The following is a 57,671-nucleotide window of genomic DNA, read 5'->3' on the forward strand; positions in this document are numbered from 1 at the left end:
TGGGACAAATTCACCTTGCTCAGCGCCTCTTCCACAATCTCCTCATCCCGCTGATTGTCCGTCTCCAGCATTCCCTTATGGGGTGTCCGGCCCATCATGACCATCTCCCGCACATTGAAATCAAAGCTCATTTCATTGAACTGTCCGACAACGCCAAGCTGCTGTGATACCACCTTTGGCTTGGATTTTAATACATCGGTGCTGCTTAGAAATACCTGTCCCTGCTTGGGCTTAATGACTTTATAAATGCTTTTGAGCAAGGTTGATTTGCCGCAGCCATTAGGGCCAATAAGGCCTACAAATTGCTTGTTGTCTACCTTGAGCGATATATCCTTCACAATATCCGTACTCGCAAACGATACCGAAATATGATCCACCGTCAGCTTCATCGTTATTTCCCTCCAAAGGCGTAGCCTTTTTTGACCAGCATGTACATGAACAGCGGCGCGCCAATCATCGCCGTAATTATGCCGATGGGCAGCTCCACGCTTGGAATGATCGTCCGGGCAATGACGTCGGTCCAGATGAGAAAAATGGCGCCAACCAAAATGGAGGCCGGCATCAGCCTTCTATGATCCGAGCCGACCAGTCCCCTCACCATGTGAGGAATAATAAGCCCGACGAACCCGATCATACCGCAGCTCGCCACAATGACGCCTGTAATAAGCGCAGCCAGCAGCAAATAAATTTTGCGGAACACCGCCAGATCAACGCCCAGCGTCACCGCCGTATCATCGCCAAGCAGCATGGTATTTAATATCCGCGACTGAAAAAGGAAGAACAGCGCAGCCCCAACAACGACGAGCGATATGAGCGGGAGCTTGTCCCATTTTGCCGAAGCCAGGCTGCCCATTGTCCAGAACGTGACGGTCTTAATGCCAACGGCATTGTTTGCGATATAAATAATAAAATTGGCGAAAGCCGTACATAAAGCATTGATGACCATCCCCGACAAAACCAGCTTAACCGACGTCATTTTGCCACCAATGCCTGCTAATATAAAGACGAGCAGCGATGCGCCCAAAGCGCCTGTAAATGCCCAGAAGGCAACCCCCGTCTGCCCGAGCAGACCGCCCGCGCCAAAGCCAATTAAAATTGCAAACGTCGCACCGAGCGATGCGCCCGAGGAAATGCCCAAAATATACGGGTCTGCCAGCGGATTTTGCACCGCCGCCTGCATGACCGTGCCGCACATCGTAAGCCCGGCCCCGATAAACAATGCCATTAATACACGTGGAAACCGAATTTGCCATAAAATATCAACAAACGAGCTTGTCTCCATCGCGCTCCCGTCGCCTAGCTGGATTCCTAATAACTTGTAGAGCAAAATCCGATAAGAATCCCCTAACGGAATCTTTACCTGCCCGATTGATACGGCAACGCCAATCGACACCACGATAACAGCCGCGAGTACGAGCATTAAAGTTAAAAACAGCGACTTTTTTCGAATAAGAGCTTCTTTCTCTTCCTGCCTGCTTACACTAACCTCTGCCATCCCGATTTACCCTGCCTTTTCATTCATTGTTCCGATTTTAGTTTACAACTGACTGTTTTTAAGTATAATTGATAATGATTCTCTTCGTCAATTAAAGACAATATATGAAATGAGGTTAGTAGGATATGTTTCGTTTTTTGCGTAAAATGACGTTTTTTGCACTTCCCCTTGCTCTGGCAGTAACCGCTGGCTGTTCTTCCGCTTCGACCAATTCGCCAAGCAGTTCCCCGAGCCCTTCCGCCGAAGCGACGGCTTCAGCAGCAGTAGTAGAGGCTTCTCCGAGCCCCGGCGGCAAAACCGCTTATCCGCTCACCCTTGAAAATTTCAATTTGTCGGCAGAAAGCGGCTCCTTCCAGCCGAAAACGCAAACGTTCGAGAAAGCACCGGAGCGCATCGTCGCCAATACGCAGTCCGCTGCGGAAATTTTGATCCGACTTGGTTTGACGGATAAAGTCGTTGGCGTCGCCGCCCTTTACGGCGATGTGGAGGCTGACATTGCCGAGCCATTCGCCAAAATCCCTGTCTTATCCGAGACATATGTCGGCAAGGAGCTTGTCGTCGGAGCGAAGCCGGATATCGTCCTCGGCCGTGGCGACCTGTTTGCAGATGCAGATTGGGGCGTCGGAACGGTTGACTCGCTGAACGAGCTTAATATTGCTACTTTTGTTCAAAACAACTCCCGTCCGGGTGCTGTACTCAGTGATCTTTATAAAGACATTGAGCAAATGGGCCAAATTTTCGACGTACAGGATAAGGCGCAGGAGCTTGTCCAGAGCTTGCAGCAGCGCGCCAAGGATATCGAGACTCGGTTTGCCGGCAATCAGGAGCAGAGCTTTGCTTTTATTGGAAGCAGCACGCCGGATTCCATTGCCGTCTACAGCGCAAATAATGATACCTTCCAAGCCGAGGCGCTTAGCCTGTTGAAGGTGACCAACAGCTTCGCCGACGTTTCCGGTGAAATCAGCGCGGAGCAGCTCGTTGCGAAAAACCCTGATTTCCTTGTCATCTCGGATTATAAAGGCGGACCGGACATCAATGAATCCGTGAAAAATATTTATGAAAATCCAGCTCTGCAAAGCATGTCCGCTATCCAAAACAAAAAAGTATTCATTATCGATTTCAATGATTTCTGGGGCTACGGCTACCACATCTTTGACGGTGTCGAGAAGCTGGGAGACAACTTGTCCAAAACCTCTTAAATCTTGCAGCTATCTATTGGCCGTCTTCAGCCATGCACCAACAGAAACGACAAAGCGCCTCTTCCTTTACGGGTCCAGTTCATTATCAGAGCTGGTCCGCAAGCAAGAGGCGCTTTTTTATGGCATCACACTATTTTAGTTCGTCTTTCCTTCGTTTTCCGCTTCCCACTTGGCAATTTCCTCGCGCACTCGCGGTGCAACCTCCGTGCCAAGCAGCTTGATTGCGTTCATTACGTCCTCATGCGGCATCGTGCCGAGCGGCGTATGGAGCAAAAATCTCGTAATGCCGACATGCTTGCGCAGGTTAATGATTTTACGGGCAACCGTTTCGGGATCGCCGACATAAAGCGCACCTTCAATGCTGCGGGCAGCGTCAAAGCTGGAACGGTCATAATGCCCCCAGCCCCGCTCTTTGCCGAGCACATTCATAACCGCTTGCGTCGAAGGGAAAAACTTGTCTGCTGCGAGCTGCGTCGTCTCTGCAATAAAACCGTGCGAGTGCGAAGCGATGGGCAGCTTCGAGGCATCATGCCCCGCATGGGCTGCGGCTCTCTTGTACAGCTGCACCAGCGGTGCAAAATTCATCGGACTGCCCCCGATAATGGCGAGCACAAGCGGCAGGCCGAGCAGGCCCGCGCGGACAACCGATTCTTGGTTGCCGCCGCTGCCGATCCATACCGGCAAAGGGTTCTGAACAGGGCGTGGATAAACGCCCAGATTGTTAATGGCTGGGCGATGGCCGCCTGCCCACGTTACTTTTTCAGATTCGCGAATTTTCAACAGCAGCGCCAGCTTTTCATCAAACAGCTCATTATAGTGGTCCAGATCATAGCCGAACAGCGGAAACGATTCAATGAAGGAGCCCCGCCCTGCCATAATTTCCGCACGCCCGTTTGAGATGCCATCCAGCGTAGCAAAATCCTGAAACACGCGCACAGGATCAGCCGAGGACAGCACCGTAACAGCGCTCGTCAATCGAATCTGCTTCGTTTGTGCGGCAGCAGCCGCCAAAATAACGACTGGAGAGGAGGCCGCATAATCCTCGCGATGATGCTCGCCTACTCCATAAACGTCCAGCCCGACCTGATCCGCAAGCACAATTTCTTCAACGACTTCGCGAATACGCTGGGCATGGCTCATAACCTCTCCTGTTTCTACATCGGGCGAGGTTTCGACAAACGTACTAATTCCTATTTCCACCGTACAATCCCTCCTGCTTCCACTCTATATTTTTTTAACAAACTCCGATTTCAGCTTCATAGCGCCAAAGCCGTCAATTTTGCAATCAATATCATGATCGCCGTCGACGAGCCGGATGTTTTTGACCTTGGTGCCAATTTTGACGACGAGCGAGCTGCCTTTGACCTTCAAATCTTTAATGACCGTGACGGAATCACCGTCGCTCAGCACATTGCCGTTCGAATCCTTTACAACCTTCTCATCCTCATTGGCATTATCCTGTGCATTTGCATTCCATTCATGCGCGCACTCCGGGCAAACAAGCATCAGCCCATCCTCGTATGTATATGGCGACTGGCACTGTGGACAATTTGGCAAGCTAGACATGTATTCATGCCCTCCATTCCTGTTACTATAATCGTTACGACTTTGCTTGGAAGTTTCATTATAAACGGTAAAATAGCAAGCGTAAACGGCTGAAGCCGTCCTCCGGCGGTAAAGCTGCCGTTTCGCGGTGAAATCAATGCCTGATTTTCGGCTGCAACGGCAGTCAGGAATCGATATAATAAAATCCATCAGAAAAAGTAAGGGGCGCACGCCATGATACCTGCCGAACGTTATCCCGAATGCTATAGGGCCTTAATAGAGAAAAATACCGAATATGAGGGCGTTTTTTACGTTGGAGTCAAAACGACGGGCGTGTTTTGCCGGCCAACGTGCCCCGCTCGCAAGCCTAAGTTTGAAAACTGCGAATTTTATGAAACGGCGCAGCAGGCTTTGCTTGCGTCTTTCCGCCCTTGCCAGCGCTGCCAGCCGCTTTCCCATCCGAATCAAGTGTCAGAGGTCGTTCGCCTGCTCGTCGAAGCGGTGGAGCAAAATCCGGAAAAGCGCTGGAAGGGCCATGATTTCAAAAATCTATCCGTCGATGAATCAACGGCTCGCCGCCAATTTAAGCAGCGCTTCGGCATGACCTTCGTCGAATATGCCCGTGCCCGCCGTATGGGCATCGCCTTGAAAAACATTAGAGCTGGCCAATCGGTTATGGATACGCAGCTCACGACCGGCTATGAATCCAGCAGCGGGTTTCGCGATGCCTTCTCCCGTATTATGGGGGCGGCTCCTACTCTATTGGAAGATGACAAAGTGCTGAAGGCGTCATGGATTGATACTCGGCTTGGGCCGATGATGGCGATTGGCAATGAGCAGTACTTGTATTTGTTGGAGTTTGTAGATCGGAGGGGTCTTGAGCGCGAGGTCGAGCGGCTGCGCAAAAGGACCAAATCCGCGATCATTCCCGGCACAACAGCATCCATTCAGTCCATTGAACGGGAGCTGGCGCTTTATTTTGACGGGAAATTGACGGAATTTAAGACGCCGCTATTTTTATTAGGCTCGCCGTTTCAGCAAAGCGTGTGGGCACAGCTGGTGAAAATACCGCCGGGCGAAACTCGTTCTTATTCCGACATTGCGGCAGCACTTGGAAAGCCTACAGCCTTTCGCGCAGTCGCCCAGGCCAATGGAGCCAATCAGCTGGCTATCATCATCCCCTGCCATCGCGTTATTAATTCAAACGGCGAATTGGGCGGCTATGGAGGCGGATTATCCCGAAAAAATTGGCTGCTCCGGCATGAGAGACAAGCATCATGCTGAAGCAGCCGCTTCAAACGAGCTATTCGGCTAAAGCTTTTTCGGCAGCAGCCAGAGCATTCACTACTTTATCGCACCAAAGATCGAATTCCTCGTCTTCCTTCTGATGCTCAGCATTGGCCAAAATGTGGGCAACCGTCTGCTTGATGCCTTGATCAAGCCGCGTCGTAGCTACAAACTCTGGAACAAGCTTTTTCAGCTTCGCATTGTCAAAGACGACGGAGTTCGCCTTGTCGCCCAGCAAGCCGCCCCGGAAATCATATTTGCTGCCCGCAGCGAGAAAATCAGAGGATACATGCACCGCATTCAGCTTTACGCCTAGCGCATCCGCAATGATTTCATAAATCTGATTCCAGGTCACCGACTCATCCGACGTGATATGCACGGATTCGCCAATCGCGTGAATGTTGCCCATTAGACCGATAAAGCCTTTGGCAAAATCGCTGTTATGCGTCATCGTCCAGAGGGATGTGCCGTCGCCATGGATGATGACCGGTTTATTTTCAAGCATACGCCTAGCGACCTGCCAGCTTCCGTTATTGCCGTGCACACCCAGCGGAATCGAGCGCTCGTCATACGTATGGCTTGGCCTTACAATCGTGATGGGGAAGCCTTGCTCGCGATACTGCTTAGTCAAATACTCTTCACAAGCAATTTTGTTGCGGGAATATTCCCAATATGGATTGGATAATGGCGTTCCTTCGGTAATGCGATAATCCGACAGCGGCGTCTGGTAGGCTGAGGCCGAGCTGATGAACATAAACTGCTTGGTTTTTCCCTTGAATAAGCGGTAATCGCGCTCGAGCTGCTCTGGCTTGAAGGCGATAAAATCCGCTACTACATCAAATGACAGATCGGCGATAAGCGCCGCCACCTGCTCCTCATTATTAATATCGGCTTTAATGCTATGTACACCTGCTGGCAAATCAGCATTTCTAGTTCCCCGGTTCAAAAGATAAAGCTCGCATCCACTCTCTACTAACTGCTTCGTAATGGCAGAACTAATCGTTCCCGTTCCTCCAATAAATAGCGCTTTCATAAAACACCTCCGTTAGTATGGTATTGCTGTAAAAGCTGCTTCTTTTCTTCTTAATGATAGCATGGGGCTCGTGCGAATACTACGACTAAGCGTTCATTATTCGCCTCCTCGTGGAACAGAGGGCGAATAAAATACGTCAGCATGGATATGCCGGAATTTTTCCCAGTTGCCGGGATTGGTCGTGTCTGGAGTACGATGCTCCATAATGGCCTGATATAGGGCGGTTTTCTCTTCCAAATGGGCGACGCGCTGTTTGGCTTCTTCGAGCTGAACGAGCGCCGCTTCTCTATGCTCCATCATGATTTCGCAGCGTTGCGGAATGGTCGAATCCCCTTCGATACAGAGATCGACGTACATTTTGATGATTTCAATCGGCATCCCTGATTGCTTGAGGCATTTGACGCCATACAGCCAGTTGATGGATTCTGCGTCGAACAGCCGGATATTATTCTCATTGCGCTGTAGGCTTGGCACCAACCCTTTATCGGTGTAAAAGCGTACAGCGTGCTCGGTAAGTCCCGTTAACAGGGCGGCTTCTTTGACCGTATGCATGAGTAATCCTCCTTGGAAAAAAATGATAAGACCACTTGACTTCGTGTAACACGAAGGCGATAAGCTTATTATAATGCAAATCGGCCGTTCACGAAATCAGCCGCTGCGGTGCACGATTCCCGGGATTCACGGCCGTTTGCCCTATTACATTTGAACAATAGGAGGAATTACAATGCAAACTGTAACCTTGAACAACGGTGTGAAAATGCCAATCATCGGCTTCGGTGTCTACCAAATTCCCGATGCTGAAGAATGCGAGAACGCGGTATATGAAGCGCTGCTAGCCGGTTACCGCCTGATCGACACCGCCGCCGGTTATCTGAATGAGGAAGCGGTCGGACGCGCGATCAAGCGCAGCGGCGTTCCGCGTGAAGAGCTGTTCATCACGACCAAGCTCTGGATTCAAGATGCCGGCTACGAGAGTGCCAAGCTGGCGTTTTCCAAATCCTTGAATAAGCTTCAGCTCGACTATCTTGATCTGTACCTTATTCACCAGCCGTTCGGCGATTACTACGGCGCTTGGCGCGCGATGGAAGACCTGTACCGCGAAGGCAAAATCAAGGCGATTGGTGTCAGCAACTTCCTGCCCGACCGTCTAATGGACCTCATCGTGCATAACGAAATCGTGCCTGCTGTCAACCAGGTTGAAACGCATCCGTTCTACCAGCAGCTCGAGAGCGCCGCTTTTATGAAAGAGCAGGGAGTACAGCACCAGTCGTGGGCGCCGTTCGCTGAAGGACTGGGCAACATGTTCGGCAACGAAGTGCTGACCTCGATTGCAGCGCAACACAACAAGTCCGTCGCCCAGGTTGTGTTGCGCTGGCTTGTTCAGCGTGAAATCGTAGCTATTCCAAAATCGGTGCGCAAAGAGCGGATCGTCGAAAACTTCGACATTTTCGATTTTGAGTTGAGCGCTGACGATATCGAGCAAATTTCCGCCCTCGATACGCGGGAAAGTCTTTTTTTATCGTACCACGATCCGAAATTCGCCAAGATGCTGGGCACCTTGAGAGTCGATCTGTAGCCTGTAACCTTGCTCGAACCGTAAACTCATCACGCGTTTATCCTCATATCTATTAAGAAAGGACAGGGCAGCGCACCTGTCCTTTCTTTGTGTCAATTTATACTTACAATAATCATACCAGCCTTACCTTTAAGAGACCGTAACGAAGAAAAAAACTTAGAAAAAGGCACCGACATTTCTGTCGATGCCTTTTTCTAAGGAATCTTAACCAGCATTTTCCCCATATTTTTGCCTTCAAACAGCTGCAGGAACGCTTGAGGCACTTTGTCGAAGCCTTCGACAATCGTCTCCTCGTATTTCAGCTTGCCTTCTCCGAGCCACTGTCCTAGCGCCTGAATGCCTTCAGCCGTACGGTCGGCATAGTCGCCCAGCACAAAGCCTTTAATAAGCGAACGCGTCTTGATCAGCTGCGTCTGTATCCGGGGGCCGATGTCGCCCGATTTGCTATTGTATGAGGAAATAGCTCCACATAGCGGAATGCGCGCATGCGTGTTCAGCAGCAGCATCACCTGATCGGAAATGTCGCCGCCGACATTGTCGAAATAAACGTCGACTCCATTCGGACATGCCGCTTCCAGCGCTTTGCCCAGATCGCCGACCGTCTTGTAGTTAATCGTCTCATCGAAGCCGAGCTCCTGCTTCAAATAGCTGGTCTTCTCATCCGTTCCTGCGATACCAACGACACGAGCGCCCTTGAGCTTCGCAATTTGCCCGACAATCATGCCGACCGCGCCTGCTGCGCCAGATACGACGACGGTTTCTCCTGCCTTAGGCTGTCCAATATCCAGCAAGCCGAAATAAGCAGTCAGCCCTGTAAGGCCCAAAACGCTCAAATAAGCGGGCAATGGCGCCATTTGATCATCTACCTTGCGAACGCTGGCAGCATCCACGACATTGTACAGCTTCCAGCCCAGCATGCCGAGCACCTTGTCTCCAACTGCAAACTGCTCGGATTTCGATTCGACAATCTCGCCAACAACACCGCCGACAATCGGCTCGTCTAAAGCAAATGGAGGAATATATGACTTGCTGTCATTCATCCGTCCCCGCATATATGGATCAACCGATAAATACAGGCTGCGGACGACAACCTGCCCTTCCGCCGGTTGCTGCACCGCAGCATCCTTCATCGCGAAATGCTGCTCTGTCGGCATGCCCTCAGGCCGTGCTGCCAACACGATCATCCGATTATTTAAAGTTTCGTTCATGATTCCAAAACCTTCTTCCTTGTTTTAAACTAATATATCCATTTTACCGGGCGGCATTCTGGGGCCCGAGCCACAATAAAGATTTTTCAAAGTACAGCTATCGTTGTATTCAAGCAAAAACGAATTCGTCGTCCTCTGGCGGCGCAGCGCGTTTCAGTCCGAGAAATATAGAGAAAGGTTGGCGAAATCATGTCTTTCCTATATTTTAAGAAAATAACATACTGGGGATAAAGTTTCAATGTTCGATTTTCATCGAACCGTTTTCGCTGTTTGCTTGCAACTGTGATTCAATCGGTGAAAATGCCAAAACAACCGGAGCCTTTTATGGCCCCAGTTGCTTCCCTTGATTTTGTACTTTGATCTTTTTGTACCATGATCTTTTGTACCATGGTGTTGTGTCGCTCTTTTGTACCGCAGCCCTATGGGCTGACTATCGCACTTGTCGTTCTAACTCCCGCAACACGCCCCGCACAGCTCGCAGGCGACTTGGCCTTAAAGGTGACAATGACACTATCCTTCCCTCGTGTGAACGGCTCTGCTATCTCATAGGTCACATAAAAAATATGGCCGATTTTATTGCAATGAATCGTCTGCTCTCCGACGATCTCGTCATCGACCAGCACCTCAAACTCGCGGTTATATGCCGTACCTTCATGCTCAAAGCGAAAATGATCGCCGCCCCAATAAGCTACGCAAAGATTATTTTTGTTCGATCCATCAACCGCAAGCCGGTAGCTGAAGTAAGCATCGCTGACGCCAAACGCTTCTCTCCACATATGCAGCTTGTTCTGATTGTCCGTGAACGACCCGTTATAGGGGCTCGTTAAGCAGTTGCCTTGAAGCTGATGCCCGATTTCATCCTGCTGCCCGTCCGGCTGTACGCTATCGATGGTCACCTTATTTAGCTTCTTCTCAAAAGCATCGCCTTCGTCATTCAAATTCCAATACAGCGTATAAAACTCATGATGCAGCGCGTAGAAAGGCACGAGTGCTGCCCCCTTCCCATCGGAGGTCACTTCCTTCGCTATTTCAAATGTCAGCGTTTCGGCGTCCTTCAGCCTGATGAAGTCAGACAGGTTCTCACTTTCCGTCCAAAGCACAGGCACATCCGCCGTCTTCATGCTTAATGCGGTCTCATCGACGATCGTATCCTCCGGAAGGCCATCAGCCCCAAACCTTCCCGCAAGCACGATTGGGCCATAAAGAAAGGCGATTTTGCTTGCGCTATCTTTGGCGGTGTACTTCCTCAGTGCCAGCGGCAGCGTGACAATAATATGATCCCCCTTGCTCCATGTCCCGCTGATGGTCAAGTATCCGGCTTGTTTTTCAACATATTTGCGCTCGCCGTTGACGACCGCCACTAGCTCACAAGGCAGCCAGGATGGGACGCGCAGCTTAAGATTAGCCTCTGCCGTTCCCTCGGCAATAACAAGCTTCACGGTGTCTGAATACGGAAAGCTTGTTTCCTGCCTGATGACCAGCCCCTTGGCTTTCCATTCCAGCTCGGAGGCCATATATAAATTCACATACAGATCATCCTGCTTTTCAAAATAAATCGCCTCGGCATATTTGCCCGGGTTTTCCATGCCCGTTCCGGTACAGCACCACCAAGCGGAATCGCGGGTGCCGTAAATTTTGAAATGGCCCGGCAGCGTCGAGGCAAAATAAGTTTTATTGCCCGTATGCGGGTCCTGTGTACCGAGGATGTGATTGTATAAGGCGTTTTCATAATAATCCATATACGCGCTGTTTTGCTCCCAGCTAAACAAATATTGGGTCAGCACAAGCATGTTATGTGTAAAACACGACTCTGCCGATTTAATGCCCAAGCTTTCCATATCCATCGCTTCAAAATGCTCCGAGAGGCTGCTTCCGCCAAAAACATAAGAGCGTCTGCCGACCACCGTATGCCAGAAAAACTCGGCAGCTGTGCGATAGGTTGTAAAATCCTTGTTCTGCTCATACATTTCGGCCACACCAATGACCTTTGGTATTTGCGTATTGGCATGCTTGCCCTGCAGCTCATCCCGCTCCTGCTCCAGCGGCGAAATGATGGCTTTATGCGTAAATTGAACCGCTGCTTCCATATAGACAGCTTGTCCCGTGAGGCCATACAGCTGCGCAAACACTTCATTCATGCCGCCATGCTCGCATTCCAGCATATGCTGCGTCTGCTCCTCCGACATTTGCGAGAGTCCATTTACTGCCCAATCGGCAAAGGCTTTGACAACGTGCAGTGCCTCCTCATTTCCAGTCAGCGTGAACGCATCAATTAAGCCTTGATAAATTTTATGCACGCTGTACCACGGAACCCAATACCCGTTCATGCTAAAACCGCCAATGTCCGTGCCTTTAAACGCTTCGATAAAAGGAGTTTCGACCAAGCCTCCAACGTATCCGCTGCCGGTCGCCGCTTGAATGCCTGCAAGCTCCGATACGGCATAATCCAGCTTCGCTTTTAGCGCCTCATGGCCCGTTGCCTGATAGGTGACGGCAAGTGCCGACATATAATGCCCGAGCGAATGACCGCTGATCGTTCTGGCTTCCCAGCCTTCGTACCGCGGCTGCTTGGGAGCCAAGCCATGCGCCTCATAACACGGGGCGAGAAAACGGTCGATATCAAGCGCGTGCAGATAACGCTCGCCAACTTCCTGTGACGTTTTAAAGAGGCCGTCCAGCAGCAATACGTCGCTTTGGCTGACGAAGCCTTGATTTATTTTTTCCATATTTATGAGTCCTCCCTAGACCTAAAATCAGCTATTTGCTATTCAGTGGCTACCATTCATGATAGTATCTTATCAAATCAAATTTGAAATAATCAGACTCATAATCAAAGAAAAGGTGGATAAATCAGTCTACATGAATGAAAAGCTGAGCCATTACTTATGCGGTAAATTCATATCCGAAGGCAACTGGTCGCACATGAAACGAAATGCGCTGCATTATGAAATCATTATGATGCTGGAAGGACAGATGTATATCGCTGAGGAAGAGCGGGAATATGTCGTCCGCCCAGGTGATATGCTGCTGCTGCAGCCCGGCATGACTCATTTTGGTTATCGGAATAGCGAGTCGCCCGTCAGCTTTTATTGGGTACATTACGGTACGAAGGCGGAGCCATATCGGAGCTATCCGACCCATGTGCCGATTGATGGTCCGTCGACGATTAATCAGCTGTTTAAGCAGCTGCTGCATGTTTCTTCTTTTTCGGCGGAGGAGGCAAATGCCGCTCTATTGTTATTATTGAATGAGCTTACGCGGACGATTGACCAGCAAAATCATGCCCCGCACGCCATCGTCGACAACATTTGCAGGTGGATTGATGCCCATTTGCATCTGGACATTAATGTCCGTAAAATTGCAGAAGTGTTCAACTTTAATAAGGATTACATTTCGAAGGTTGTGAAGCGGGAGAAAGGGATGGGCATTAAAGCTTATATTTTGACGCAGCGGATCAGCCGGGCGAAGCTGAAGCTTCTGAACACGAATTTGAGCGTAAAGGAAGTTGCTGGCGAATGCGGTTTTTCCGATTATAAGCTGTTTCTGCGAACATTCAAGCATTATGAGGGCATGACGCCGAGTGATTATCGCAATATTTTATACTCGACACCGCTCAATATTTAAAGGTTGCATACGGACAAATGAGCTGGAAGAAGTTTGGGAGATGATCGTATTGAATAAAAAGAAGAAAACGATGGCGATTGAGGCACCGATCCTGCCGATTGAGCTTCCTGTGCTGGAGCAGACCGAGCTGCAATCTCATGCTTTTTTTGAAATGGGCATTATCCAGGATTGCGTATGGGATGGACAGCAGGCTCGCAAGGTGATTTTCGACAAAATTATTTTCAGAAATGTCACGTTTACCGAGACTGCGCTGAACGAGGTCGAATTGACGGATGTGATTTTCGACAAATGTGATTTATCGAATGCCGATTTTAGCGATGCCATTATCCACCGGACTGTGTTCAAAAACTGCAAAATGATTGGCATGAATTTGACCGGAGCCACGCTGCGAAACATGGTTTGGAAGGACAATTTGGCCGATTACGCCAATTTTAGAATGTCTGATATGAAGCAGGTATCCTTCCAGGACAACTCGATGGGCAAAGTTGATTTCAGCTTTGCAAAGCTGCAAAAACTCGAGCTTTTCCAATGCCAAATTGACCAAGCCCAATTTTCAAATACGAAGCTCGCTGGCCTTGATTTAAGCACCTGCGAATTTAATGGGATTGCCGTAGCCCCCGAGGATTTGAAGGATTGCGTCATTTCGCGAGAGCAGGCGTATGTGTTTGTGGCGCTGTTTGGGTTGATTTTGAAGGAGTAGCAGCTTCGCTAGGCTATTTGAAGCGTTATTTTGAACATGGTTTTAACTATGATTGCCATTATAAAATCAAAAAGGGCATCCCCGAAGGGTGCCCTTTTTTTCATTCAGACCATCATTAAATACAATAAGAGCGCCAGTCCCATAACGGCAGCAAACCTATAATTCGGCCTTGCCAGCTCGAAAACCGACTTGTTGAATAATCCCGCCAGCAAATTGTTCACCGCCGAAGCGGGAGAAATCGGGTTGGACAGCCCCCAGCTTCCGAGCAGCAAAACGGCGAAATAAATCGGGCTGATCTGCACGACGTCCGGATCAATGCTGGTCGCGAGAATCGTCACCCATACAATTGGATGAAGGCCAATTAATGAGGTAGCAGCAATCATAACGATTGTGAAAATAGAAAACGATAATGCAATAGGCAGAGGTATGTGCCCGAGCAGGGAGGGAATGACGTGCCCAAAACCTGTAGCGCTAATCGATCCGCTGAAAAAGCCTGCGGCTAAAAACAGCGTAATCTCCTTTTGCAAAGCGGGCAGCGTAACGGTCAAATGATTCGTCAGTCCCTGCCGGAATGTCGGGAGTGCTCCCTTCGCAAGGCACCACAGCAGCGGAAAAACAACCGCCCCCATGCAAGTAATCAGCACCATCGGAAGCTCAATCAGCTGCTCCAGCAGCAAAATGGCCGCCGTCGCACACAGCAAATAAATAGCGAGTCCCATCGGAAAGGAGGCCCGTCTTCCGTGTTCCTTCTCCATGCCTTGGCCTCGCTGATTCTCGATCGCTTTCGTGGATCGCGTGACTGTCGTGACTTCCGTGACTTCCATGGCTTCCTGGCCCAGCTCATCTGTCTGCGCTGCTGCAAGCTCACTTGCCTCATCCTTTGCACGCAGCTGCTTAAAGTCCACAGCCAAGCTTACCAACAGGCTGATCAGCGACAGCCCGATCAAATAGGGCAGCAGCGCTGACCAATTCAGCTTAAGCGCCGAGGTGACAAGCGCCATTGCTGCAAAATAAGGCGACCAGCAAATCGCGCCTCCAAAGCCGCGATTCAAGGCGTTCGCCAGCAGCCCGGATAAGCGCCCGGAGCGGGGCTTAACGAATACCAAATGATAAACGACGGGAATAGACCCGACGTTTATAAACCCGCCCATTATATGCGTCATAAGCTGCGTACCGATGAACAGGGCTGTCGTGCTGCGCATACGCGTTTCATAGAACCGCTTCAGAGCAGCAACATAATCCGGCAGCCGTACCGGAATGCCGAACAAGGGAGCAAATACGAATAAGGTAACCAACGTCGCATTCATACTCGCGGCTTTAAACCAATATGCGGCATCCGCTTGCTGTGCCAGCATCAGGACGACCCCGCCAGCTATAAAAAAAAGACTCAGCCACAGCGCGATTCCTTTGAGCTTAGGCAGCAGCAGGAGCACCGCCATAAAGGAAAGTCCGCCCAGCACATAAACAAGCGGCCCCCACTGCGTAAACTGCTGTAAAATAAAAACGGCAGCGAGAGCGAAAATAACTGCTCTATCGATCACTGCCTTTGTCCCAACTGTCATGACCTTCGCCTTCTCTTCTGCTTCTGCTCTCTAGTTGAACTTCCAACAGCTTAAGCTTAAATTGCCGTACTGGTAGCTGCGGTGAAGCAACGTTGCTTGACGGTTCTTATCACCCGAGCCCATAGCCAGCAGGAGCGGGATAAAATGCTCGCTCGTCGGCACTGCCTCCTGCGCAAAGGGAGCCAGCTCCCTATAATTGAATAGTGCCGGGAGATCCCATGCCTCAAGCTTGCTCTGCAGCCAATTATCGAATGATTCCGCCCATTCGTCAATGCCTTCAGACTGCCAATTCAGCTTTCTGAGATTATGGACGGTTCCGCCGCTTCCAATAATCAGCACATCCTGCTCCCTAAGCGCAGCTAATGCCTTGCCGATCTCATACTGCTGCTCATTGGTCAAATAACGGTTAACCGAAAGCGCGACGACGGGAATATCCGCATCCGGATAAATCAGCTTGAGTACGGCCCAAGCGCCGTGATCAAGTCCTCTCTCCTCATCCAGCACACTTGGAATGCCATGTTCAGTGAACAAGGCTTGAATGTCTTCACTGAGCTGGCGTTTGCCTTCCGCCGGATACGTCATCTGGTACAGCTCATCCTGAAAGCCCGAAAAATCATAAATCGTGCTGTACGCTGGAGCAGCGCCCACTGTCTGAACCGTCTGCTCCCAATGGGCGGAAAAAAGGACAATCGCTTTCGGCTTTGGCGTCTGCTCCTTAAAGCTTTTCAATAGAGCCGTATAACCATTATTCTCCAATACAATGGACGGCGCGCCATGGGCAAAAAAGTATGCTGGCATCATTGTGCTTGTTCCCCCTTGTTCTCAAGTAGCCATGCAAGAAAATCCCGTTGATTTTCTTCGGACACGCCATGGTCGGTCGGATAAATCTTAAAGGTCAATTGCGGCGTCAGCGCTTGAAAATAATCCGCTGTCTCGTGTCCAATTCGAATCGGAAATACGGAATCAAATTCACCATGCGAGACAAACATGGATACGTTCTCCAGTGATTGCAAAACATATTCGTGTTTGACGAACTCTGGCACATAGCCGTTCAACGCAACAATGCCTTTCAACTGGTCCCCCATCGTAAGGGCAAGCGTCATCGATAAAATCGCACCTTGGCTGAAGCCAAGCAAATAACGCTGGCTCGCATCAATCGGGTATTTTTCCGTTGCATAAGCAATAAAACCTTCAAGCTGCTGCACAGCCCGGTCAAAAATGTCCCGAATCGGGTTGCCGAGGCTCTTCAGCTCATAATATTGGTAACCGGCGCCCAGCCTAAGGTCGCCTCGGATGTTAATGATGATGAACTTGTCCTCTAAAGGCGCTACAAGCCCATGCATATTTGCCTCATTCGAGCCTTTCCCATGAAGGGTGAAAATAACAGGATAGGTTTGGCCTGCCTCCGCATGCGCTGGCAGGTGAACATCATAATGATAAGCGGGGTTCATAGTGGCCCTCCTCAAAATATTAGTAATAAGAATTAAAGTTCTGTATTACAAATATATAGTGAAGCTATAGCTTTGGTCAACATGAAAATCGCTGCGCCCGCTTCTGACACATGCAAATAGCGCGTGCTGATCGGGGATCGGCACGCGCTGCTTGGTTTCTTTTTTTTATAAACAAACTACAATGTTTCCAGCAGCGCTTTAAGCTCAGGATTCAATTGCAGAACATGCAGCACCATTGTTAAAGCCTCCGCACGGGACGCTTGGTTATTCGGCTGGAACGTTCCGTCGCCAGCTCCGCTGACGATGCCAGCTGCCGCGGCTTTCTCAATTTGCCCCTTGTTCCACACTTGATTAATGTCGGTGAAAGCAGGCACACTCGCTGCATTCACACTATCAAGATCAATAATTTTAGCAAGGATTGCGATTATTTCAGTACGGCTAATTTCCTGATTCGGCTTAAATGTGCCGTCCTTATAGCCTGAAATTACGCCTGCTGCATGCAGGCTTCCAATCGCCGCTTCCGCCCAGTGGCCCGAAACATCACTTAGCACGCTGCCGCCTGCAGCAGGGCTGGATATGCCAAATAACTTGGAAATGATGGCCGAGAATTCAGCGCGGGTAATGCTTGCATTCGGACGGAAGGCATTGTTCTCATATCCATTAACGATGCCGAGCTTAGCAAAGACGTCAACCGTCTTATTTGCCCAGTGGGAGCCGGTATCCGTAAATGGGATGATTGTTGGATTAGCTTTAGCTTCATCTACTTGCTTCGCAAGTCCTGTGATCACATCATCAATCTTGACGACTTTATCATTGAACTTTATTTGGGGCGCTGGCACCGATGTCGGTGTCGGCGCTGGCGTTGCTGTAGGCGTTGCTGTCGCTACAGGCGTAGTCGAAGAGCCGCCTCCATTGCTTCCACCACTAGCTGGCGCTTGAACAACAACGCTATGGGAGGCAAACACAGCCGAACCATCGGCCGCCGTTGCTTTCACAGTAACCGTACCTGCGGACACGCCCGTCAATAAGCCGCTGGCATTAATGGAGGCGACACCTGTACCATTTTCAACCGACCAAACGATCGATTTGTCCGCTGCATCCACAGGTGCAATTTCTGCTGCCAATTGGATGGTACCGCCAGTCTGAACAGCGGCTTGCCCCGATACCAAGACGGAGTTTACCAACACAGGTGTCGCTGTTGGCGTCGGCTCTTGTGTTGGTGTTGGTGTTGGTGTTGGTGTTGGCGTTGGCGTTGGTGTCGGCGTTGGTGTCGGCGTTGCAGGCACGTTTATCGTTATGTCCTTGCTCCCTACAATACCAGTGCCGTCAACGGCAGTTGCTTTCGCTGTAACTGTTCCGGCCGATACGGCCGTCAACAGCCCGTTTGCATCAATCGTCGCTGAGCCTGTACCGTCCACAACAGACCAGACAACCGCTGGATTAGCCGCATCGATTGGAAGCACTGCTGCATTTAACGCTAAAGATTGACCTACATCGACCGTATCGATACCGCCAGACCCACTGACCTGAATATCTGTTACGACATGAAAAAAGTTATCCGTAATCAATTTCGGACCAGAGTATACAGCTAATTGTGCCAAAGTCACAGGAACATTAACATCGTTATTTTTAATTAAAAACGTCACGAGTCCGCTATTCGTATAGGAGGACATCCCCCCGAATATTGAAGCATTCGAAATATAATCAGGATCCATATCATAAAAGAGTAAATTCGGATTACTCGTATGAATAAATATTTCTGTTCGTCCCGTCACGAGCTCGTCATCCGCATCATAAACAGAAAAAGTGACACTTGTATAATCCGGATGATTGACATCCGTATGTGGCAGCTCGGCCAAAGCAACATAATCTACAGCCTCTGTCGGTTTGTACGTTTGAATGTTGGATAATGATACGGATTGGCCGCCATAAGAACGTCCGGGAATCCAGCTGACCTGACCATCCGTTACATACCCGCCCATCATCGTTTTATCAGCATAGGTATTTACGGTTACCGATGTTTCCCCTGCGTTAACATCCGGAACCTGTGTGACCGTTCCATCGGAATACCGTATAAATGCATGTTCTGAAGCGTCTGGCAACCCACCATTATAATAGACTGTTACAAGGCTGCCCGAGGAGATACAACCGCTTAACAAAGCGAGAGTCAAAATTAAAACCAAACCCAATTTCATTGTTGAACTTTTTTTCATTGCTTTCCCTCATTCCTTATCGTCTTAATAAATGCCCGTTAGCACTAGTATAGCCCTTGCCAATGACAGGAAAATGACAAAGTCTTGGACAACGCAAAGAACCCTCACTTTGAGGGCCCTTAGGTTATGTTACGGATGCTATACGATGAGGAAGAGGAGCTAAACCAAAAGTTAAGGAAACTTTTTAACGCCCATCACATGATCGAGCGGAATATATCCGATTTCCCTGCTGTCCGAGCTATGATTGCGATTGTCGCCCATGACGAAAATATGCCCTTCAGGAACGTTCCATTGCTGATCCGAAACAAAATTCATCGTTTCATTCAGATAAGGCTCGTCCAGCGCCACACCGTTGCGATAGGTTTTATGATCCTTAAACTCCAGCACATCGCCAGGTTTGCCTAGCACTCTTTTCACATAAAACACGGCGTTGTCATTCGTATTATTTTTCATAAAAAGCTGAAGCAGCGGGTGCTCCAAAAGATCATCTGTCAAATCCCGTTCTCTGCTCACCCGGCTGTCGATCACGACCACATCGCCATATTCCGGAAGCTTGGACAACGTGTGCGAGATTTTCGAAACGTAAATTCGTTCCTTATCCTGCAAAGTCGGGTCCATTGAATGACCGTCAACCTTATAGGGCTGAATAACAAATACACCAATAATTAATGAAAGTACAACTGCAATGCCGAAAGTGCTGACCCAGCTGCCAATCTCCTTCAAGGCTTTCATCTTAATAACGTCATCCTCCTCTTTCAAAGACTCCCTAAATTATACCATTTACTCTACTACATGAAAACCTGAAGCCAGGCAGGGCAGCTTCATGCTTTTCGTTTCGTGAATCTGCTCCCTGTACAAAGATAGATTTGGCGGACACAGCAGACTCTATTTCAACAGATTGACGGGTTATGGAATAGGCTGCGGACTCAGGAGACGCTAATGTGCTGCAAATTTGGTCATTCAGCGGTTCTTGTTTGTTAGACCGTTTTCTACCCGTTTAGAAACGCAATTAAGGCTTTATTAAATGACTCGGGATGCGTCGCATTAACGCCATGCGGACCGCCTTTAATTAAAGCAAGCCTGCTGCCTGCAATGGCTTCGTGCGAACGTTTTCCACTTACTTCGAATGGCACAATAGCATCGGAATCGCCGTGGATAATGAGCGTCGGTACATTTATTTTTGTTAAATCATCGCGAAAATCGGTGCGCCCAAACGCCTTGATGCAATCCAGCGTCCCCTTCGGTGAAGCAAAAGCGGCAATATCGCGGTTATACAAGCGAGCCGGCTCGCTTACCAAATCCGACTTTTCCCCAGCGGCAAAAAAGTTCTTAGTAAATCCATCAAGAAAGGCCAGACGATCCTTCTTTACCCCGTCCTCGAACTCCTTGATCAGGGCATCATCAACGCCGCCATCAGGATTGCCCTCGGTTTTATATAGGTATGGCGGGACAGCTGCCGCCAAGACGGCCGTGAATGAGCACCACCGGTTTTCCTGTACCCCGATCCTCATAAAAAAGCTCAATAGGAGCATTATTTTCCGATCCAACCGTTAATTTTGTCATGTGAAGCACCCCTTCCAAGTTTGGGTTACAGCCTTGCAAGCAGCTCTATTCATCCTGACACCGGGTGAAGAAAGGACAGATTTCATACGCTGCGAGCCATTGCTGCAATATTATTCCCCTGATAGAGGACCTCCCAAACATTGAAGAGGCGGAATAGGAGGGTCCTGCAAGCGTTAGCTTTTTAAACAACCTCTTCATACTGCTCCATTATTAAAAGTGAAATTTTTACAAACCTATAGTAAAATAGACTAGTTCTTTTTGTAACCAAGAAGTATATGGGGGTTAATTATTGAATAAAAGTCTAGCAGTAAAGTTGTGTTCTTGTTGTCTTATCATCCTGTCCATTTTGCTCAGCGCCTGCTCAATCAAGCAGGAAAATCCGCAAGAGCAGCGTCCCAGCGCAATCCCAATTGCCGAGCCTCTTATTAGTTCCACAATAAGCCCTACAGCTAGTACTTATCACCATTCTTTAAGCGACTACTCTGGCAGTTGGACAGATGCAGTATTTAATCAGTATCTCTGTAATAATTGCTTTAGTGGAATTGATATTTATAGTACAGACAGCGATACAGGCAGCTTGTCTTTCTATTTATATAATCCTGATCGTGTGATGGACTCGTCCACAGAAATCAAGCTTACAGACAATGAGGGCTCTTTTCTATTGGAAGATTATGCAGGAAAAGGAACCGGCACGATAAAGCTGGAACCTGATCGCGTTATTATAACTTTAAAAATGGATACCGATATAGAAGGCGTTCTAGAGGCCTATAGTGATGAGCGAACCTTTGTAAGAGACCCCTATAAAGGACTGACTTATCTGGACCCTCTCGCTCTAATGACAGACTACGTTAAAGACAAAGATGGGCTTAACCGCTTGAATTACATTTATGACAATTCAGCGGAATGGAATGAAGAACTGTATGGCACTGATGAGCTGAAGGTTATAGTCGGTTTAGATGACAAGGGAGAAATTACAAAACGATTCACGGTGAACAGATTGACGGGAAATATATTAGAGCTACCCTTTTTTTGAGTATGTCCCTTACAGGAAAAAAAAGAGCCCGCTCATTACTGAGCTGGCTCCAACTATAAATCATAAGTTATAAGTCATCTATTCCAGTATTTCATTCGAAAATGCCGCTTACAGCTCAATTACCGTATATTTAATTTCCTGCTCTGAATTTGGCGCCATCGCATGCAGCTCGTGATCCGGTGACTCCCAAATAGGCTTGACAGGCACTTTATAGCTTTGCAAGTTCTCATTTGTCCGCCGCACGGCGTAAGCCTCTGCCTTGCCTTCAACCATCATCTCTATTCTGTTGACGTTGTTCAAATCGACACCTTCGTTAATGGACATGCCCGCCAAATCAACGGTAGGAACCTTAATGGACCAGACGGATAACAATCCTGGCATAATTCGGGTACGACCATCACCTACTACGCCGCCTGCCTTAAAGCTGAGCTTCTCTCCATCAGGCTGAAGGTTCACTTCATATTGATACAAGCCTAAGCTGCTTTTATGAATAAAATCATGGCGCTTCGCTTCTCGGTCAAGGAAGGTAGAAGACCCGGAATGCGCAAAATCAACATGCACTTCCCCGTCCGTCTCACGCGCTCCAGGCAGCACAACCCGGCAGCCGCTCACCATCATATGTGCTTTTCCGGCGATTTTGCTCCGGATGAGAAGGTTGTCAAGCGATAGAGAGAATACAGCCGCGTCGCCTGCGCGCATCGCTGCAAACTGCTCTGGGAATGTCTCCTCCTTAAAAATAAATTTGATATTTTCAAACGGCTGAATAGCGCTATCCGAAGCATTAAGCATATTTTTCAGCTTGACGATTACATCGGCATGAATCCCGCTCAGCTCTGCGACATGGCTGTCTTTGATTTTCGGGAAACGCTCATTGCCCAATGTCATATAGCGGAATGCCTGATATTCCTGATAGAGGAAGTCAATCAAGGCAAGTCTAGCCTGACTGAAGCGTTCGAAAATATAAGTATGGAACAACGGCAAGCTAGCATCCATACCGTCTCCCAGGTTTTGGCGCAAACGATCGTCATTGGCTTGCAGCTCGATCAGCTCGGCCGCCAGCTTCTCATCCTCCAGAAAATAGGCGCTGTAGGCCGACGCCTTATTTTGATAATCCTCGACAACATTCAGGAATTCATAAAATACCGTGCGGTATTCCCCCGCTTTTTCGGGAACCTTGCTGTAAACCGGCTTCAGCAGCTCCTCAAATTCCTCCCTAGTCATCGTCATCAGCGTCGAACCATAACCGAACCGTTCTTGTGCCCTGTTCATCTGCTTCGTCAGGTCAACCAAGCCTCCGCCCTGCTCCCATAGCGCGCGGCCAGCAGCAGCGGTCTTCTTGACCGAATCCAGTGATTTGGATAGCTCCTTCTCCTTCTCCTTCTTTTCCTTTTTAATCGACTTATCGCTTTTGAAGGCTTCGTCAATGATAATCGTCTTGCCTTCAGACGTGAAATTGCTAATAGCCGATCGCAAAGCGCCGCCCACTTTGAGTGCTCCTACTACAGGAGCCACACCCGTAGCCAATGAAACGCCCGTGACAATTAAATCAACCGTTATTTTCAACGATTCCATGCGAAGCTCGTTTTTCAGTGCCTCGACAAAAGCGGTCGCTTTCTTTTGCAGCTCCTCACCTTTGCTTTGGACATCCTTCAGCATCGCATCGATATTATGCTTAAGCTCGTCTCTTTCTTTAATGAGCCATTCCCTGCGTTTAGTAATTTCTGCGGCTTTGTCCGCGGATTGAGACATGGCCTCCTTGATTACCCCGACCCGGCTGTCCTGATTGGCCTGCACGCTTAAATAATCTTTATATAAGTCCTCCGCTTGCTGGGCGGCCGTTATTAAGCTGCCGCCAAGCTCCAAATAGCGGTCGAACGGCATAAGCGGAACCCAGTTCCATGGATGCCCGAAATAATCAAGTCCTTGGCTGAGTTGGGCAATCAGAATGGCGGCTTTGTTTCGCAGGGCAAGCCATTGAAGCGAAACCTCCAGCATGCGGCTTTTGAATTCTTCAAACCGATGCGCCTCATCCTCATGCACCTCATGAAGCGCAGCGTAGCGAAGCTCTTCAAACCAATCTGCATCCGGCATTGTTTTAAGCATCCATTCGAGCAAAATCGCCGCTTCATTCAGACGCTCCTCGCTGGAGGCCAGATAAGCGATGCCGGCCTTATGCAGCGTAAGGCTTTTCTGCTCCAGAGACCCCATTAACCGCTGATCAAAGTAAAGCAGCTTGGGAGCATCCTGCCTATGGATCACTTCAAAGCTACCGAAGAAATCGGTATATTCAATAAGAGCAGGTTTACCCTCGCTATTAATTCCACAACGCCCCGGCCTGCCATCTGCTGCGGGAGCTTTAGAGTCGCCATTCTTGCCATTTGTTCCGTCTGTCCCGCTTTTCGCTCTGTTTGTCTCACTAATAATATAAATATAATTTTTGTCCATCCATGCCGGTGCAGGCTCTTTATCATAAAAACGGCCGCCTTTGCCGCCTGTTCCGCCGCTTGCTCCCTTGCCCGGCTTTGCCTGTTCACCGGCCCTGCCCGCCCGGCTCTCCATCTTAATGTAGTGCTCATTGGCCGATACTACGTATCCGACAATGATATCCCCTCCGTTGCCGCCATCTCCCGATTCTCCGGCATTTCCACCGTTTCCGCCATTGCCGCCGTCGGTGCCTGGCGTTGGATCGTCGGGAAAGAAAATGTTGAATTTGTAGTCTACTCCATCAATGCCGTTCGCGCCTTTGCCCCCGTCTCCGCCCTCCTGTCCACGCCCGCCTTGTCCGCCGTTAGCGATTAGCTTCAACTCGCCTTTCAGCTCAAAACGCTCCGCTGCCAAAGTAATAGCGCCGCCATTATAGCCGTTTGAACCACGTTCCCCATTTGCACCGGATAATCCCTTCTCGCCCGGCTTGGCTCCCGCAACACCCGTTTTAGCACGATTTTCCGTAGTGAAATTGATATTAGCTGTTGGACCTGACGTATCGATAACAGCCTCTGCTTCTGAAGAGATAATACGCGCATTAATTGTTATATCTCTTCCCTTTGTTTCAAGCTTGCCTGCTAGACAAACGGTATCCGCATGAATGACATAATTGCATGTGGTATCCCTTAAATCCTCATATGTCAAAGTCAAATCAGCAGCTGTTAAATAAATCGTATTGCCCTTCTTACCTCGCTGAACATTCGAATACTTTAATTGATTAGCCAGCCACTCCTGCTCCATATTCTGCTGTGCAGGCCTATTGTCACCAACCATATTTTCTTTCGTTGGCATTCCCTTCGCCTCCCTGTATTTTCCTCATTAAATAGCGAAAAACCAGATTACTTCCATTCTTCTATCGGCTATATTCCTGTAAAAGCTTGTAAGCTTTCACTAAATTCATCATATCAAATCGTTCTGAACGGATATTGAACCATATTCTCCCTGTCAGCCATAGGCTGAAAGATAATACTCCAAACGCACCAGATAAAGGCGAGCATAAGCCGAAGAGGGAACTGCTATGATAACGCTTGTATCGAAGGCCATCACTGGATATAAAAAAACAAAACAGGCTGCCACGGGGCAGCCTGCTGTTTATCTTCTTTTTACTTTTTATGGTGTGAACAGCAAATTCAAATTATTGACGATTCCAGGTGTATAGCGCTCACCGCTGCCGCCTTCACCAAGCATGCCGTCGGCACCGTCGCCCCAAGCCCATAAGCTGCCATCAGCTTTTAGAGCATAAGTGGTATTGCTGCCGCCCCCGTTAATCACGAGGACATCAGATATACCATTGATGATCCCTGGCGTGTTTGTATCATTGGTATGGCCGAAACCTAACTTGCCGCTCTGGTTACTGCCCCAAGCAAATACATTTCCATCTTCATCCTGTGCAAAAGATTGATAATTCCCTGCACCAAGCAGCGTGATTTTGGGTAGATCTTCAAGTTCAACTGGAAGCAATTGATTAACATTCGTCCCATTGCCGACTTGGCCCATTTGGTTAAAGCCCCAAGCATATACGCTTCCGGTCACGCTTAAAGCAAGAGCGTGCTGGTTGCCCATCTTCATGGACACGATATTAGTTAGTCCCGATACTTGAACCGGAACATTGCTGCTTGTTGTCGTCCCGTTGCCAAGCTGTCCATTTGTATTGTCGCCCCAAGCCCATACGGTTCCGTCAGCTTTTAAAACGTAGGAGGAAGCGTATCTAGCTTGGATTTCGAGCACATGATCCAAGCCCGGTACTTGAACAAGCGGTGAATAATCTCCCCATGTCCATACCGTTCCATCACTTTTCAACACAAGTGAGTTCGTGCCGCCTTCTGCTGAAATAGCAATCGCATGATCAATTCCGTTCACTTTAACTGGTGTATTGCTTGAACCCCTGCCCCATTGCCATACGTCGCCTTTCGAGGTCAGAATCAGGGAATGGCCAAAGCCAGCTTGTACCGCAATAATATCGCTTGGCAAGTTAGGCACTGTAAATCGGTTAGGGGAAGCTGTCGTCGTCCCATCGCCAATTTGCGCATTCCAGTTAGCACCCCATGTGAGCACTTGGCCCATCGCGTCCAGCACTATAGCATGGTTCGATCCTAATGAGAAATGATTTTGCGGCAAAATAGCAATTTCATTCACTTCATACTCCAGTTCCTCAGAGTCCAGACTCGCCCCCCGCATGGAATCTGCTGCATGAGCGGTTATCGTATGTGTTCCCGATGCTAAAGCATTCAGTGCAAGCGTCAGAGTATCCGTTATCGCCGTACCCGAGGCCAGAATTGCCGTGCCATCTGTATCGTATACGGTTACCACGCTGCCAGCAGTCAGTTCGCCAATCGTAATCATTGGCAAGTGGTTCGAATACGAGCCATCTACTGAAATGACAGGCTGCCCCATGACGCTTTCTTGACTTACCGCTTTCGCTGCCTGCCCTGTTGTAGGAGCCGCTGTATTTTTCGGTGTCACTTCAAACGTCATATATTTGCCAGCATCTTCGCTGCCAAGCACATAAGTAAGGCTTGTCGCTCCATCAATTGCCGTATAATTAATGGTCTGTTCGTAGTCATCCGAGCGATACCACTGATAGGTTGTTCCCTCTTCTGCATCCCCATCGGTATCCCAATAGTAATAATCCCCTGTTAACGTTTGGCCTACTGCAGGTACACCTGTCACTTGAACTCCTTCTACGTATGGAGCAACGGGAGCGTTTTTCACTGCGCCCGTAATTGCACTTTTAACAGTATCTCCAATTGTTGGCTCTGCCGCATTCACAGGTGTAACTTCGAAGGTGATATAATACCCCGCATCTTCCTCGCTGAGCACATAGGTTGAGTCATTTGCTCCGTCAATTTGCGAATAGTTTGATCCATTCTCATCATCCGAACGATACCATTCGTAAGCTGTTCCATCTTCCAAGTCGCCATCTGCATCTTGGTAGGTGTAGTTGCCCGTTAGCGTTTCCCCAACAGTCGCTGTCCCGCTAATAAAAACATCGGATGCCGTTGGAGCCTGCGGCACTGGTGTTGGCGTTGGTTCCGGCGTTGCTGTTGCGCTTGGCTCCGGCGTTACCGTCGGTTCAGGCGTTGCCGTCGCGCTTGGCTCTGGCGTTGCTGTTGGTTCTGGTGTTGCAGTTGGCGTTGCGCTTGGCGTCGGCGTTGCTGTCGACGGCGCTGGTGTTGATGATCCCGTTGTTACAGTTGCTGTTGGAGCTGGAGTAGCTGGCGGATTTTCAAAAGTCGTACCCACTCCTCCAGTATTAATGGTAGCCAGTACAATTGTACCTTGGCCTAACATTTTCACAACCGTATCTAGGACAAGCGTGTTGACTCTGCTGCCTTGGCTGAGATTCACCGTCGAGCCAGTTGCCCCTGAGTTGACATTCAACTGCTGGACAGTACCTGTCGGCAGGTCAACCTGAATTTGCTGAGCGCTGACATTGACCGTGTTGAATGAGCCTTGCAGGGTTACTTTCGCACCTGCTGGCAGTACTGCATTTAAGTTTACATTGCCAAAGCCTGCTCCTGAGCCTGATTCTTGAATAATCGCAGGAGAGTTAACCATAACAAGCGCAATCGTTGTTGTGCCTTCCGACACGATACGCACAGTTCCTGTACCTGATTTTTTGTCGATCACAATATCAATAAGCACCGAGTCGTTAAAATGGATACTGTTCTCGCCGCCGCCTTGAACGGTTACGGTTCCCGTTACTTTGACGTTGTTCAAGAACGCATCGCCATTGCCGATGCCTTCGCCCAATAACAGATCGCCATTAATGACCATGTTTTTCAGCGTTACGCCAGCTGCGCTAACAACGACGTTCTTATTAACCGTCTCAACTCCAGCAGCTGGACCATAAGTTCCCGCCGCGTCATAAACGATCGCTTGCGACTCCATTGCACGGTTCAGCGTTACTACCGCTTCTGCGCGAGTAATAAAGGCTGCCGGTTTAAACGTATTATCTGCGCTGTAGCCCTTCATAATTTCCTTAGCTACAACTGCGCCAATCGCGCCCTTGCTCCAGCTGGCAAACTGCTTCGCATCTGCGAAGGCTGCTGCCGTAGTGCTGGCTGCCGGATTGATTTTCAGCAGACGGATGACAATGACCGCAGCCTCTTGACGGCTAATCGGCTTAAAGGCTCCGATTGTTCCATCCGCATAGCCTGAAATGTAGCCTGCTTTTACCGCCTTCGCGATATCTGCATAAGCCCAGTTTGTAGAAGGTACATCGCTAAACGTAATTTCCGTTTGCTCGGTAAAGCCGAATGCACGATTGACCAGTGTTATAAATTCAGCTCTTGTAATTTGATTTTCCGGCTTAAAGCTGCCGTCCTCATAACCCGTAATCAGCCCCTTGCTGATCCACTCCGAAACTTGGCTTTGTGCCCAATGCCCTTCAATATCCGCCGGAGCAGCTGCTGCCGTAGTGGCACCAAATGCCATGCCAAACGACGACAACAATAAACATGCTGCAACAGCTGACGATACGAGCTTCTTAACCAGTTTGTTTTTCACGATAGTCCTCCTAATGATTATTGCTTTTTATAGTTGGTTCTTTATTCCTACTAATTAAATAAGTATAGCCCTACTCAATGACAGCAAAATGACAAACTCCGACAAGGAGCATGAAACTCTGGAAGAAATACGGATCGTTTTTGTAGCAAGAGAAAAAGCAGCCTCCTCGGTTGAGGACAGCTGCTCCTATACTTCTTGATATATATTGATATAGCTTGACCCGTATGAGGTCTATCTTCTCATTAACTCAGCCACCAGCACCTTGATACTTGTTCGCACCATACATCCAGAACCTATAGCCTGCCCAATAACAAAGAGGGCCGACAAGTGGCACCATCCACATTGCCCACTGCGGTAAAAGCGTTGCATCATTAGATAAAAGGAATGCCGCTGGATAAAAACTAACAAAGGCGAGTGGTACAGCAACCGTAAGCAATAACTGAATAAACGTTCCGAATATCGGCAAAGGGTACGCAATAAAATCCTTTAATCTGAAAAATAGGGTAAACATAAAATTAGTTCTAATCCATATAAAAGAAACAGCACCGATAATGGTGAGGATTCCGGCATAAATCATAGCACCGCTGACAACGACTAGGATTAAGTAGATGTACTCGCTCAGCGTCCATTGCATATTCAGCTTCGAGATGGCCCAAATCAAAACAGAACCAGAGATTAAAATATGGGCGATGTACCCTAAGTTGAAGCCCCTGCTTACTAAGTATAAATAGGGATTTACAGGCTTTATAAGCAAAATATCAAACGTGCCCTGTTTAACCTGGCTTTCCAATTCACGCATCTGTACAAAAGAAAAGGATGCCCCTAGTGCATACGTAAAGAGACCGATGCTATACAAAAGGGCTATTTCCGGCCAAGTCCAACCAGCTATCGTGTTAAACCTTTGGATAAATAACCAGATTATAATATAGTCCCCGGCATAGGCGATGATTTGAGCAAAAGCGGAAAGGATGAAATCAGCCCGATACTCCATTCTTTCTTTTAATAATAAACGAACTAGCTTGCCAAACAACTGCAGTGTCATGAATTTCCGCCTTCCTCTTTATCCGCCCTGCACAACTAAGCGACGCACGGCTCTAGTCCAAAGCCATTGAACGAGGACAAGTAATCCCACGATCCACCCTACCCCCATGGCAAGCACCTGCCATAGTTCAGTTTCCGTTATATTGCCTAGATATATGGCCGCCGGGACATAACCCATATATTGAAATGGCAGCATTTTCGCTACAGAAGCCCATGAAGGGGGGAAAAACCAAAGTGGCAAAAAAGAGCCAGAGAAGATAGTGATTAGGCCTCCCATCATCCAACTAAGAGCAAAATGATTCATAAACCAAAATGCTAGTAATGAGATTAGATAACCTAGAAGAAAAGAAATAATAAGAGCCAGCATCAGTGCCAATAAAAAAGCGAAAAGGTTTGTTAAGGTCGCAGGTGGGAGTATTCCGAAAAACAGCCCTGCTATAAGGAGAGACGGCGCAACAGTGAAGGCTAGTTGATAGAGGGAATTGCCTAGCCCATCAAAAAGCAAATATAACGGGTACGATAGCGGCTTGATTAATTCTGAGGCGATTCCTCCCGATTTTAAGCTTCCATCCACTTTACTGCTTACCCCATTTAATAACAGGGCAAAAAGCAGTGTATTGATAATGCTGTATGTAATCATTTGTTCGGCCTTAATACCCGCTACACTGCCGCTACCAATAACGGCTCGCCAGATTTCAACCTGGATCAGGATCGTGACAAAGTTGCCCAGTAAACGGAGCCAAACTTCCGAACGGTAAGCTAACTGGTTAGAAAAAGCTTTCATTGCGAACATAAGATACATTCTCATTACTAACCCACCTTAACCAATTTGGCGTTTTAAATCGGCTTCAGCTAGTTGATGATATAGCTGCCGGATAACGGAATCGATATCCGCACTTTCAATTGAAGCGTCCTCAACGGGATACTTCGCTGCAATTCGACTCACAAGATCAAATACGCTGGCATCACTTTTTGCAAAAGAATAGGTTCTTCTTAGCCCTTCCTCTTGAAGCAAGGTTATTCCCGGCATATCGATTAAACCTGGCTCTTCCCGAAAATCAATGACAACTTGGCGTTCATTACCTAGTCTGTTGCGGAGCTCTACAACAGACCCGTCGTAAACGACGCTCCCCTTATTCACCACAATCATTCTCGGACATATTTCCTCTATATCTTTCATATCGTGTGTCGTTAAAACGATGGTTACTCTTTTATCACGATTTACCGTACGCAAAAACTGCCGGATTTGGTCCTTGGCGATCACGTCGAGACCAATTGTAGGCTCGTCGAGAAAAAGAATTTTGGGTTCATGCAAGAGCGCCATTGCAATTTCAACACGCATCCGCTGCCCTAGACTTAATTGTCTTACTGGTTTTTGAATAAAATCCTTGATGGATAGCAATTCCACGCAAAATTCCAAATTGTTCTCGAAAGTTGCCGCAGGTATCTTATAAATGTACTTATGTAGATCAAAGGAGTCCTTAACCGGAAGGTCCCACCATAGCTGGCTTCGCTGCCCGAAGACCACTCCAATTTGCCGGGAGTTAACTTTACGCGCTTGATGAGGCACGCTTCCAAGTACTCGCAGTTCTCCAGCAGTAGGCACCAAAATTCCGGTCATCATCTTAATCATTGTTGATTTCCCCGCACCGTTAGGGCCCAAATAACCTACCGCTTCGCCTTCTTTAATGGAAAAGCTAAGATGATGAACGGCCATTTCTTCTATATACTCACGCGTAAATAAACTCCTAACGGAACCAATGAGCCCCGGGAATCTTCTATACTGTCGATAAGTTTTGGTGATATCATTTACAGAAATAATAGCCATACTACTATGACGCCCCCATTTTTCACTTAATGATCCCTAACCTCTACGACGGGCATACTGGTCCAAAAATCCTTATGATACGGCGGCGCCGTTTGCCAATGTGGAATTCTGCCCAGCAAATTATCTATGACCCCTATAAAATATCCAATATAGTCGCCACTTCCAAGGTTTTCATAAGGCAAATAAATAATCAAGTTTCCATTATCGTTTTGAAAATGAGAACAGCCTCGCAGGACATCTTCTTCTCTCACATGGGCAAATTTAGATCTTTCAACTGGCTGGAGCCTGTTGTTTTCTTTACGAATAATGACTTGATGTGTGAAATAGTCTGGGCAATCCAGATCCGGATCGACCAGAAAAATCATTATTTCCTGATTTTCAGTAAGGTTATTTAAAGTTGGTTCGGAAAGGTTCAAACGGAGTATAAGGCGATTCGCCTCATATTCAAAGTTATAGCGCAGATCAAATTTATCATCGTTTACTAACAACTTCCGCCACTGCTTATCGTTTGTTTTTATGGGCCCGCAATAATTGATATTATGATCGCTAAACGCTGCTTTTTTACTCATTAAAGCGATCATTTTCTTGCGCTGCTCACCATCAAGAAACAATCTCTCTGTTATGCTGATATCCCATTCATAAAATGATTGATTATGATTTAAAGCTTCGTCTGCTCTAATATAATCTAGACATGATAGATCGACGCCGGCAAATATCTCTTTAATTTGCTTTATAACTAGAGCAAACTCTCTGTTCAATTCATACTTAGCTATCCATTTATTTACGTTATCCCAATTTACCATTTGCTCATATTTTTTAAAAAACATGACTATATCCATATAGTTTTTAAGTGCTGGAATTCGCTCATCGAAGCCCTCGGCATCATTGAATGCATTTTCAAGCAAGGCGATACAGCTATGCTCGAGATCTAAGGTTTTCACATTTTCATTGCCCTGAATATTCATATATTGCGTGGATTCCAGAAAGGAAGTAATCTCTTTAATGGATTGATGCAGATGCCTTCCCGTCTCAAGTACAACGTATCTTCCAGAATGGGTATGTTTCCAGTATTCGAAAAATTCATGGCTATCTGGAGCTTTCAATATTGGCTTATCCAAATAAAAGAAATCGTTTGGGTCCTTCCTGTCTATGTGATACGTGTTTTTATTTCCTATGGCACTATGAAAGCCGCATACACGCAGCAACTCATTAATTTGATCCATCTCATGTTCATTAATGAGCAAATCTATATCCCGAGAATCCCTCTTATAAGCATCCTCATATATGAGGATGGATAAGGCAATTCCCTTGTTTAATACAATATTTATATTCATTTCTTTTGCTTTATTAAATAATAATTTAATTTCTTGTATTCTCTCATCAATAATTTCCACATGGTTTTGGTATAGGGTTTCACACGATTTTTTTAAGCTATCCGGCAGGACAGGAGATATATTTTGATAGGTTAAGGCAAAAATTTTATGCTGCTGCAGCAAATTCATTAAAATGGACCAATCCACATCCTGAAAACCATCAGCCGTTAATGGATGATTATTTATTACACTTTTTGACACTTCCAATAATGCCGCTTGCTCTCTCGTCAATTTCATAAATCCTCCATCATATTAATGCGTTTTCAAGGGTTAGAAGCTTATCTTTAAACTTTTTCACATTGCCAAAAGCCTTTCTCATCTTTAAATCTTCTGGATTTATCACCCTTGAATAAGGCAATATGGCCCTGCTTCTAACAATTAAGGAGAGCGTCATTTTATTGCTTGGAATGACTCGATGGAAGCTGCCCGCTTCAAAAAAATAAGTATCGCCCTCTACTACCTTAGAGCTGCGGGTTAATTCAACCTCTACTTTATCCATCTCAAGTTCCGTGACATTATATTCCTCATGGGTATATTCACCGCATAACATGATGACCGCAAAATTAAACCTATGATCATGTATGCTTTCAAAAGGCCATTTATTTTGCGGCCAGTAATGCAAGCGACCACGAATTCCCGAATTTTCGCCGCTCCACAGTACATACTTTTCAAATCCCAAAGGATGAATTTCCATGAGTGACGCTAAATTACCTAATTGATCTTCAGATTCTTGACGCAATTCTGAAAGCCATTCTGTAACTTTCTGTAGATTCACCTGTTCCTTTAGCAAGCCGCACATCAGCTCTAATTCCTTTTTGCTTTCTAAGGTAAATGTACGATCTATAACTTCAACAAATTTATTTAATACCATACGAATATCCTCCCTTTGTGCTCATAATCGTTTCTAAATGTAATATAATTTCAGAATGAATAGCTTGGGGGTCTCTTTCCCCATCCATGATTAAGGCATCTTCAGGCAATACCGTTCGAAAAGCTTCCCTTACATTAATAAAGATAGACGGGTCTTTTTCTTCATATTTTAGGTGCCCATCCCGGGCCTGTATTCTCTTAATGGTTATTTCGGGCTTAATATCTAAAAAAACAGTTAAATCTGGTTTGCGTATGGAGCCATAAAGATTTTTAATATCATTGATATCCATTCCCCGAACTTTGAAATAGGCATAAGAACTGTAAATATATCGATCAGATATAATGTTAACGCCCGACTCCAAGCGCTGCTCCAAATCATACATATGGGTTATTCGATCAGCAGCAGACAGCATCGCAATGACTCTCATGTCAGGGGCATGTCCATCATCAAGATAGGATCGTACCCTCGGATCATTTCTATATTGATCAGTTGGCTGCTTGGTGTTGTATAATTGCACATTATTAAGCTCAAACCATTTGGTAAGCATTCCGATTTGTGTAGTCTTCCCTGCTCCATCCAACCCGCACATTGCAATTAAAAGTCCACTCAAAATGTCATTCCTCCATTAATGTCTATTGAAGCTCCCCATATATATGAGGAGTGGTCTCCGAGTAGGAAAGCAATTACATTAGCGACCTCCTCAGGTTTGCCAATGGTGTTTGACAGCGTTTTTTTTCGATGATAGTCACGGCGCTCTGAGGATTGCACCTTGGACATGTCCGTATCTATAATTCCCGGCAGTATGGAGTTAACTCTTATTCCCTTCGGAGCCAATGAAAGACTAAGACTTCTTGAAAGCCCAAGAAGTGCCGCCTTCGATGATGCATATGCAGGGTCTCGACTTCCAACTTTAGCAGCTGTACTTGAGGTGCAAATAATACTGCTTAAAGAATCACAGCCTTGTTCTAGCAATAATTGCACGATAATAAATAAAGAAGTTACATTTACAGCGTGAACCTTCTGCCATAATGATAAATCGTATTGCGATAGACTGAGGTTCGGATATATTCCAGCCAAATGAACAATACCCGTTATATTTTTCAAATCATCTTTATATAAGTCGAATGCTTTCCTTATTTGATGCTCGTCACTTAAATCGCACTGTATAGGAATGTCCACCGCTGCACAGCTAGTCTTCAAATCCATACCGATGACCTGAACGTCCCGCTCCTTTAACTGCCTGATTAGCTCTGAAGCTATGCCTCCTCCAGAACCCGTTATTAAAATTTTGTCCAATATATCACCCTTATACATTCATTTTCATTCTATCTCTTAATAGATCTTGCTCAGGCTCTTTCGATTTATTGCTCAAGTATTTCAGAACCTTCTGATCCGTCCCGTCATAAACTAAAGCAAATCTATCAACGACATGAATACCTGCGTTACGTGTGGCTTCATATTTCTTTTTATTATTTCCTATAAGCCTAACTTGAGTTATGTTAAAATGATTGAGTATGGCGATAGAAGCTCTGTAATTTCTAGCATCCTCCATCCCCGTCCCCAATTGGGAGTACGACTCAACCGTATCAAGTCCTTCATCCATCATATTGTAAGAAAGAAGCTTCGTGGCCAGGCCAAAACCTCGTCCTTCATGGGAGGCATGATAGGTAATAATTCCTTGTCCCGCTGCACTAATCAACTCCATAGCCTTGTCCAGCTGCCATTTACAGTCACATCGAGTGCAATTAAACACTTCGCTTGTTATACAAGCCGAATTAAAACGACATAATACTGGACCTTCCCAATCTACTCCATTGCGTTTCACTACTGCTAAGTGTTCAACGGCTTCTGAAGGCGCTTGCAAAAGATCTGTCATACTAAAACGATATAAGTCCATCGTTCCAAAGATGGTATGAATCTTACCTTTAACCACATGATTGATTACAATATTACTGACCACGATACTTCACCCCTTCTATTCAAATATTTCCAACAATTAGATATAAATAGTATAGAACGTAAAAGATGTCAATCGATACCTTTACAATCGGTTAATTTTTCATGCGGTTATTAGTGGTCATTTCTTTAGAATGTCCCATGGAGTATTGTGATAAAAAAATAAAGGGCTTCATCTCCGCTTCCGAGATAAAGCCCTTCTATTTGAATTTCATCATAATATTTCATAATAAAATGTATTAAACATCTAAAAAGTTAATGGCTAAGCCGTACCTCGTTGATTTTATCTTTAGACTCTCTAGCAGCCTTCGCAATAAATTCATATAGGATAGCTTCTGTTTTCTTCTCTTCCTTTGCACCGTTATAGATGATGCCTCTGGATGAGGAAACCAAGGCGCCTAATCCTTTTGCATCAAAAAATGGCTTTAAATCATCAGCCGTTCCGCCTTGTGCGCCGAAACCCGGAACTAGAAAAATAGAGCTTGGCAATACTTTCCGCACCTTCTCAGCTTCCATTGGGTAGGTTGCCCCAACAACGGCGCCAATAAAGGAGTAATTATTTTCCCCCAATGTTTGCTGCGCCAGTTTGTTGATATCATCAGCCATTTTAATATAAAGCAATTCTCCGTTTTCCAGCTTAACATCTTGTACTTCATGTGAAGAGGGATTAGAGGTTTTCACTAGTAAAAATAAACCTTTACCGTTTCTTCCAGCTTCCTCGATGAAAGGGAGGTAACCATCGCTGCCCAGAAAGGGGTTAACGGTAACCATGTCTCCTGCAAGAGAGCCATTCCCAAGGAATGCCTTTGCATATGCACTTGAAGTAGAGCCTATGTCTCCACGTTTTGCATCATTGATGACGATTAAATTTTTTGATTTGGCGTAGGCAATCGTTTTCTCTAATGCATGAATTCCCTCGCTGCCATAAACCTCATAATAAGCCAGCTGTGGCTTTACAGCTACTGCATGCTCGGCTACTGCATCAATTACAATTCGATTATAATGATAAATGGCTTCACTAGCTTGTTGGTTGCTAATCTCATCGTTATCCACTAAAAAATCCGGGAAGTATTGTAAATCGGGATCTAACCCTACGACTAATACAGAGTTTTTATGTAGGATCTCTTCAATAAGCACATCAGCGAAATTCTTCATATTCTATGCTCCTCTTATAAGTAATCCGTTAGATTTGGCCGGCTCAGTGATTTATTGTATCACACAATGAATACACTGTCTTCCAAATCTATACAAAAATTCATCTATATCTTTATATATCCTCTTTGTGCTCTACTTTCAGTAAGTATTCAGTTCCCGCAGCAGCTGCTCATAGAGTACGGTTATCTCAAGCGATGGACCGACACCCATCTCATGATGCAGCATGTCTACAAATTTCATGTATTGCTGGACTAACGCTTCTTTGTTTTTCTGGAGAGCGTGGGCGCGCATCAGCAGCTTTATGGTCTCTTCATCCAGCTCGTTTATAGCAGACTGCTTAGCGAGCAGTCGAATTGCTGTCGCTGTATCTCCTCTAAGCAGCAAGGCGCTGCACAGCCTCTGGGAGAGAGCGATATACATTTGCGAGAACCGTTCGATCTCGCTCCATGCCCACGGATAGGCGCGATCTCCAAACAAATCCCCGACATAAAGCTGCTCCAGCTCAAGCGCCCGCCCGATATTCTCGTCAAGAACGAGTGCCATTTGCTTGCAGCCCTCTTCAAAGCTGAACATATCGAAGCGCGCCTCATTCAAATTCAGGCCATAATGAATACCGTCGGAGTGCAGGCTGCCCTTAAGTCCATTAGCTTCAAGAAGCTTGCGCAGCTGGTAAGCAGTTGTGTTTAAATAGTTTTCCGCATTTTTTCGGGGCATGCCGCCAAAAATATCCTCAATCAGCCGCGCCCTTGAAACGAGGCGGCCTTTTTGCAGCGATAAATAGGCGAATAGCTCGGCGCTTTTGCTCGTCTTCCATTTTATAATTTCATCACGGGCACTGCGGATTTCCATTCTACCGAGACAATTGAACAGCACTTTGGTCGGGGCAGCCTTCTGTTCCTCCGCCGGCATAGCGGGAGTACCTTCGGATAACGCTTTGTGAATGGTCTGTCTAAGCCTTTCCTGTACGACGGGCTTTACCATATAGTCGTAAGCGTAGACGCCGAACGCAGGCAGCGCATATTCCTTATGCGAGGTTACAAACACCAGCTTCGTCTGCCTGCCCTGCTCTCGTAACCGCTGAGCAAACTCCAGCCCGCTCTCCTTCGGCATGCTAATGTCCATAAAGATCATATCAATCTCCTGCTGTTGCAAAAAAGCGAAGGCTGCAGCCGTCTCCTGAAAGCTGCCCATGATCTCGACTTCGTCGATTTTGCCCAGCATTCTGCTCATAATCAGGTGCATCGCCAGTTCGTCATCGATGATGATGACCTTCATCCTGTCCCTCTCCTTTCTGACTGTTCATGGGTGTAAGCTGGTGCTAATGGAGGTAGAGGCAATGAAAAATAAAATGTACTCCCCTGTTGGGGCGCCGTGTCGAACCAAATCTCGCCCCCGTTCAAGTGGACGAATTCCCGGCATAAAGTAAGGCCTAATCCTACGCCGCGCTCGCCCGCGGTTCCTATGGAAGGCACAGGATAAGCATCCTGCTGCAATAGTGAATCCACCTGCTCCGTTGGCACTCCCGCGCCTGTATCGCTGACCGATACGACCATTTTGCCCTCCACAAGCTCTGCTTTTAAACGAATGCTGCCTCCGTAATCCGTAAACTTAATCGCATTGGACAGCAAATTGCGAATAATGAGATCAAGCATTTCCTTATCGGCAAAAATAAACGTTTCCTGTGGAATCTCGGAAATAATACGGATGCTTTTGCTTTCACTGCGTACCTGCAAGAGACGCGCATTCAGCTGTACCGTCTGGGCAAGATCCCGCACCACCGGATTAAACACCATCCCGCCCCGCTGGCTGCGAAACCATTCGAGCAAGCTTTCTACGAGAGCAAACGTCTTCTGAATTTGCTGGCCCATCTCCTGAACGATTTCATCGTGCTTGCCCCCGTAGTCCAGCAGCTCATCCTCCATTAGCTCCATCAGATTCAGCGATACCGCAAGCGGATCACGGATATCATGGGCTACTACGCTGAACATTTTATCCTTGAACGTATTGAGCTCCTGGAGCTGTTTTGCATTTTCCTGCAGCCGTTCCTCGTTGCGGACGCTTTCGGTTACATCGCTTAACAATAGGATCTGGCCAGCGGGTCTGAGCCGGTTATCAAGAATAAAGGAGAGATGAAGATTATAAAACCGTTCAACACCCTCCCGAGCAAGCCGCACTTTAGGAGCAATAGTGGGGCCTCGAGCTATTTTCTCAAGTAGAGTGGGATATTGTGCGAATATGTAAGCGGCCGGCTGCCCAATCCAGCTATTGTGAAGGCCTGTTATCACTTTTTTGGCAGATTCATTAAAGCTCGTGAGCGTATGATCCAGATCGAAGATCATTACGGCATCCTGCATGGAGGCAAATACCTTTTGCAGTGCCAGAGGTGCCAATCGCAGCATATTAAACTGGTAAATGCCCCACATGTAAAATATGCCGGAGACTAGAAAACCAAATGGAGAAATATCATACGGCATGTTAAGAATGCCGCTTAAATAAACGAGAGTGAAGCCGTATGGACCCCACGATCCAATAAACATAAGCGCAATTTGTTTTTTCATCCGCGAAGCCGATTTAAAGAACATTTGAATCAAGAGGATCATGCCAATGACAAAAAAAGAATAAGCGTATGCGACATGAAGCTTGTAGAATGGCCCTTTTTCCAAAACAACCAGCGGAAAGCCTTCTGAACGATCTAAAGTCATGCTTGTATAAAAGAGGTGATGCCACTCATTCGTATGGTGGGCTAGAAAATTAATGAAGGGAATAAAGAGAAGAAGAATGACGAGTTTTTTGGTGACAAGTACCTGTCGTCCGGTATACTGCAATACCATAATGAACCACAATATCGTGCCAAATGGAATACCGATGTATTCAATATGCAGCCAAAACCGGATATCCTCCAAAGAATTGCTGACGATTTCAAAGGCGTAGCCGAAAGTATAAAAAGTACCCGTCAACATTCCTAATCCATAGCTAATGGCAATGGGAAGCTCTCTTCTTTTGAAGCAAAGATAGCAGATGATTAGGGAACAGCAAGTGACTGCCAAGAGCATGGCGGATAAATATAAGTTGTTATGCATGGCTGAGTGCCCCTTAGCAGATTATTCTTTTATGATGCCCTTCATATCTTATCAGAAGACTAGGAAAAAAAATATAAAAAAGAGCCAGTCCGCGAACGGACCAGCCTATGAATGGACTGGATTTCCTAATATGGCGAAAAACAGGGCCATTTCAGCAGAGAAAGCAGCCCCTTGAGCAGGGACTGCTTTCTTCTTTTTTATAAATGGTTTACTGCCTTATTTGCTTTGCAGCGCCAAAATATTCAGCAATACCGTTACCGCTTCCGCTCTTGTTGTATAGGCTTGAGGCGCGAATTGATTATCGCCTTTCCCTTGTACAATGCCGGCTTGCTTCGCATAAGCCACGCCGCTTTTCGCCCATGCTGGGATGTCCTTATCATCTGCAAAACCAGTTGCCGCATTCTCATCAGCAGGAATACCTGCTGCGTTTGCCAGCATAGCTGTCATTTCCGCTCGCGTAATTTGAGCATTCGGATGGAATGCGCCATCAGCGTAGCCTTTCGTAATGCCAGCTTGTACCGCTTGCGCAATTGCTTTTTGCGCCCATGCACCAATTGTCGCCGTGTCAGTGAAGGTAAGTGCCGCGCCTTCTTCTTCCGGCTTCAACGTGTTCATCAGCATTACTGCAAACTCCGCACGCGTTACCGTTGCATTCGGCTTAAAGCTGCCGTCCGGATATCCGCTGACAATGCCTGCACCAATTGCTTTCTTGATATTTGCTTCTGCCCAGTGGCCGAAAATATCATTGAATTCCTGAGCTGGATTTATAGGATCGACAATAGGTTGAGCTACAGCCATAACCGCATATTTAGTGAAATGGTCGACCGCTACCGTAATCTGGTTGCCGCTAACCGTTCCACCGACTTCTACCCATGTTTTCTTCACTTCGTCAAAATAGAACACAGAAGCCTTCTGGTTGCTCTTCAGACTTGCTTTGTTGAAAGTAAACGTCAATGTAACAGGATTGCTGAAGTTTTCCGTGAAATTTTTCAAAATTTCAAAGACGGAGCTAGCCAGTGTTTCCTTATTTGTGAGCAGGCCTTGTACATTTTGCAATTTGGTAATGGAGATGATTAATTCTTTCGCTGTCGCATTAGCTGGAATCGAGACGATGACTTCGCTATTCAAGCTTACCTCGCCCGCTTTGCCAACTGGAAGCGTCAGATTACCATTCGTTGAGATAACTTTGTCCGTGCTAGGCACAGTCGTCGAACCGCCGCCACCAACAGCGCCACCGCCGCCAGTTGAGGCTGAAATCGTGTAGCTTGCGCTCATCACTTCGCTATTTGCTTTGCCGTTGGCAACAGCGATAGCTTTAATCGTCAGCGCGCTGCTCACGACAATCGGTCCACTGTACAAGGTGCTGCTTGTGGTTGGGTTGCTGCCATTCGTCGTGTAGTAAATAGCCGCGCCAGCTGTCGAGCTGCTCAGCGTCACGTTTGTACCCGCTGCAACGGCTCCACTCGCCGGATTTGCCACAGGGGCAGCCGTCGTTGTGCTTGTCGTTACCACTACATTGGTGGATGAAATCTGGTCAGCTTGTCCAACGTTAATCTCATACGTTCCGACCACTTCATTAGCACCAAGGGTAATGGTGTCGCTGTATGTGCCATTGCTAACCTTGGCCACATTAAAATATAGAATGCTGCGGTCAGGACGGTACACTTTAATAATGACCTCGGACAGGTCTGAGGTTCCTGTGATATTAATTTGGCTGCCAGGATGGATGCTGCCTGTCACCGGATTGACCGAGACAGCAGCCCATAAGGAGATGGGAAACAGCGATAGGCATAGACCAATGATTAGAGTTAAGCTCCATGTACGTATTCTCACTTCAGACATACCTCTTTTCTATTCAATTAAGCGTAAACGGCTAAAGCAGTCCTCTCGCGGCTAAGCTACCGTTTCGAGGGTGAAATATAAGCCCACTATCAATCCCAGTTGCGCCATTCTTGGTAACGCTGCTCAAACTCTGTCGCATCCACTTCTGTTACAAGATTATAGCCTAGGTTGCTAGGATCGGCATTGTCTCCTGTAATGAGAAAAGCACGGACCGAGTAGTTCGGATTTGTTGCCGCATCCGCTAAATTGAAATGTGCGCGATTTGTCTGATAGCCATTCAGCCTGTCAGTCGTAACAGAAACGGTATCCACTGGCACATCGCCGTTCATAAGCTGAAAAATAACGGTTGCTTGATCATTATAACTATTGTTAGTGATGTTTCTTACGAATTTGACGGATGCGGTTAGTCCGCCGCTCGCCCTATCAATAAGAGGCTCGCTCATATAGTAGGAATGCTCGGATTGATGAAGAGTAGTTTCGTACACCCCATCTATCGTATCATAGGTCTTCACAACGATTTTATTTTCACCTTCTGACAGCACGCTGGCTTGCAGCACAATTTCGCCGTCAATTTGACCAAAGACCCCAGGTGTATAAGTATAGCTTTCGCTTGACACAGTCACTCCATTTACTTCAATAGAGTCCGGCGCCCATTGTGCAGTTGGAGGATTAACGGAAATCGTTAAGGCTTTTCCAGTAAAATAGTAATCTTCATTATTATTTAGATATGGCTGGCGAAATGTCACAACCGAAACAGGCATTGTTGTTCTTATTTTATCCCCTGTCAGATTGTCTGCGGCATCAAAGCTTATAGTAGCCGTACCTGTGCTAACCCCATTAATATAAAAATACCAACCATTTGGACTTGCAGAAGCTATAGCGGTATCAGAGCTTATGAAGTTGCTAAGCGTTACTCCATTGGGTGTATCGTAAAAATTGGCACCCTGCAAAAATTGATTATAACCAGCTTGTATTCCAGGGAAAACATAGTTCCGATCGACCATAGGAGCCACCGTACCAACATGATTAGCTCCAACCGCTAGCGAAGTGTAGCCTACAACCTCTCCGCTTTGAGCATCTACTTCAACGATAGAAAGGATATCGCCAGCAGCAGCCGGTACAAAAGGATTATAGTTCAGGTTATAACTATAAGCACCCGCAATCGTGCTGAACGATGTCCCTGTTTCAGGCACCACCTCTGCACTTGCCTTTCCATAGGTCGACCATACAACTGTACTATTCGAATTAAAAAGGCCCGTCACTTTCACTTTACCTTGTGTAACGATTCCTCTGTTTGTCTCCAAGGCAACTGTACTGAGATTCGGGCTCACCGAAACCGGAGTTGGAGCAGCCAAAGCCGTGCTTGGCAGAACAGACAGCGCTACGACTAGCGCCAACATCATAGACAACACGGTGAAGCTAGATTTCCCTTGCGCTTTTACTTTAAACCAACCTTTTAACATGAATCTTTCACTCCCCTGTACATTCTCGTATTCGGCATGTCTTTCAATGAGCAACCTTCCTGCCCACTATTCCAGCTAAGTATAATCCACCCCAATGACAGCAAAATGACAAACTCCGACAAAAGACCTCCTCTAATTGACCCATTTCAAATCTCTCGTCCCCCCTTTTATCCTAGGCGCCAGATTTTTATGAACAAAATATGAATAAGTAGAAACTTTTACCCTTCTTGCTTCGTCTTATTATCGATCCAGAAAATGATGGAAGAACGATCCAGAGGGGATATGAACGTTATGAGAAAAATGGTTTCCGCTCTAGCTGCTTTTGCAACGCTGTTTTTTGTGTTACTTCAGCCTGTAGCGCAGGCAGCAACAACCGATATTAAAATTTATATCGATGGACAAGTGCTGCAAACTGATCAACCCGCTATTATTATTTCGGGCAGCACCTTTGTGCCCTTGCGCGGGATTTTTGAAGCTTTAGATGCCAAAGTATTATGGAGTCAAAAAACCAAAACGGTAACCGCTACGAAGGGCGATACAACCGTTGTTCTTAAACTGGGTGCCAGAACGGCTACGATTAACAATACAACCGTTACACTGGACGCCCCTGCCCGTTCCATTAAAGGCAGAACCGTCGTTCCTGTCCGCTTCGTCAGCGAATCGCTTGGCGAGGATGTGAAATGGGATTCGAAAACAAGAAGTGTACGCATTACAACATCTGCATCCGTAAGTATTGGCGCAGCCACCTCGGTGAGTGTGTCCACAGTTAGCCAAAATGGAGACGGAAGAGATTTGCAGGTTAATTTCACACCTCCAACCGATATGACGAATGTGAACAGCTACCGCATACTCGTCGTTCCGGCAGACAAAGCGTCTTCCTTTAATTTGGCTAAGGCGCAAATTGTAGGCGGTACGAATTATACGGCGCTTCCTACATCGTCCGCATACCAAAACAATGTACTAACGGCTCAAACAAGAGATACAGACGGGGCGTTGCTTCGTTCTAATCTGCCTTATAAAGTTTTTATTTTGACTGTTGGCAATAACGATCGTTACGCGCTATCCAGCCCTTCTGCCTCCATTACGCTGAGCGTCAAATCGACAGTAGACGCTGCTTCGAATGTACGCATTAGCGATGTTAGCGACTTCGGCGACGGCCGTGACCTCTCGGTCAGCTTTACACGGGCTTCCAATGAAAGCAACATTTCCAGCTACCGGGTGATCATTGTGAAGACCGCCAATGCTTCCAAATTTGATTTGGCAGCAGCCAATACGCTTAATAGCTCCTATTACACGACGGTTTCCAAAACGGGCAGCAGTACGATGAGTACAGGCTTCAGCTCCTCGGCAAGGGACACTTCGGGTGAATATATTAAAAATGGCGTTGCCTATACCGCTTATGTCCTTTCCATGAGCAGCAGCGCAGGTACTACTGCTAATACCTTGTCTTCGGCTTCTTCGTCTGTGACACTTGGCTCTTCTTCCGGATTTAATCCGACGATTACGAGCGTAGCCGATGTCAGCAACTATGGAGATGGCCGCGATTTGCGCGTTAATTTTAATCGGGCATCGGATGAGTCCCGGATTAGCTATTACCGGATTTTCGTAGTAAGAGAGGCTGATTACGGCAACTTTAATTTAACAGAGGCGAATAACGTAGCGTCGGGAAGATATACCGATGTTTCTAGAACGGGAAGCAGCAGCTACAGCCAAATTCTCTCTTCCAGCGCAAGAGATGTGAAGGGAAATTCCATTATGAATGGCGTTGCCTACCGTGTGTTTGTAATGGGTGTTACGAATAACAGCTCCTCCTATTCCAGCACCTTGTCCACCGCTTCCTCCAGTATTGCGCTTTATAGCACAGGAGTCAGCAGTGTAACCAATGTAGGCGTAAGCGACGTGAGCGACTATAACAATGGACAGGATTTGCGCGTTTCCTTCACTAGAGCTAGCGACGAGAGCAGCTTGAACCATTACCGCATCTTCGTCGTTAGGACGGCAAATGCAAGCAGCTTCAATCTGGCTGCAGCAAACAATATTACAAATTCCAGCTATTATACGACCGTTTCCAAAACAGGCGGAAATATTAATCAAGTATTGCCTGCGACAGCGCGTGACGTTAATGGCGTGCTCATCCAGAACGGAGTCAGCTATCAGGTATTCGTCTTGTCCGTCGGCAACGGAAGCTCGACTAGCAACAATGCTCTGTCTGGCAGCTCAGTTCCGATTATCCTGTCAGCTAGCGCTGTAACAGCAGCAGCCAATGTTGCTGTCAGCGACGTAAACGAGCTTAACAACGGTCAAGATTTGCTTGTTGCTTTTACCAAAGCAGCCGATGAGACCAACCTGAACCAATACCGTATTTTCGTCGTTAAGACTGCTAATGCGGGCAGCTTTAATCTAGCAGCGGCTAACGCTGTGAGCAACGCCAATAACTACACGACAGTAGCTAAGACAGGCGGAAATATTAGCCAAGTGCTTGCTGCAACTGCGCGGGACGTTAACGGCGACCTTATTCAAAATGGCATCAGCTATCAAGTATTTGTATTGTCCGTTGGCGGCGGCAGCTCGGCAGGCACCAATGCACTGTCCCTCGGTTCAGCAGCAATTACGCTAGCAGCTAAAGGTGTATCTGCGGCAGCCAATGTGGTTGCAGCTGAATACAATGGCGGTCAAGATATCAAAGTCGATTTTACAAAAGCTTCGGACGAAAGCAATATCGACCATTACCGTATTTTCATCGTCAAAAGTGCGAATGCTGGCGGTTTTGACCTGAATGCAGCGAATCGGATTACTTTGCCTGATTATTTTACGGCAGTCAATAAAACCGATACACCGAGCAAAGTGCTTACTCGCAATACACGCGACACAGGCGGAGAGTTCATCCAAGCCGGCGTCAGCTATCAAGTGTTTGTATTGTCCGTTGGCGGCGGCAGCTCGGCAGGCACCAATGCACTGTCTTCTGCCTCTGCGACTATTACACTTCCTGTACCGCTGCCTCCAGCAGCGGCAGCAACAGCGGTTAATGCAACCCTGCTCGCGAGCGGCCAGGATATTCAAGTATCCTTCACGAAACCGGCTGATGAGCGAAATATCTCGCAATACCGCGTGTTTATCGTTAAAGAAGCAGATGCTGGCAGCTTTAACCTAGCCTCGGCAAGTGCATCCAGCATTTACACACCATCGCCAGCTGAAGCCATACTAACAATAAACAAAAACACATCGGATGCTAGTGGTCAGCCACTCGCTTACGACACCAATTATCGGGTGTATGTGCTTTCGGTAGCCAAAAGCGGTGCGAATGCGTTGTCCGATCCTTCGGCAGCTGTTCTGTTTCCAACGCCAGCTACCCCACCAGCGACACCAACAGCACCAACAACACCAACTCCTGACCAGCCTACAGGAGTTTAAATTTAATAGAATCAAGATGTACGCAAAAAAGGCCGGGAGCCCCTCAATGGGGTCCCGGCCTTTTTTTGCATGACATGCATCTCACCAATAGGAAGAGCATCTCTTTTATTAGCTGTTTTTTAATTTTTTAGCATGCCCGATTCCAGCTGGCACTTTATTGCTTGCAGGCATTTTAACGCCTTCCTCTTCACCTTGCTTGACACTTTTTATAAAGAAAGAAAGCACAAGTCCAATAACGCCAATTCCAACAATAACAAGATAAGCATCATTAATACCTTGAATGTTCGCATGTACCATCATTTCCTTGGAAGCCGTCTGTGTGCCGCTAGTCACCATCGTATCCGTCAGATGGGTTTTGGTGCTCGACGTCATGACGGTTACGAGCAAGGAGGTACCAATCGCGCCAGCCACTTGCTTAATCGTATTAGAGATAGCTGTTCCGTGCGCATTCAGTCTCGCTGGAAGCTGATTCAGACCCGCAGTAGTAATTGGCATTAGGAAGAGAGCCATACCGATCCGTCGTCCCGTAGACATCAGCAGCAAGTAGTTATAGCTGGTGGAGTCCGTCAAATTCACAAATCCAATCGTAGTCCCGATTGTTATAATCATACCCACGATCGACAACCACTTTGCACCAAAGCGGTCAAATAGCTTCCCGGACACTGGCATCATGAGAGCCATAAGCAGGGCTCCCGGCAGCATAAGCATGCCCGACTCCAATGCCGTATATCCGCGTGCATTTTGCAAATAGAGAGGAAGCAGCATCATATCAGCATACATCACCATAGTGACGGCGATATTAATAATGGTCGTTAAAGAAAACATATTATATTTGAACGCTCTGAGATCCAGCAGCGGACTTTTGGCTCGCAGCTGCTGCCACGTAAACACGGCCAAGGAAACAATACCCACTGTAAGTGAAACTACAACTTCTGTGTTGGACCAGCCTAGGCTGCCCGCCTTACTGAATCCATAAATGACCATACCAAAACCGATGGTCGAGAAGATCATTCCCCATACGTCGAGCTTAGGGAACAACCGTTCAGCTACATTTTTCAAATAAAAATGAGCAAGAATAATGACCAAAGCAGCAACAGGAATAATCGCCTGGAACATCGTGCGCCAGCTGTATTCCTCCATGACATAACCCGTGATAGCAGGTCCAACAGCAGGTGCAAAAACAATCGCTAAACCAACGACTCCCATGGCAACCCCGCGTTTGTCCGGAGGGAAGATGGTAAGAATGACATTCATCAATAACGGCATAATAATGCCGGCGCCAGCCGCTTGAATGAGCCGTCCAACGAGCAATATTTCAAATGAATTCGCCATCGCCGCCAATATGGTTCCTCCGAGAAAGATAACCATGGCTGATTGAAAAAGCTCGCGTGTCGTAAAACGCTGCATAAGATAGGCCGTAATCGGAATGAGAACGCCATTTACCAGCATATACCCGGTGGTGAGCCATTGAGCGACGGAAGCCTCAATCGAAAATTCGACCATTAGATGGGGAAGCGCGACACTCATAATGGTCTGATTCAATACCGCGACAAATGCCCCTACGATTAAAACAAACAACAAGGGACCTTTCTTAATTGAGCTGCTGTCAAAAACAGTGTTTGTACTAATCTTACTCAATCCTTTCGACTTCAACTAATTGACAGTCTGTAGTATAATTTACTTAATGTAAAAGATTATAGGCGTCTCGTTTTATGATTACAAGCGACACCTTTTTCAATACTGTTTGATAGTTTACAAATATGTACGATATGTAGTTTTACTTCGTAATAATCTACAAATTCATTCCATCCTGTCGTATAGACGATTATTCTGAAAGTAGAAAGGACCGGTATTCGCATGACAACAAAATCTTCAAAAATGGATCCGCGCGTTATACGCACACGCCAACTGATTCGAGATGCTTTTCTCCAGTTAATTCAAGAGTATGATTTAGAGAAAATCACGGTGAATCGACTCGCGGAGCGGGCGACCATCAATCGGGTTACCTTCTATCTTCATTACAGGGATATCCCGGATATGTTGAATCAGATGGCGGACAACATGACCACGCACATTCGAAAGCTGCTAGAAGATGTGGCCGATCAATCCAGTACCGCTAAGGATGAATGGCCCGAGCTGGTCAGGCTTATTCAGCATTTTGCCGATCATTCAGCGTCTTACAAAATCATGCTCGGCTCCAGACGTCTGCCCATATTCACGGAGCGCCTTTCTGTGCTGATGATGGAATTTATTAAAAGTAAAATTGGCAATCATAATGCCTCATCCAAAACCATCACGCCCCAAATTCCGAATGATATTGCAGCCTGGTATGGCTCCTCTGCCTTTCTTGGCACGATCGTTATATGGCTGCGCAACGATATGCCCTATACGCCTGCCTTCCTTGCCAAACAGCTTTTGCTTATGGTGCCATTCAAATCTAATGCAGACAGCTCGTAGAACACCAATCCTTATTCATTCAGATAAGACGCGAGAAAGGCCGGGAACCCTCACTAGGTTCCCGGCCTTCAAACTCATGTATGAGAAGTTCTCTTTATTCCTCTCGCCGTTGTGGGCTGGAGCACTTTCACGCCAACCTTGACTATTTTCCAAGCAATGTACCCCATCATGCCGCCAACCGTGTTTAACAGCAAGTCGTCCACATCAAAGATGCCGATGCCTAGAAAAAATTGAGTCGATTCGAAAAATAAGCTTAGCAGAAAGGAAAGCATCACTACTTTTATACATAATGCCCTTTTAGATTGGATGAGCTCCGCCATAAAAATACCAAGCGGAATAAAGGCCAGCGTATTGCCAATTAGATTCGAAAATAAAATAGAGCCTGAAATCGATAATCCATTTATATCTCCTATATCTCTTGAAATCTCATCGAATAGCTTGAAGTTCGCTTGGCGCTCGTAAATGAGGTACGGGTGGTGCAGAAACGTTTTGAAATGATACCATAAAGCATCGAGACTAATGAAGTTCCATTTGAGCAAAATGATTTTAAATAATAAAAACAGATATACGATAAACGCCGCTCCTATAAAAAGTTCCCACTTATTTGTCTTATTTGCCGTCTGTTCCAAATGGCTTCCTCCTTCACCGTCACAATCTCGCCGTTCTATTTATAAAGCTCTCTGTCCGTCGCTGCATAGCCCAGCAGAACCAAGCATATAAAAATGCCCCACCTCGTCATTAACGCGTCCTCCTCTTGCCTTATACTTCTAGGATAGAGAAAACTAGTTAAAAAAAAGTGGGGCAAATTTAAAGTTTTTCTTAAATTATGAGCGCACAGGCAATCGCACTTCAAATACCGTCCGCACCACATTGCTCTCGGCCTTAAGAGTTCCCTCATGCTGCTCTACAATATTTCTGGCAATGAACAGGCCTAAGCCCGTGCCGCCCTCTTGATGCGCCCGTGAGCGGTCGCCCGTATAATACATTTCGAAAATATGCGGCAAATCTTCTGGCGGAATCTCCCCTCCATAATTGACGACTTGAATGACCACATGCCCGGTATCGATATGCCCATTCATATCTACATATAAGCCTTCTTTGCCATGCCTGGCCGCATTCGTCAACAAGTTCTCGAATACACGGGCCAGCAGCTCCCCGTCACCATAAATATAAAGCTCGGGAGCCACATCGATTCGGGAAATTACACGATTTTTCTCAAAAACAGGATATAGCTCCTCATTCAGCTGCCTGAGCAGCTCGCTGAGATCAATGTGCTCTTTCTGAACCGGCAGCTTGCCATAGTTCATGCGGGTAATATCGAATAGTCCATCAATCAGCTTCTCCAGACGCTGTGATTTATTGAAGGCAATCGTAGTGTAATGCTTGATCTGCTCATCGGTTAGCTGATTGTCCTTCACGATCAAATCCAAATACCCCAATATCGAGGTAAGCGGCGTGCGTAGATCATGGGCCAAATTCACAACCAGCTGATCCTTGCTATTTTCGGCAAAATCCCCTTTTTCGACCGCCGCTTGCAGCTTTTCGCTGGCCAAATTCAAATCCTCCGCAATGCTGTTAAACTCATCGTTTGAGGAAATATGTACCCGATTATCAAATTCCCCATTAGCCAGATGGCGGATTCCTTTGGAAATTTCATTGAAATACGTCCCATAACGCTTCGTAAACCAGAAGAAAAAAACAATAGCCAGCGGGATAAAAAGAATGAGGAACACATAAATGTCCCCGACCTCCCTCATCATCCTCCGGTACAGAGCCAATCGATCGCCCTCGCGAACGTCGACGTAATAGAGCTGCAGCATTTTATAAATGCCATACGTAATCGCACCGGACAAAAGCATGCTTAAGCCCAGCAGCATAATCATCGTAGTCCGAAAGCTTCGTCTGCTTTTAATCATTAAACGTGTACCCCACGCCCCAGATCGTCTTGATGAATTTACGCTTGGTCGTATCTTCTCCCAGTTTTTTGCGCAGTGTACGGATATGGACCATCACCGTATTGCCGCTCTCATAGTAGGCTTCGCCCCATACCTGTTTAAAAATGCTTTCCGCGCTAAACACCTGTTTCGGGTGGCTCGCCAGCAAATAAAGAATGTCGAACTCCTTCGGCGTTAATTCGACGTCCTCGCCGTACAAGGTGATTTTATGCTGATCGGGTGAAATCACGAGTCCGCCTAGCTCCAGCACCGCTTTATTCATGACGGCTGGCTGATTGAATTGCAGCGACCGGCGAAGCTGCGAATTGACGCGTGCCACCAGCTCCATTGGATTGAAGGGCTTGGTCATGTAATCGTCAGCGCCCATAACCAGCCCTGTGATTTTATCGAGGTCCGAGGTTTTGGCACTTAAGAAAATAATCGGCAGATGGTATTGCTCCCGAATTTTACGTGTGACCTCGTACCCGTCCATTTCCGGCATCATAATATCCAAAATAGCCAAATCGATCGTTTGCGATTGCACAGCTTGCATGGCTGCCTTCCCGTCGGCTGCTTTTATAATGTAATAACCTTCCTTTTGCAGGTGCAAGGCGACCAGATCCGCGATCTCCACCTCATCGTCTGCGACCAAAATCGTAATACGCCTCAAATCCAGTCACCCCTAACTGTCTATGCCTAAAAGTAATGAACAACAAGTGAAGCCATACGCTTTTTACTCAAATCGGCTTAACAAAGCCAATGCCTCTTCATGACCCGGCTCCAGCTCCAGAAATTGCTGAATATAGCTCAATGCCTGCTCGTCCAACTCCAGCTCAAAGCAGCTAATAGCGAGACAATAAAATACGGTTGAAACGACCTCATCTTGTTCTTGCTGCACCGATATTTCTAGAAAATGCTTGGACTCCTCGTACATTTCCATCTCAAACAGCAGCAAGCCAGCATCTAGTGCCAAGTCATAGCGCTGCTCCATGACGTAATACGACGACCACATTAGCTGAATGCCTCTTAGCAGGTCCTGCATTTCTTCATCATTCGCATCCGGCAGCAGGCTGGCTATTTGCTTCGTGCTCTGAATGAAAAACTCCGCATCATATCCACCCAAACGCCAAAAGCTCAATAATGGTTGCAGCTCCATGCTGGCAAGATGGCGGTCAACCCACATTTTCATGCTGAAAAACTCGTCCGGGCCAAAGCGCTCGACAAATCGGCGGTAAGCTAGTCTCGTATTTGAGTAGGCCATCGGTTGATCCAAATGGAGAATGCAGCCGACATTTATATTTTTATAATGATGCGGGGGAAATAACGCCTGGGCTCCTCTTTGCTCAAACACATGCTGAATCGCATGGTAGTTGGCGGTTAAGGAGAAGCTGCCATGCAGAAACAGCTCCGGCGGCTCGGCAAATTTCCAGTTATCGAGCAGGTGGTCGCCCTTGTCAGCAGTTATTAATAGAAAGCCTGCCTGGGACAACCGATTCAAGCGCTCCAAGCAGGTTAAACCCGCGGCAGGAAATAATATATGCGAATCCTCCAGCTGTTCCTGATATACGGCAATGACATCACGGTAAGGATAGTCGTCTTGCTCATACTCGGGTGCCCGCCTGTGCTCATAATGCAAAGCGATTTGATCTAATAGTTCGGCTGGTTTAAGGGCATCCCGATTTTCAGGATATTCGACAAAAACATCCGCTTCATAAATTTGCCCGTCGCCTACATAGATTAATTCTTGTGGAATGCTGTCAAAAAAATAGTTGGCGACAATGACTAATGGTTGCTCTAAGTCCTGTTCTCTAATGATTGTGTCTGACTGGGCGAGGCTTAATGCCGTATCATGAACCGCATCAAATCGTGCAAAATCAAGCAAGCCTTCAGCGATAAAAGCTTGCAGGGCAGGATGCTGCTGCCAGGCTAGAACATTTTTCATAGCCAAATCGGTCATAATATAGCGGAAAGGGGGCAGGGATATCCCCGCATAGTCTCTCAGCTGGCATAGCTCATGCAGCACATGATAGGCGAGACGGCCTGCTCCCGCCCCGAGCTCTACAATAAACACAGGCTCTGAGCCGTTTCCCTTATTTGCCCGATCTTGGAGGAGTCCGAATATCATCTCGGCATAGGCCGCCGCAATCATAGGATTACTCGTTATATATTGAGGGACTTGATCATTGTTCCAAGCCTTCATGCCTTCTTCTTCAAAATATTCCCTTTGAATATGCCATATAGGCGCTTCACTAAAACGATAGCGTTGTGTATGATTAACAGTCATTTAAACGAATCCTGCCTTCTGAAAGTGATTGCATGCCATCTTGCCCGCCTGCACATTACTTATTTTCATAATATCCCTTTTTATGATAGCACATCCCAATCAAATACGCCGTTTCAACCGTCAAGAGTCCGACTGCCATACAAAAAAGGACGCCCAAATCGGCGCCCTAATAATTAATGAAACGGAATTACTTAATCAGATTCAATAAGTCCGACTTTCTTTAAATCTTCAATCTTGAGATACATCGTCCCTTTATACTTCTTGACATGTATGTCACTTAAAACAAAATAGAAGGGCACCCGGAAGGGGTGCCCTTTGTCAGCTACTTTAAGTCGAAGACCATCAGGTCGCGACCTACTGTGATCGGGCCGGCGTAAATTCCAGCCATCCCCTCGATATACGCTTGCTCGGCCTCTGGATTCGCCGCTGGTGCGGGAATATGATGCGTGAGCACGAGATGCTTGACTCCCGCCCGTTGCGCGATTGCAGCCGCTTCCAGCGTCGTCGTATGATACTTCGCAGGGTTTGACAGCGCCTTCTCGTGATTCGGGTATTGCGCGATCAGGGCGTCAAGCCACGACTTGTTGTACGCTTCGTGAACGAGCAGATCTGCCCCAGTCGCTTGTTTCTCCATATTGGCCACCGGAATCGTATCGCCTGATATAACGACCGTCTTGCCGTTATACTCGAACTTGTAGGCGATAGCCGGATAGACAGGGCGATGGTCCACCTCGAAGGCGGTAATTCGGATGCCCTCCTTATCGTAGATAACACCCTCGTTGCATTCCGTATATTCGATTAGTGAGCCCGCTTCATCCGACAGATTATAACTAATTCGGAGCTTGACGTCGAACTCGAAGGACTCCCGCATTTTACCAATGATCGCCTTCGTCGTCTCTGGTCCGTACACTTGCATGGGCACTGAACGACCTTCGAAGACACGTTCTGCGGTAATATGCGTGCGCCAACTCGTGATGAACACGTCGAAAAATCCTCCGTTATGATCGTAATGGTGATGGGTAAACAGGACATCGGATATCCGTTGAGGCATGATGCCCGCTTTGATTAGTTGGTCCACCGTAGAGCCCCCGCAATCAACGAGGAACGTCTTGTCTCCCGCGAGCACCGCGGCTCCGGGCTTCGCTCGCCCATAGAAGGCACGGGGAGAACCTGTCCCGAGCAGAACGACGGTCAGATCTGGGTGGTAGTCTGGCCTCAAATTCATTTGTGGCTGGATATACATCGCTGTCAGCCCTCTCATCTTCGTTTTATTTGCCTTCCTGTATCTCCTTCAGCAGCGACAGATCGTACAAGCCTGCCAGATCCAGGCCATCTGCTTCGACTCCCTTGATATAGCCGGCATCGACGGCTACCTGCGCCATTAGCTTCAAGGAATCTTGGTCGATGTTCATCGTCAGATTTAGATGAGACAGTGTGGCCTTGATCAATTCGGCATCCAAGCCCTTGCCCGTCAGTTCCTTCAACTCATCGCTAACGAGAGAATACGTGTCGCTGGGACTTTCCTTGATAAACTTAATTGCGTCCTCGTTGGCCAGAAGAACGGATTTGGCCAAATTCCGATGATCCTTCAGGAAGTCGTCACTAGTTACGATAATCGTAAGTGGATAATTCCCCTTGTTCGGCGGAATTTGATCCCAATCAACGGCGATATTACCGATGCCTTCGTTCGCGATCAGCGTCCCCCATGGCTCCGGCAATAGCGCCGCGTCTACCTGGCCTTGCTTCATGGCCGTCAGCGTATCTGCCGGAGCCATCGCAATAAGCTGAACTCCGCTCTTATCCGTGGACACCTTCAGGCCCTGCTCCTGAAGAAGCAGACGCAGAGAGATCTCATTCGTGCTCCCCTTTGTCGGGATAGCGACCAGCTTGCCCGACAAGTCCTTGACGCTCGTCACGCCCGAGCCCTTCCTCGTCACTAGCACGGCGCCGCCGTTGTTCGCTCCTGACAGAATCTTGATGTTCTTGCTCCTTACATATTGGTTGATTATCGGGCTTGGGCCGACGTACCCGATGTCAATCTGGCCTGTCGCCATTGCAGTCGAGAAGTCGGAGCCGTTGTTAAAACCCTGTACCTCGATCTTCACATTAGCGCCGAGACGGTCTTGCAAATAGCCCTTCTTGATCGCTACGAAAGCCGGAGCATGGGTCACGTTCTTGAGCAAGCCGATCCGCACCGTAATGGGGTCGACCGATTTGGAGCTTCCATTGCTTCCCGAGCCAGAGGTCCCGCAGCCGGAAAGCAGAGTCAGAATCAAGACGATCATAAGACTCGAATAAGCCGCTTTTCTAAACATGCATCATTCCCCTTTTCCTAGTTAAGCTTACGTTTTGGCCGTATTCAGACCGTACTGGGTCCAGATCCGCTCCTCTATGCGCTTGAAGACGAGGTGGTCGGAGATCGTACCGAGAATCGCGATCACGAGTACGATGCAGAGCATAAGAGAGGTGTCGCCGAGGCTTCGCCCCTCCTCCAACAGCTGCCCCAAGCCGATGCCGCGCGCAATGAGCTCACCGGAGACGAGTGCCCGCCAGGCGAACGCCCAGGCCATACGCATGCCCGTAATGAGCTGTGGTATAGCCGCGGGAATCATCACTTGGTAAAAGAGTCGGAACCCGCGACCTGTTCCAAACATCTGCGCCGACTTCAGATAGATTGAAGGAATGTTCTTGATCCCACTCCGACTCGCAATCGTCATCGTCCACGTCGCCCCAATCGTCGTGATGAACAATACGGCGAAGTCGTTCAGCCCGAACCATATGATAGCGAAAGGTAACCAAGCGATGCTCGGCACCGTCTGCAAAGCGACGACGACAAAGCCGAACGTCTCGTCCAGCAGCCGGCTCCGAGCGAACAAGACGCCGAGTGTCATGCCGATGCCGCACGAGAGGACGAACGCGATGAGGATTCGCCTCAAGCTGCTAAGCGTCGCTTCGAGTAGCTGCCCATTTGCCATCCCATCGTAGAATGTCTGCACCGTCTGCAGCGCCGATGGAAAGCGCCAGCCCCAATGCATCGTCCTATATGCCGTCTCCCAGATTATTAGCAGTAGAATGAGAAAGAGGGCTTTTCTCCAGAGTGTAGTCATTGCCATATTCCTCCTTCGCCACCTTCTCCAGTTCAGCGGCCAATGTATCCATAATCTGACTCTCGATATGGTGCAGAAGAGAATCGCCAGGCTCCCGCGGCCGTGCCGCCTGTACGCGGAACTCCTTCTTAATCCGTCCCGGCCGGGTAGACATGACGAGCACTCTGTCCGACAGTATGACCGCCTCCCGGATGTTATGCGTGATGAACAGAATGGTCTTCCCCGTGCTCAGCCATATTTGCTCCAGCTCCTTATGCAGCAGCAGCCTAGTCTGTTCGTCCAGTGCAGCAAACGGCTCATCCATGAGCAGAATCTCTGGGTCCATGACGAGCGCCCGCGCTATTGCCACCCTCTGCTTCATCCCACCCGACAGCTCATGAGGATAGCGGTCCGCGAACTTCCCCAAATGGACAGCCCGGATCTGCTCCATGGCTCGCTCGCGGCGCTCCTTCTTTTTGATTCCCTTTTGCTTGAGACCGAATGCGACGTTCTCCAGCACGGTAAGCCAAGGATACAGTGCATGGTCTTGGAATACGACGATCCGATCAGGCCCTGGGGCCGTGACTTCCTTGCCATTCGCTTCTACTCGGCCGTAATCCGCCCGCTCCAGCCCTGCTACCAGGTTAAGCAGCGTGGACTTGCCGCAGCCGGAAGGACCGAGGATGGAGACGAACTCTCCCTTTCCAATCTTGAAGTCAATGTCTTTCAACGCAGTATAGCCCGCTCTGCCCCGTTGCGCGAACGTCTTACCTACTCCCTCTACCTGGATCATGCTCCCGCCCCCCATGGCTTTCCACATCGTTACAAGTGCTGTTGGAACTCGTCGGTATCGTGAATGACAACCATTTTCCTCTCATAGCGAATGATGCCTTCCTCCCGCCATCGACCCAATGTCTCCGTAACCGTCTGCCTGCTGCAGCCGATGACATAGGAGATCTCCTCATGGGTAAGCGAAAGCGTGACGACCGTCTCCTTCCCCACACGAACTCCGAGCTGCATGAGTAGTTGAGCCAGCCTCCAAGCAACCGGCCGTGAGATGAGCGTCTCAACGTAACGCTGTGTCTGCAGCAGACGACGGGCGTTGACCACCGTTAGCGCATAGAGGGCATCCGGATGTCTCTTCAGCAAGCTGGTGAATTGGGAAGCCGGAATCGAGAGGATCCAGCTGTCCGTGATGCATCGCGCATAGCGTTGTCTCTTCTGCCCCGTCAGCACCTCGGCCGCACCGAACACCTCGCCCTTGTGCCTCAGGAACAAGGTGATGCTCTGGCCCTCTTGCGCAAACTGCGAAATCTTCACCAGTCCGTCCTGAACAAAATAGATATCCTGACTTTCTTCCTCGCTCCTGAAGATAAAGGAGTTCTTCTTCATGACACGAGAAGAGCCA

46 protein-coding genes and 1 pseudogene (2 of these 47 running past the window's edge) are annotated in these 57,671 nt (G+C 47.5%); 8 read left to right on the forward strand and 39 right to left on the reverse strand.

Translation table 11 applies throughout. The annotated features are described in order from the left end of the window. Nucleotides 1-389, reverse strand: the 5' portion of a protein-coding gene (locus tag AC50Y5_RS13595; RefSeq protein WP_494861305.1) for an ABC transporter ATP-binding protein. 379 nt of this gene lie to the left of the window's left edge; 389 of the gene's 768 nt are visible here — the first part of the coding sequence; the start codon lies at nucleotides 387-389; its stop codon lies beyond the left edge, outside the window. A gap of 2 nt (nucleotides 390-391) precedes the next feature. Next, nucleotides 392-1,495 carry a FecCD family ABC transporter permease gene (locus tag AC50Y5_RS13600; protein WP_056036364.1) on the reverse strand — a complete coding sequence of 368 codons (1,104 nt, stop codon included), beginning with the start codon at nucleotides 1,493-1,495 and terminating at the stop codon, nucleotides 392-394. A gap of 125 nt (nucleotides 1,496-1,620) precedes the next feature. Between AC50Y5_RS13600 and AC50Y5_RS13605 the strand changes: the two genes are divergently transcribed. Then, on the forward strand, nucleotides 1,621-2,694 hold the full coding sequence (locus AC50Y5_RS13605) for an ABC transporter substrate-binding protein (RefSeq protein WP_494861306.1): 1,074 nt from the start codon (nucleotides 1,621-1,623) through the stop codon (nucleotides 2,692-2,694). A 135-nt stretch (nucleotides 2,695-2,829) separates the two neighbouring features. Here AC50Y5_RS13605 and AC50Y5_RS13610 read toward each other — a convergent pair whose 3' ends face one another. Together AC50Y5_RS13610 and AC50Y5_RS13615 are read right to left on the reverse strand one after the other, a co-directional pair. Beyond that, nucleotides 2,830-3,894, reverse strand: a complete 1,065-nt coding sequence (locus AC50Y5_RS13610) for an LLM class flavin-dependent oxidoreductase (RefSeq protein ID WP_056036360.1) — start codon at nucleotides 3,892-3,894, stop codon at nucleotides 2,830-2,832. A 24-nt stretch (nucleotides 3,895-3,918) separates the two neighbouring features. Then, on the reverse strand, nucleotides 3,919-4,260 hold the full coding sequence (locus tag AC50Y5_RS13615) for a zinc ribbon domain-containing protein YjdM (protein ID WP_056037031.1): 342 nt from the start codon (nucleotides 4,258-4,260) through the stop codon (nucleotides 3,919-3,921). A 213-nt stretch (nucleotides 4,261-4,473) separates the two neighbouring features. Here AC50Y5_RS13615 and AC50Y5_RS13620 point away from each other — a divergent pair, with 213 nt between their 5' ends. Then, nucleotides 4,474-5,523, forward strand: a complete 1,050-nt coding sequence (locus AC50Y5_RS13620) for a bifunctional transcriptional activator/DNA repair enzyme AdaA (protein ID WP_494861309.1) — start codon at nucleotides 4,474-4,476, stop codon at nucleotides 5,521-5,523. Between the two features lie 19 nt (nucleotides 5,524-5,542). On the opposite strand, the gene AC50Y5_RS13625 is transcribed toward AC50Y5_RS13620, so the two are convergent. Beyond that, nucleotides 5,543-6,559: an SDR family oxidoreductase gene (locus tag AC50Y5_RS13625; RefSeq protein ID WP_494861311.1), complete on the reverse strand. Its 1,017-nt coding sequence runs from the start codon at nucleotides 6,557-6,559 to the stop codon at nucleotides 5,543-5,545. A 96-nt stretch (nucleotides 6,560-6,655) separates the two neighbouring features. After that, nucleotides 6,656-7,111, reverse strand: a complete 456-nt coding sequence (locus AC50Y5_RS13630; protein ID WP_056036355.1) for a MerR family transcriptional regulator — start codon at nucleotides 7,109-7,111, stop codon at nucleotides 6,656-6,658. 172 nt (nucleotides 7,112-7,283) lie between these two features. Between AC50Y5_RS13630 and AC50Y5_RS13635 the strand changes: the two genes are divergently transcribed. Continuing rightward, nucleotides 7,284-8,135, forward strand: a complete 852-nt coding sequence (locus AC50Y5_RS13635; RefSeq protein ID WP_056036353.1) for an aldo/keto reductase — start codon at nucleotides 7,284-7,286, stop codon at nucleotides 8,133-8,135. Nucleotides 8,136-8,329: 194 nt separating this feature from the next. Here the strand turns inward: AC50Y5_RS13635 and AC50Y5_RS13640 are convergent, their stop codons facing one another. Then, on the reverse strand, nucleotides 8,330-9,343 hold the full coding sequence (locus AC50Y5_RS13640) for an NADP-dependent oxidoreductase (RefSeq protein ID WP_494861314.1): 1,014 nt from the start codon (nucleotides 9,341-9,343) through the stop codon (nucleotides 8,330-8,332). Nucleotides 9,344-9,762: 419 nt separating this feature from the next. Continuing rightward, nucleotides 9,763-12,069: a beta-L-arabinofuranosidase domain-containing protein gene (locus AC50Y5_RS13645; RefSeq protein ID WP_494861318.1), complete on the reverse strand. Its 2,307-nt coding sequence runs from the start codon at nucleotides 12,067-12,069 to the stop codon at nucleotides 9,763-9,765. A 133-nt stretch (nucleotides 12,070-12,202) separates the two neighbouring features. Here AC50Y5_RS13645 and AC50Y5_RS13650 point away from each other — a divergent pair, with 133 nt between their 5' ends. Continuing rightward, entirely contained in the window at nucleotides 12,203-12,967 is a 765-nt protein-coding gene (locus tag AC50Y5_RS13650) for a helix-turn-helix transcriptional regulator (protein WP_494861322.1), read from the forward strand. Nucleotides 12,968-13,016: 49 nt separating this feature from the next. Then, nucleotides 13,017-13,667, forward strand: a complete 651-nt coding sequence (locus AC50Y5_RS13655; protein WP_494861324.1) for a pentapeptide repeat-containing protein — start codon at nucleotides 13,017-13,019, stop codon at nucleotides 13,665-13,667. 104 nt (nucleotides 13,668-13,771) lie between these two features. On the opposite strand, the gene AC50Y5_RS13660 is transcribed toward AC50Y5_RS13655, so the two are convergent. The 6 genes and pseudogenes from AC50Y5_RS13660 to AC50Y5_RS13685 all read right to left on the reverse strand — a co-directional run bounded on the left by AC50Y5_RS13660 (nucleotide 13,772) and on the right by AC50Y5_RS13685 (nucleotide 20,456). Then, the gene (locus AC50Y5_RS13660; protein WP_056036345.1) at nucleotides 13,772-15,229 is read right to left on the reverse strand and encodes a hypothetical protein; all 1,458 of its coding nucleotides are present in this window, start codon (nucleotides 15,227-15,229) and stop codon (nucleotides 13,772-13,774) included. A 30-nt stretch (nucleotides 15,230-15,259) separates the two neighbouring features. Then, nucleotides 15,260-16,030 (reverse strand): DODA-type extradiol aromatic ring-opening family dioxygenase, encoded by a 771-nt coding sequence (locus AC50Y5_RS13665; RefSeq protein ID WP_494861326.1) that lies wholly within the window; start codon nucleotides 16,028-16,030, stop codon nucleotides 15,260-15,262. Beyond that, nucleotides 16,027-16,680 carry an alpha/beta hydrolase gene (locus tag AC50Y5_RS13670; RefSeq protein WP_494861328.1) on the reverse strand — a complete coding sequence of 218 codons (654 nt, stop codon included), beginning with the start codon at nucleotides 16,678-16,680 and terminating at the stop codon, nucleotides 16,027-16,029. Before AC50Y5_RS13670 ends, AC50Y5_RS13665 begins: the two co-directional genes overlap by 4 nt. A 176-nt stretch (nucleotides 16,681-16,856) precedes the next feature. After that, the gene (locus AC50Y5_RS13675; protein ID WP_494861330.1) at nucleotides 16,857-18,893 is read right to left on the reverse strand and encodes an S-layer homology domain-containing protein; all 2,037 of its coding nucleotides are present in this window, start codon (nucleotides 18,891-18,893) and stop codon (nucleotides 16,857-16,859) included. Nucleotides 18,894-19,064: 171 nt separating this feature from the next. After that, nucleotides 19,065-19,625 (reverse strand): signal peptidase I, encoded by a 561-nt coding sequence (lepB, locus tag AC50Y5_RS13680; protein ID WP_056036337.1) that lies wholly within the window; start codon nucleotides 19,623-19,625, stop codon nucleotides 19,065-19,067. A gap of 257 nt (nucleotides 19,626-19,882) precedes the next feature. Then, nucleotides 19,883-20,456, reverse strand: a pseudogene (locus AC50Y5_RS13685) (alpha/beta fold hydrolase). A 289-nt stretch (nucleotides 20,457-20,745) separates the two neighbouring features. On the opposite strand from AC50Y5_RS13685, the gene AC50Y5_RS13690 reads away from it, so the two are divergent. Beyond that, entirely contained in the window at nucleotides 20,746-21,489 is a 744-nt protein-coding gene (locus AC50Y5_RS13690; RefSeq protein WP_494861333.1) for a hypothetical protein, read from the forward strand. A gap of 108 nt (nucleotides 21,490-21,597) precedes the next feature. Here the strand turns inward: AC50Y5_RS13690 and AC50Y5_RS13695 are convergent, their stop codons facing one another. The 15 genes from AC50Y5_RS13695 to AC50Y5_RS13765 all read right to left on the reverse strand — a co-directional run bounded on the left by AC50Y5_RS13695 (nucleotide 21,598) and on the right by AC50Y5_RS13765 (nucleotide 43,091). Further along, nucleotides 21,598-24,765 (reverse strand): hypothetical protein, encoded by a 3,168-nt coding sequence (locus tag AC50Y5_RS13695; protein WP_494861334.1) that lies wholly within the window; start codon nucleotides 24,763-24,765, stop codon nucleotides 21,598-21,600. Between the two features lie 318 nt (nucleotides 24,766-25,083). Next, nucleotides 25,084-28,482, reverse strand: coding sequence for an RCC1 domain-containing protein (locus AC50Y5_RS13700; protein ID WP_494861336.1), 3,399 nt, complete (start codon nucleotides 28,480-28,482; stop codon nucleotides 25,084-25,086). A 247-nt stretch (nucleotides 28,483-28,729) separates the two neighbouring features. After that, the gene (locus AC50Y5_RS13705; RefSeq protein WP_056036330.1) at nucleotides 28,730-29,524 is read right to left on the reverse strand and encodes an ABC transporter permease; all 795 of its coding nucleotides are present in this window, start codon (nucleotides 29,522-29,524) and stop codon (nucleotides 28,730-28,732) included. Between the two features lie 18 nt (nucleotides 29,525-29,542). Next, nucleotides 29,543-30,331: an ABC transporter permease gene (locus AC50Y5_RS13710; protein WP_056036329.1), complete on the reverse strand. Its 789-nt coding sequence runs from the start codon at nucleotides 30,329-30,331 to the stop codon at nucleotides 29,543-29,545. Nucleotides 30,332-30,343: 12 nt separating this feature from the next. Further along, nucleotides 30,344-31,351: an ABC transporter ATP-binding protein gene (locus AC50Y5_RS13715; RefSeq protein WP_056036327.1), complete on the reverse strand. Its 1,008-nt coding sequence runs from the start codon at nucleotides 31,349-31,351 to the stop codon at nucleotides 30,344-30,346. A 26-nt stretch (nucleotides 31,352-31,377) separates the two neighbouring features. Next, entirely contained in the window at nucleotides 31,378-32,955 is a 1,578-nt protein-coding gene (locus tag AC50Y5_RS13720; RefSeq protein ID WP_162241899.1) for a nucleotidyltransferase family protein, read from the reverse strand. A gap of 16 nt (nucleotides 32,956-32,971) precedes the next feature. Further along, nucleotides 32,972-33,595 carry a hypothetical protein gene (locus AC50Y5_RS13725; protein ID WP_056036322.1) on the reverse strand — a complete coding sequence of 208 codons (624 nt, stop codon included), beginning with the start codon at nucleotides 33,593-33,595 and terminating at the stop codon, nucleotides 32,972-32,974. Continuing rightward, nucleotides 33,582-34,205, reverse strand: coding sequence for a dTMP kinase (tmk, locus tag AC50Y5_RS13730; protein ID WP_056036321.1), 624 nt, complete (start codon nucleotides 34,203-34,205; stop codon nucleotides 33,582-33,584). The genes AC50Y5_RS13725 and tmk overlap by 14 nt, the downstream gene beginning before the upstream one ends. After that, entirely contained in the window at nucleotides 34,202-34,909 is a 708-nt protein-coding gene (locus AC50Y5_RS13735) for an SDR family NAD(P)-dependent oxidoreductase (protein ID WP_056036318.1), read from the reverse strand. The genes tmk and AC50Y5_RS13735 overlap by 4 nt, the downstream gene beginning before the upstream one ends. Further along, the gene (locus AC50Y5_RS13740; protein WP_056036316.1) at nucleotides 34,902-35,555 is read right to left on the reverse strand and encodes a GTP cyclohydrolase II; all 654 of its coding nucleotides are present in this window, start codon (nucleotides 35,553-35,555) and stop codon (nucleotides 34,902-34,904) included. Before AC50Y5_RS13740 ends, AC50Y5_RS13735 begins: the two co-directional genes overlap by 8 nt. A gap of 251 nt (nucleotides 35,556-35,806) precedes the next feature. Beyond that, on the reverse strand, nucleotides 35,807-36,706 hold the full coding sequence (gene pyrF, locus AC50Y5_RS13745; protein ID WP_494861341.1) for an orotidine-5'-phosphate decarboxylase: 900 nt from the start codon (nucleotides 36,704-36,706) through the stop codon (nucleotides 35,807-35,809). A 138-nt stretch (nucleotides 36,707-36,844) separates the two neighbouring features. Next, a complete protein-coding gene (locus AC50Y5_RS13750) occupies nucleotides 36,845-37,981 on the reverse strand; it encodes a response regulator (RefSeq protein ID WP_494861343.1) in 1,137 nt (378 codons plus the stop codon). Next, on the reverse strand, nucleotides 37,978-39,786 hold the full coding sequence (locus tag AC50Y5_RS13755) for a sensor histidine kinase (RefSeq protein WP_494861345.1): 1,809 nt from the start codon (nucleotides 39,784-39,786) through the stop codon (nucleotides 37,978-37,980). Before AC50Y5_RS13755 ends, AC50Y5_RS13750 begins: the two co-directional genes overlap by 4 nt. Nucleotides 39,787-40,002: 216 nt before the next feature. After that, nucleotides 40,003-41,619, reverse strand: coding sequence for an S-layer homology domain-containing protein (locus tag AC50Y5_RS13760; protein ID WP_494861347.1), 1,617 nt, complete (start codon nucleotides 41,617-41,619; stop codon nucleotides 40,003-40,005). Between the two features lie 98 nt (nucleotides 41,620-41,717). Next, entirely contained in the window at nucleotides 41,718-43,091 is a 1,374-nt protein-coding gene (locus AC50Y5_RS13765) for a hemoblobin-interacting domain-containing protein (RefSeq protein ID WP_056036305.1), read from the reverse strand. A 291-nt stretch (nucleotides 43,092-43,382) separates the two neighbouring features. On the opposite strand from AC50Y5_RS13765, the gene AC50Y5_RS13770 reads away from it, so the two are divergent. Continuing rightward, on the forward strand, nucleotides 43,383-46,502 hold the full coding sequence (locus AC50Y5_RS13770; RefSeq protein ID WP_494861349.1) for a copper amine oxidase N-terminal domain-containing protein: 3,120 nt from the start codon (nucleotides 43,383-43,385) through the stop codon (nucleotides 46,500-46,502). Between the two features lie 108 nt (nucleotides 46,503-46,610). On the opposite strand, the gene AC50Y5_RS13775 is transcribed toward AC50Y5_RS13770, so the two are convergent. Beyond that, on the reverse strand, nucleotides 46,611-48,131 hold the full coding sequence (locus AC50Y5_RS13775; RefSeq protein ID WP_056037024.1) for a DHA2 family efflux MFS transporter permease subunit: 1,521 nt from the start codon (nucleotides 48,129-48,131) through the stop codon (nucleotides 46,611-46,613). A 228-nt stretch (nucleotides 48,132-48,359) separates the two neighbouring features. Between AC50Y5_RS13775 and AC50Y5_RS13780 the strand changes: the two genes are divergently transcribed. Next, nucleotides 48,360-48,959 (forward strand): TetR/AcrR family transcriptional regulator, encoded by a 600-nt coding sequence (locus tag AC50Y5_RS13780; RefSeq protein WP_056036301.1) that lies wholly within the window; start codon nucleotides 48,360-48,362, stop codon nucleotides 48,957-48,959. A gap of 74 nt (nucleotides 48,960-49,033) precedes the next feature. Here AC50Y5_RS13780 and AC50Y5_RS13785 read toward each other — a convergent pair whose 3' ends face one another. The 9 genes from AC50Y5_RS13785 to AC50Y5_RS13825 form a co-directional block, all read right to left on the reverse strand. After that, on the reverse strand, nucleotides 49,034-49,588 hold the full coding sequence (locus tag AC50Y5_RS13785) for a VanZ family protein (RefSeq protein ID WP_056036299.1): 555 nt from the start codon (nucleotides 49,586-49,588) through the stop codon (nucleotides 49,034-49,036). A gap of 195 nt (nucleotides 49,589-49,783) precedes the next feature. Beyond that, nucleotides 49,784-50,875, reverse strand: a complete 1,092-nt coding sequence (locus AC50Y5_RS13790; RefSeq protein ID WP_056036298.1) for a HAMP domain-containing sensor histidine kinase — start codon at nucleotides 50,873-50,875, stop codon at nucleotides 49,784-49,786. Beyond that, the gene (locus AC50Y5_RS13795; RefSeq protein WP_056036296.1) at nucleotides 50,868-51,563 is read right to left on the reverse strand and encodes a response regulator transcription factor; all 696 of its coding nucleotides are present in this window, start codon (nucleotides 51,561-51,563) and stop codon (nucleotides 50,868-50,870) included. Before AC50Y5_RS13795 ends, AC50Y5_RS13790 begins: the two co-directional genes overlap by 8 nt. Nucleotides 51,564-51,626: 63 nt before the next feature. Continuing rightward, on the reverse strand, nucleotides 51,627-53,177 hold the full coding sequence (locus AC50Y5_RS13800) for an SAM-dependent methyltransferase (protein ID WP_494861360.1): 1,551 nt from the start codon (nucleotides 53,175-53,177) through the stop codon (nucleotides 51,627-51,629). Nucleotides 53,178-53,499: 322 nt separating this feature from the next. Next, nucleotides 53,500-54,420, reverse strand: coding sequence for an MBL fold metallo-hydrolase (locus tag AC50Y5_RS13805; protein WP_494861361.1), 921 nt, complete (start codon nucleotides 54,418-54,420; stop codon nucleotides 53,500-53,502). 25 nt (nucleotides 54,421-54,445) lie between these two features. Beyond that, the gene (locus AC50Y5_RS13810; protein ID WP_494861362.1) at nucleotides 54,446-55,492 is read right to left on the reverse strand and encodes an ABC transporter substrate-binding protein; all 1,047 of its coding nucleotides are present in this window, start codon (nucleotides 55,490-55,492) and stop codon (nucleotides 54,446-54,448) included. Nucleotides 55,493-55,519: 27 nt separating this feature from the next. Further along, the gene (locus AC50Y5_RS13815; protein ID WP_235533173.1) at nucleotides 55,520-56,212 is read right to left on the reverse strand and encodes an ABC transporter permease; all 693 of its coding nucleotides are present in this window, start codon (nucleotides 56,210-56,212) and stop codon (nucleotides 55,520-55,522) included. A 4-nt stretch (nucleotides 56,213-56,216) separates the two neighbouring features. After that, nucleotides 56,217-57,056: an ABC transporter ATP-binding protein gene (locus AC50Y5_RS13820; RefSeq protein ID WP_056036287.1), complete on the reverse strand. Its 840-nt coding sequence runs from the start codon at nucleotides 57,054-57,056 to the stop codon at nucleotides 56,217-56,219. Nucleotides 57,057-57,085: 29 nt separating this feature from the next. Continuing rightward, nucleotides 57,086-57,671: the 3' portion of a Crp/Fnr family transcriptional regulator gene (locus tag AC50Y5_RS13825; protein WP_056036285.1), read on the reverse strand. Its footprint extends 95 nt past the window's final position; the window shows 586 of its 681 coding nt (coding positions 96-681); the start codon falls outside the window, past its right edge; its stop codon occupies nucleotides 57,086-57,088.

The sequence above is a fragment of the Paenibacillus sp. JT22N7 genome (assembly GCF_059383875.1).

Bases quoted from the DNA above. Each gene is read 5' to 3' on its own strand.
- AC50Y5_RS13600 (WP_056036364.1), bottom strand. From the start codon at position 1,495: ATGGCAGAGGTTAGTGTAAGCAGGCAGGAAGAGAAAGAAGCTCTTATT.
- AC50Y5_RS13605 (WP_494861306.1), top strand. From the start codon at position 1,621: ATGTTTCGTTTTTTGCGTAAAATGACGTTTTTTGCACTTCCCCTTGCT.
- AC50Y5_RS13615 (WP_056037031.1), bottom strand. From the start codon at position 4,260: ATGTCTAGCTTGCCAAATTGTCCACAGTGCCAGTCGCCATATACATAC.
- AC50Y5_RS13620 (WP_494861309.1), top strand. From the start codon at position 4,474: ATGATACCTGCCGAACGTTATCCCGAATGCTATAGGGCCTTAATAGAG.
- AC50Y5_RS13625 (WP_494861311.1), bottom strand. From the start codon at position 6,559: ATGAAAGCGCTATTTATTGGAGGAACGGGAACGATTAGTTCTGCCATT.
- AC50Y5_RS13630 (WP_056036355.1), bottom strand. From the start codon at position 7,111: ATGCATACGGTCAAAGAAGCCGCCCTGTTAACGGGACTTACCGAGCAC.
- AC50Y5_RS13635 (WP_056036353.1), top strand. From the start codon at position 7,284: ATGCAAACTGTAACCTTGAACAACGGTGTGAAAATGCCAATCATCGGC.
- AC50Y5_RS13640 (WP_494861314.1), bottom strand. From the start codon at position 9,343: ATGAACGAAACTTTAAATAATCGGATGATCGTGTTGGCAGCACGGCCT.
- AC50Y5_RS13645 (WP_494861318.1), bottom strand. From the start codon at position 12,069: ATGGAAAAAATAAATCAAGGCTTCGTCAGCCAAAGCGACGTATTGCTG.
- AC50Y5_RS13650 (WP_494861322.1), top strand. From the start codon at position 12,203: ATGAATGAAAAGCTGAGCCATTACTTATGCGGTAAATTCATATCCGAA.
- AC50Y5_RS13660 (WP_056036345.1), bottom strand. From the start codon at position 15,229: ATGACAGTTGGGACAAAGGCAGTGATCGATAGAGCAGTTATTTTCGCT.
- AC50Y5_RS13665 (WP_494861326.1), bottom strand. From the start codon at position 16,030: ATGATGCCAGCATACTTTTTTGCCCATGGCGCGCCGTCCATTGTATTG.
- AC50Y5_RS13670 (WP_494861328.1), bottom strand. From the start codon at position 16,680: ATGAACCCCGCTTATCATTATGATGTTCACCTGCCAGCGCATGCGGAG.
- AC50Y5_RS13675 (WP_494861330.1), bottom strand. From the start codon at position 18,893: ATGAAAAAAAGTTCAACAATGAAATTGGGTTTGGTTTTAATTTTGACT.
- lepB (WP_056036337.1), bottom strand. From the start codon at position 19,625: ATGAAAGCCTTGAAGGAGATTGGCAGCTGGGTCAGCACTTTCGGCATT.
- AC50Y5_RS13695 (WP_494861334.1), bottom strand. From the start codon at position 24,765: ATGCCAACGAAAGAAAATATGGTTGGTGACAATAGGCCTGCACAGCAG.
- AC50Y5_RS13705 (WP_056036330.1), bottom strand. From the start codon at position 29,524: ATGACACTGCAGTTGTTTGGCAAGCTAGTTCGTTTATTATTAAAAGAA.
- AC50Y5_RS13710 (WP_056036329.1), bottom strand. From the start codon at position 30,331: ATGAGAATGTATCTTATGTTCGCAATGAAAGCTTTTTCTAACCAGTTA.
- AC50Y5_RS13715 (WP_056036327.1), bottom strand. From the start codon at position 31,351: ATGGCTATTATTTCTGTAAATGATATCACCAAAACTTATCGACAGTAT.
- AC50Y5_RS13725 (WP_056036322.1), bottom strand. From the start codon at position 33,595: ATGGTATTAAATAAATTTGTTGAAGTTATAGATCGTACATTTACCTTA.
- AC50Y5_RS13735 (WP_056036318.1), bottom strand. From the start codon at position 34,909: ATGTATAAGGGTGATATATTGGACAAAATTTTAATAACGGGTTCTGGA.
- pyrF (WP_494861341.1), bottom strand. From the start codon at position 36,706: ATGAAGAATTTCGCTGATGTGCTTATTGAAGAGATCCTACATAAAAAC.
- AC50Y5_RS13750 (WP_494861343.1), bottom strand. From the start codon at position 37,981: ATGAAGGTCATCATCATCGATGACGAACTGGCGATGCACCTGATTATG.
- AC50Y5_RS13755 (WP_494861345.1), bottom strand. From the start codon at position 39,786: ATGCATAACAACTTATATTTATCCGCCATGCTCTTGGCAGTCACTTGC.
- AC50Y5_RS13765 (WP_056036305.1), bottom strand. From the start codon at position 43,091: ATGTTAAAAGGTTGGTTTAAAGTAAAAGCGCAAGGGAAATCTAGCTTC.
- AC50Y5_RS13770 (WP_494861349.1), top strand. From the start codon at position 43,383: ATGAGAAAAATGGTTTCCGCTCTAGCTGCTTTTGCAACGCTGTTTTTT.
- AC50Y5_RS13780 (WP_056036301.1), top strand. From the start codon at position 48,360: ATGACAACAAAATCTTCAAAAATGGATCCGCGCGTTATACGCACACGC.
- AC50Y5_RS13790 (WP_056036298.1), bottom strand. From the start codon at position 50,875: ATGATTAAAAGCAGACGAAGCTTTCGGACTACGATGATTATGCTGCTG.
- AC50Y5_RS13800 (WP_494861360.1), bottom strand. From the start codon at position 53,177: ATGACTGTTAATCATACACAACGCTATCGTTTTAGTGAAGCGCCTATA.
- AC50Y5_RS13805 (WP_494861361.1), bottom strand. From the start codon at position 54,420: ATGTATATCCAGCCACAAATGAATTTGAGGCCAGACTACCACCCAGAT.
- AC50Y5_RS13810 (WP_494861362.1), bottom strand. From the start codon at position 55,492: ATGTTTAGAAAAGCGGCTTATTCGAGTCTTATGATCGTCTTGATTCTG.
- AC50Y5_RS13815 (WP_235533173.1), bottom strand. From the start codon at position 56,212: ATGCATTGGGGCTGGCGCTTTCCATCGGCGCTGCAGACGGTGCAGACA.
- AC50Y5_RS13820 (WP_056036287.1), bottom strand. From the start codon at position 57,056: ATGATCCAGGTAGAGGGAGTAGGTAAGACGTTCGCGCAACGGGGCAGA.